The organism is Mycobacterium vicinigordonae, from assembly GCF_013466425.1.
Classification (GTDB): Bacteria; Actinomycetota; Actinomycetes; order Mycobacteriales; family Mycobacteriaceae; genus Mycobacterium; species Mycobacterium vicinigordonae.
Genome location: NZ_CP059165.1, coordinates 4,015,929 through 4,073,599 on the forward strand (window position 1 = coordinate 4,015,929; position 57,671 = coordinate 4,073,599).

The 57,671-nt window shown below is 64.0% G+C and carries 50 protein-coding genes, 1 tRNA gene and 2 pseudogenes (2 of these 53 cut by a window edge); 20 read left to right on the forward strand and 33 right to left on the reverse strand.

From position 1 onward, the window contains the following. The 5 genes from H0P51_RS18035 to H0P51_RS18055 all read right to left on the reverse strand — a co-directional run. On the reverse strand, window positions 1-156 hold the beginning of the coding sequence (locus tag H0P51_RS18035; protein WP_180914167.1) for an anti-sigma factor antagonist. It extends 294 nt beyond the left edge of the window; 156 of the gene's 450 nt are visible here — the first part of the coding sequence; the start codon lies at window positions 154-156; its stop codon lies beyond the left edge, outside the window. Window positions 157-300: 144 nt separating this feature from the next. Continuing rightward, window positions 301-786 (reverse strand): ATP-binding protein, encoded by a 486-nt coding sequence (locus H0P51_RS18040; protein ID WP_180914168.1) that lies wholly within the window; start codon window positions 784-786, stop codon window positions 301-303. 101 nt (window positions 787-887) lie between these two features. Beyond that, window positions 888-1,508 carry a class I SAM-dependent methyltransferase gene (locus tag H0P51_RS18045; protein WP_180914170.1) on the reverse strand — a complete coding sequence of 207 codons (621 nt, stop codon included), beginning with the start codon at window positions 1,506-1,508 and terminating at the stop codon, window positions 888-890. Further along, window positions 1,505-2,449: a class I SAM-dependent methyltransferase gene (locus H0P51_RS18050; protein WP_180914172.1), complete on the reverse strand. Its 945-nt coding sequence runs from the start codon at window positions 2,447-2,449 to the stop codon at window positions 1,505-1,507. The genes H0P51_RS18045 and H0P51_RS18050 overlap by 4 nt, the downstream gene beginning before the upstream one ends. A gap of 479 nt (window positions 2,450-2,928) precedes the next feature. Further along, entirely contained in the window at window positions 2,929-3,807 is an 879-nt protein-coding gene (locus tag H0P51_RS18055) for a hypothetical protein (RefSeq protein WP_180914173.1), read from the reverse strand. A gap of 407 nt (window positions 3,808-4,214) precedes the next feature. Here H0P51_RS18055 and H0P51_RS18060 point away from each other — a divergent pair, with 407 nt between their 5' ends. Then, window positions 4,215-4,970 carry a sensor domain-containing protein gene (locus H0P51_RS18060; RefSeq protein ID WP_246398057.1) on the forward strand — a complete coding sequence of 252 codons (756 nt, stop codon included), beginning with the start codon at window positions 4,215-4,217 and terminating at the stop codon, window positions 4,968-4,970. A gap of 12 nt (window positions 4,971-4,982) precedes the next feature. Here H0P51_RS18060 and H0P51_RS18065 read toward each other — a convergent pair whose 3' ends face one another. From H0P51_RS18065 to H0P51_RS18085, 5 genes are all read right to left on the reverse strand, one after another. After that, window positions 4,983-5,198 (reverse strand): DUF3072 domain-containing protein, encoded by a 216-nt coding sequence (locus H0P51_RS18065; protein ID WP_180914175.1) that lies wholly within the window; start codon window positions 5,196-5,198, stop codon window positions 4,983-4,985. Window positions 5,199-5,255: 57 nt separating this feature from the next. Next, complete coding sequence (locus H0P51_RS18070) at window positions 5,256-5,948, reverse strand: GAP family protein (protein WP_180914177.1); 693 nt, start codon at window positions 5,946-5,948, stop codon at window positions 5,256-5,258. A gap of 78 nt (window positions 5,949-6,026) precedes the next feature. Further along, entirely contained in the window at window positions 6,027-6,869 is an 843-nt protein-coding gene (locus H0P51_RS18075; RefSeq protein WP_425489069.1) for a DMT family transporter, read from the reverse strand. Between the two features lie 56 nt (window positions 6,870-6,925). Beyond that, complete coding sequence (locus tag H0P51_RS18080; RefSeq protein WP_180914180.1) at window positions 6,926-7,252, reverse strand: STAS domain-containing protein; 327 nt, start codon at window positions 7,250-7,252, stop codon at window positions 6,926-6,928. Further along, a complete protein-coding gene (locus tag H0P51_RS18085; protein ID WP_180914182.1) occupies window positions 7,252-9,813 on the reverse strand; it encodes a SpoIIE family protein phosphatase in 2,562 nt (853 codons plus the stop codon). Before H0P51_RS18085 ends, H0P51_RS18080 begins: the two co-directional genes overlap by 1 nt. 86 nt (window positions 9,814-9,899) lie before the next feature. Between H0P51_RS18085 and H0P51_RS29285 the strand changes: the two are divergent. Beyond that, window positions 9,900-9,992, forward strand: a pseudogene (locus H0P51_RS29285) (LysR family transcriptional regulator); the annotation flags it as partial. 134 nt (window positions 9,993-10,126) lie between these two features. On the opposite strand, the gene H0P51_RS18090 reads toward H0P51_RS29285, so the two are convergent. The 3 genes from H0P51_RS18090 to H0P51_RS18100 all read right to left on the reverse strand — a co-directional run bounded on the left by H0P51_RS18090 (window position 10,127) and on the right by H0P51_RS18100 (window position 12,677). Further along, the gene (locus H0P51_RS18090; protein ID WP_180914183.1) at window positions 10,127-10,957 is read right to left on the reverse strand and encodes an LLM class F420-dependent oxidoreductase; all 831 of its coding nucleotides are present in this window, start codon (window positions 10,955-10,957) and stop codon (window positions 10,127-10,129) included. A 112-nt stretch (window positions 10,958-11,069) separates the two neighbouring features. After that, window positions 11,070-11,945 carry a TPM domain-containing protein gene (locus tag H0P51_RS18095; RefSeq protein ID WP_180914185.1) on the reverse strand — a complete coding sequence of 292 codons (876 nt, stop codon included), beginning with the start codon at window positions 11,943-11,945 and terminating at the stop codon, window positions 11,070-11,072. A 9-nt stretch (window positions 11,946-11,954) separates the two neighbouring features. After that, on the reverse strand, window positions 11,955-12,677 hold the full coding sequence (locus tag H0P51_RS18100; protein ID WP_180914187.1) for an NUDIX hydrolase: 723 nt from the start codon (window positions 12,675-12,677) through the stop codon (window positions 11,955-11,957). A gap of 87 nt (window positions 12,678-12,764) precedes the next feature. On the opposite strand from H0P51_RS18100, the gene H0P51_RS18105 reads away from it, so the two are divergent. Beyond that, window positions 12,765-13,253, forward strand: coding sequence for a glutathione peroxidase (locus tag H0P51_RS18105; RefSeq protein ID WP_180914189.1), 489 nt, complete (start codon window positions 12,765-12,767; stop codon window positions 13,251-13,253). Between the two features lie 69 nt (window positions 13,254-13,322). Here H0P51_RS18105 and H0P51_RS18110 read toward each other — a convergent pair whose 3' ends face one another. Continuing rightward, on the reverse strand, window positions 13,323-13,859 hold the full coding sequence (locus H0P51_RS18110) for an MTB12 family secreted protein (RefSeq protein ID WP_180914191.1): 537 nt from the start codon (window positions 13,857-13,859) through the stop codon (window positions 13,323-13,325). Between the two features lie 1,299 nt (window positions 13,860-15,158). Here H0P51_RS18110 and H0P51_RS18115 point away from each other — a divergent pair. Together H0P51_RS18115 and H0P51_RS18120 are read left to right on the forward strand one after the other, a co-directional pair. Then, complete coding sequence (locus H0P51_RS18115; protein WP_180919062.1) at window positions 15,159-16,466, forward strand: IS256 family transposase; 1,308 nt, start codon at window positions 15,159-15,161, stop codon at window positions 16,464-16,466. A 64-nt stretch (window positions 16,467-16,530) separates the two neighbouring features. After that, on the forward strand, window positions 16,531-17,316 hold the full coding sequence (locus tag H0P51_RS18120) for an alpha/beta hydrolase (RefSeq protein ID WP_180914193.1): 786 nt from the start codon (window positions 16,531-16,533) through the stop codon (window positions 17,314-17,316). Between the two features lie 778 nt (window positions 17,317-18,094). On the opposite strand, the gene H0P51_RS18125 is transcribed toward H0P51_RS18120, so the two are convergent. Both H0P51_RS18125 and H0P51_RS18130 read right to left on the reverse strand, forming a co-directional pair. After that, the gene (locus H0P51_RS18125) at window positions 18,095-19,423 is read right to left on the reverse strand and encodes an FAD-dependent oxidoreductase (protein ID WP_180914194.1); all 1,329 of its coding nucleotides are present in this window, start codon (window positions 19,421-19,423) and stop codon (window positions 18,095-18,097) included. A 616-nt stretch (window positions 19,424-20,039) separates the two neighbouring features. Continuing rightward, window positions 20,040-20,282, reverse strand: a complete 243-nt coding sequence (locus H0P51_RS18130) for a ribbon-helix-helix protein, CopG family (protein WP_180914196.1) — start codon at window positions 20,280-20,282, stop codon at window positions 20,040-20,042. A gap of 276 nt (window positions 20,283-20,558) precedes the next feature. On the opposite strand from H0P51_RS18130, the pseudogene H0P51_RS28615 reads away from it, so the two are divergent. Then, window positions 20,559-20,762: pseudogene (locus H0P51_RS28615) on the forward strand (site-specific integrase); the annotation flags it as partial. A 43-nt stretch (window positions 20,763-20,805) separates the two neighbouring features. Here H0P51_RS28615 and H0P51_RS18140 read toward each other — a convergent pair. Beyond that, window positions 20,806-20,879: transfer RNA gene (locus H0P51_RS18140), tRNA-Ile, on the reverse strand. 422 nt (window positions 20,880-21,301) lie between these two features. On the opposite strand from H0P51_RS18140, the gene H0P51_RS18145 reads away from it, so the two are divergent. Continuing rightward, window positions 21,302-22,594 carry a fatty acid desaturase family protein gene (locus tag H0P51_RS18145; RefSeq protein ID WP_180914197.1) on the forward strand — a complete coding sequence of 431 codons (1,293 nt, stop codon included), beginning with the start codon at window positions 21,302-21,304 and terminating at the stop codon, window positions 22,592-22,594. Here H0P51_RS18145 and H0P51_RS18150 read toward each other — a convergent pair. The 5 genes from H0P51_RS18150 to H0P51_RS18170 are packed head-to-tail and all read right to left on the reverse strand — an operon-like array spanning window position 22,537 to window position 27,639. Continuing rightward, the gene (locus tag H0P51_RS18150; RefSeq protein ID WP_246398059.1) at window positions 22,537-23,043 is read right to left on the reverse strand and encodes a nitroreductase family deazaflavin-dependent oxidoreductase; all 507 of its coding nucleotides are present in this window, start codon (window positions 23,041-23,043) and stop codon (window positions 22,537-22,539) included. The genes H0P51_RS18145 and H0P51_RS18150 overlap by 58 nt on opposite strands. 37 nt (window positions 23,044-23,080) lie before the next feature. Next, complete coding sequence (locus H0P51_RS18155; RefSeq protein WP_180914199.1) at window positions 23,081-23,854, reverse strand: Rv1352/Rv1906c domain-containing protein; 774 nt, start codon at window positions 23,852-23,854, stop codon at window positions 23,081-23,083. An 11-nt stretch (window positions 23,855-23,865) separates the two neighbouring features. Next, complete coding sequence (locus tag H0P51_RS18160) at window positions 23,866-24,711, reverse strand: carboxymuconolactone decarboxylase family protein (protein ID WP_180914200.1); 846 nt, start codon at window positions 24,709-24,711, stop codon at window positions 23,866-23,868. A 40-nt stretch (window positions 24,712-24,751) separates the two neighbouring features. Then, entirely contained in the window at window positions 24,752-26,125 is a 1,374-nt protein-coding gene (locus H0P51_RS18165) for a TldD/PmbA family protein (RefSeq protein WP_180914202.1), read from the reverse strand. After that, complete coding sequence (locus H0P51_RS18170) at window positions 26,122-27,639, reverse strand: TldD/PmbA family protein (RefSeq protein ID WP_180914204.1); 1,518 nt, start codon at window positions 27,637-27,639, stop codon at window positions 26,122-26,124. The genes H0P51_RS18165 and H0P51_RS18170 overlap by 4 nt, the downstream gene beginning before the upstream one ends. Before the next feature lie 33 nt (window positions 27,640-27,672). On the opposite strand from H0P51_RS18170, the gene H0P51_RS18175 reads away from it, so the two are divergent. The 6 genes from H0P51_RS18175 (at window position 27,673) to H0P51_RS18200 (ending at window position 34,360) form a co-directional block, all read left to right on the forward strand. Continuing rightward, a complete protein-coding gene (locus H0P51_RS18175) occupies window positions 27,673-28,545 on the forward strand; it encodes a carbohydrate ABC transporter permease (RefSeq protein ID WP_180914206.1) in 873 nt (290 codons plus the stop codon). After that, the gene (locus H0P51_RS18180) at window positions 28,532-29,368 is read left to right on the forward strand and encodes a carbohydrate ABC transporter permease (RefSeq protein WP_180914207.1); all 837 of its coding nucleotides are present in this window, start codon (window positions 28,532-28,534) and stop codon (window positions 29,366-29,368) included. Before H0P51_RS18175 ends, H0P51_RS18180 begins: the two co-directional genes overlap by 14 nt. After that, complete coding sequence (locus tag H0P51_RS18185) at window positions 29,365-30,681, forward strand: ABC transporter substrate-binding protein (protein WP_180914208.1); 1,317 nt, start codon at window positions 29,365-29,367, stop codon at window positions 30,679-30,681. The genes H0P51_RS18180 and H0P51_RS18185 overlap by 4 nt, the downstream gene beginning before the upstream one ends. Before the next feature lie 94 nt (window positions 30,682-30,775). Then, the gene (locus tag H0P51_RS18190) at window positions 30,776-31,510 is read left to right on the forward strand and encodes a Crp/Fnr family transcriptional regulator (protein ID WP_180914210.1); all 735 of its coding nucleotides are present in this window, start codon (window positions 30,776-30,778) and stop codon (window positions 31,508-31,510) included. Window positions 31,511-31,607: 97 nt separating this feature from the next. Then, window positions 31,608-33,290 carry a hydroxylamine reductase gene (gene hcp / locus H0P51_RS18195; protein WP_180914212.1) on the forward strand — a complete coding sequence of 561 codons (1,683 nt, stop codon included), beginning with the start codon at window positions 31,608-31,610 and terminating at the stop codon, window positions 33,288-33,290. Next, window positions 33,290-34,360 (forward strand): 2Fe-2S iron-sulfur cluster-binding protein, encoded by a 1,071-nt coding sequence (locus H0P51_RS18200; RefSeq protein ID WP_180914214.1) that lies wholly within the window; start codon window positions 33,290-33,292, stop codon window positions 34,358-34,360. The genes hcp and H0P51_RS18200 overlap by 1 nt, the downstream gene beginning before the upstream one ends. Before the next feature lie 12 nt (window positions 34,361-34,372). Here H0P51_RS18200 and H0P51_RS18205 read toward each other — a convergent pair whose 3' ends face one another. Genes H0P51_RS18205 through ddaH form a run of 4 tightly spaced genes read right to left on the reverse strand, consistent with a single transcriptional unit; the run spans window position 34,373 to window position 38,800 of the window. Then, window positions 34,373-35,245 (reverse strand): universal stress protein, encoded by an 873-nt coding sequence (locus H0P51_RS18205; protein WP_180914216.1) that lies wholly within the window; start codon window positions 35,243-35,245, stop codon window positions 34,373-34,375. Then, window positions 35,242-36,672 (reverse strand): amino acid permease, encoded by a 1,431-nt coding sequence (locus tag H0P51_RS18210; protein ID WP_425489071.1) that lies wholly within the window; start codon window positions 36,670-36,672, stop codon window positions 35,242-35,244. The genes H0P51_RS18205 and H0P51_RS18210 overlap by 4 nt, the downstream gene beginning before the upstream one ends. 56 nt (window positions 36,673-36,728) lie before the next feature. After that, window positions 36,729-37,946: an ornithine--oxo-acid transaminase gene (gene rocD, locus H0P51_RS18215; protein WP_246398061.1), complete on the reverse strand. Its 1,218-nt coding sequence runs from the start codon at window positions 37,944-37,946 to the stop codon at window positions 36,729-36,731. Continuing rightward, window positions 37,943-38,800 carry a dimethylargininase gene (gene ddaH, locus H0P51_RS18220; RefSeq protein ID WP_180914219.1) on the reverse strand — a complete coding sequence of 286 codons (858 nt, stop codon included), beginning with the start codon at window positions 38,798-38,800 and terminating at the stop codon, window positions 37,943-37,945. Before ddaH ends, rocD begins: the two co-directional genes overlap by 4 nt. Window positions 38,801-38,923: 123 nt before the next feature. On the opposite strand from ddaH, the gene H0P51_RS18225 reads away from it, so the two are divergent. Beyond that, window positions 38,924-39,367, forward strand: a complete 444-nt coding sequence (locus H0P51_RS18225; protein WP_180914220.1) for an Rv2324 family transcriptional regulator — start codon at window positions 38,924-38,926, stop codon at window positions 39,365-39,367. A gap of 4 nt (window positions 39,368-39,371) precedes the next feature. Here H0P51_RS18225 and H0P51_RS18230 read toward each other — a convergent pair whose 3' ends face one another. Together H0P51_RS18230 and H0P51_RS18235 are read right to left on the reverse strand one after the other, a co-directional pair. Then, window positions 39,372-40,217: an energy-coupling factor transporter transmembrane protein EcfT gene (locus H0P51_RS18230; protein ID WP_180914222.1), complete on the reverse strand. Its 846-nt coding sequence runs from the start codon at window positions 40,215-40,217 to the stop codon at window positions 39,372-39,374. Then, the gene (locus H0P51_RS18235; RefSeq protein WP_246398062.1) at window positions 40,214-42,274 is read right to left on the reverse strand and encodes an ATP-binding cassette domain-containing protein; all 2,061 of its coding nucleotides are present in this window, start codon (window positions 42,272-42,274) and stop codon (window positions 40,214-40,216) included. Before H0P51_RS18235 ends, H0P51_RS18230 begins: the two co-directional genes overlap by 4 nt. A 118-nt stretch (window positions 42,275-42,392) precedes the next feature. On the opposite strand from H0P51_RS18235, the gene H0P51_RS18240 reads away from it, so the two are divergent. Further along, the gene (locus H0P51_RS18240) at window positions 42,393-42,869 is read left to right on the forward strand and encodes a MarR family winged helix-turn-helix transcriptional regulator (RefSeq protein WP_180914225.1); all 477 of its coding nucleotides are present in this window, start codon (window positions 42,393-42,395) and stop codon (window positions 42,867-42,869) included. Between the two features lie 141 nt (window positions 42,870-43,010). Next, window positions 43,011-45,533, forward strand: coding sequence for an ABC transporter permease (locus H0P51_RS18245; protein WP_246398064.1), 2,523 nt, complete (start codon window positions 43,011-43,013; stop codon window positions 45,531-45,533). Here H0P51_RS18245 and H0P51_RS18250 read toward each other — a convergent pair. Beyond that, window positions 45,524-46,090, reverse strand: a complete 567-nt coding sequence (locus H0P51_RS18250) for a methyltransferase family protein (RefSeq protein ID WP_180914227.1) — start codon at window positions 46,088-46,090, stop codon at window positions 45,524-45,526. The two genes, H0P51_RS18245 and H0P51_RS18250, sit on opposite strands and share 10 nt — an antisense overlap. Window positions 46,091-46,195: 105 nt before the next feature. Here H0P51_RS18250 and H0P51_RS18255 point away from each other — a divergent pair, with 105 nt between their 5' ends. Beyond that, window positions 46,196-48,133: an acyl-CoA dehydrogenase family protein gene (locus H0P51_RS18255; RefSeq protein WP_180914229.1), complete on the forward strand. Its 1,938-nt coding sequence runs from the start codon at window positions 46,196-46,198 to the stop codon at window positions 48,131-48,133. Window positions 48,134-48,192: 59 nt separating this feature from the next. On the opposite strand, the gene H0P51_RS18260 is transcribed toward H0P51_RS18255, so the two are convergent. Next, complete coding sequence (locus tag H0P51_RS18260; protein ID WP_180914230.1) at window positions 48,193-48,684, reverse strand: LppP/LprE family lipoprotein; 492 nt, start codon at window positions 48,682-48,684, stop codon at window positions 48,193-48,195. 420 nt (window positions 48,685-49,104) lie between these two features. Between H0P51_RS18260 and H0P51_RS18265 the strand changes: the two genes are divergently transcribed. The 3 genes from H0P51_RS18265 to H0P51_RS18275 all read left to right on the forward strand — a co-directional run bounded on the left by H0P51_RS18265 (window position 49,105) and on the right by H0P51_RS18275 (window position 55,331). After that, window positions 49,105-53,184, forward strand: coding sequence for a bifunctional nitrate reductase/sulfite reductase flavoprotein subunit alpha (locus tag H0P51_RS18265; protein WP_246398851.1), 4,080 nt, complete (start codon window positions 49,105-49,107; stop codon window positions 53,182-53,184). Window positions 53,185-53,297: 113 nt separating this feature from the next. Continuing rightward, the gene (locus tag H0P51_RS18270; RefSeq protein ID WP_180919286.1) at window positions 53,298-53,597 is read left to right on the forward strand and encodes a hypothetical protein; all 300 of its coding nucleotides are present in this window, start codon (window positions 53,298-53,300) and stop codon (window positions 53,595-53,597) included. An 87-nt stretch (window positions 53,598-53,684) separates the two neighbouring features. Then, a complete protein-coding gene (locus H0P51_RS18275) occupies window positions 53,685-55,331 on the forward strand; it encodes an NAD-dependent malic enzyme (protein ID WP_180914234.1) in 1,647 nt (548 codons plus the stop codon). Here H0P51_RS18275 and H0P51_RS18280 read toward each other — a convergent pair. The 3 genes from H0P51_RS18280 to H0P51_RS18290 form a co-directional block, all read right to left on the reverse strand. Then, window positions 55,322-56,719: an MBL fold metallo-hydrolase gene (locus H0P51_RS18280; protein WP_180914236.1), complete on the reverse strand. Its 1,398-nt coding sequence runs from the start codon at window positions 56,717-56,719 to the stop codon at window positions 55,322-55,324. The two genes, H0P51_RS18275 and H0P51_RS18280, sit on opposite strands and share 10 nt — an antisense overlap. A 115-nt stretch (window positions 56,720-56,834) precedes the next feature. Next, the gene (locus H0P51_RS18285) at window positions 56,835-57,341 is read right to left on the reverse strand and encodes a CAP domain-containing protein (RefSeq protein ID WP_180914238.1); all 507 of its coding nucleotides are present in this window, start codon (window positions 57,339-57,341) and stop codon (window positions 56,835-56,837) included. A gap of 13 nt (window positions 57,342-57,354) precedes the next feature. Next, window positions 57,355-57,671, reverse strand: partial view of a hypothetical protein gene (locus H0P51_RS18290; RefSeq protein ID WP_343061710.1) — the 3' end only. It continues 427 nt past the right edge of the window; the window shows 317 of its 744 coding nt (coding positions 428-744); the start codon falls outside the window, past its right edge; it ends in the stop codon at window positions 57,355-57,357.

Here is a 57,671-nt window from a genome sequence, read left to right on the forward strand (position 1 = left end):
ATACGCGTCGATCTCGCCTCCGACATAGGCGATCACCGCGGAACCGAATCCCTGGACAGCGGCGCGCAGCGTGCTCTGCTCCGCCCCGAGCTCGGCGACCAAGCGCGGGCTAAGCCGCAACGGCGCTGCAAACACTTCGCTGACGGCAAGGCTCATGCTGCGCTCCTCATCGACTTGATCCGTGCAGGAATCCGGGAAACCGTGTCTGGAAACCTGACGGGGTTTAGCCAAAATCTCGAAGGTTGAAACAATTTGACAACGGTTCGGCCATCGCGCCGTCAAGCGGTGGGACGCCGGAAGTTAGCTGGCGTGGCTCCACACGAAACTGTTGGGTGGGCAGTCGTCGAAGCGGAGGCAGACCGTGGTGCCCGCGGGTCGTCCATCGATGGAGCACTCGTCGGCCAACGCGCGCATCAACAGGATGCCGCGGCCACGCACCGCATTGGCCGGGGGCGCAACGGGGTTCGGCTCTATCCACCGCCCGTGGTCGCTGATGCAGATTCCGAGGCGTGTCGTCGCGGGGTTATACGCGATCTGTAGCGACATGCTGCCCACGTGGCCGACCACTCGGTAGGCGTGGTCGGCGCAGTTGGACAGAGCCTCGTCGGTGGCGAGCAGAATGTCGGCGGCGCGGTCTTCGTCTAGTTCCAGATGGAGGTTAAGCCAGTCACTGAGATCCTGCCGAAACGTCGCCACGGTGTAGGCATCGGCGTTCCCGGTATTCATCAACTCGAGTTCGCCGGCTTCACCAAAGCCGACTTGATCGCTAGATGTCGTACCGCTCACGCGCATTCGGCTACCCGCTTGCTCGTTCGGATACACATTGATGTGATCAGTGCCCTAACAACCGTTACACGGCCGGGAGATTTCGGATATGTACGGCTGAGCTACTTGACGCCGACGGTCAACAGATCGGAGATCAGCTGAGTCCACAGCGGCCGCCGAATGCGGTGCTGGTCGCGCACGGTGAAGCCGGCGTTCTCGAACAATCTGCGCATCTTGGCCGGGGACGGATTGTGCTGCGGCATCCAGCGATCGGGTACCTGGAACGGTTGCCGGCTGCTCAGGGTGGCCACCGCTACCAGGCCGCCGGGCGCCAGCACCCGGTGGAATTCGCTCAGCGCCGCGGGTTGGTCGAAGAAGTGAAACGCCGAGGTAGTCGCGACCGCGTCGAGCGCACCGTCCTGGAACGGCAGTTGCTCAGCGGGAGCCCGTTTCCAGTGCACTCGGCTGGACTTTGCCCGCGCTTGGTTGAGCATGCCATCGGACATGTCGACACCGTAGATCTCCTCGGGATGCAGTTCCCGCTCAATTCGGTCGCTGAGAATGCCGGTGCCGCAGGCGATGTCCGCGATCCGGCGGGCACCGTGGGCACGCAGCTGCGCGATCACCTCATCGTGCGGCGGCCTATACACCCAGTGCTGCAGGAACGGCAGGTCATAGGCCGGCGAGAGGAAGCTCCACAGCGACGTCACCGCGCTGTTGAGTGTGCGGCGCGGTGCGCTCACTCAGCCCGGGCCTTGCCGAAGATGGATGTGTAGTAGATGGTGTCGGCCATCGAAACCGAATCGTGGGTCGGCGGGACGGCACTGAGACCGTTCTTGGCCAGCAACTCGCTCATGTCAGTGCCATCGGAGTGCCAACCCAAGGTTTCCAGGTACGCGGCAACGTCCTTGCGCTCCCCCTCGAAGCCGAGTTCGCCCCAATCCAGGTCGAATCCATGCTCACGCCACTTCGCAGTCGACCGGCGCATAACTTCCCGCGCCTGCTCAACGTCGTGCTGCGGGCGCTGCGGAATGGCTTCCACAGCTAGCCGGCTGCCCGGGGCACTGAGCGAGGTGATGTTGTCCATCAGATTGTCCTGTGCTTCCGGCGGCAGGTAACCCAGCAGACCTTCGGCGATCCAGGCGGTCGGGCGATCGGTATCCAGGCCGGCCTGGCGCAGGGCCGTGGGCCAGTCTTGACGCAGGTCGATGGCGACGGTGCGCAGGTCAGCCTTGGGTACGGCGCCCAGGCCCGCCAACGTAGTGGTCTTGAATTCGATGACTTCCGGCTGGTCGATTTCGAACACCGTCATGTCGGTGGGCCAGTCCAACCGGTAGGAGCGGGCATCCAGACCGGAGGCCAGGATGACGGCCTGGCGGATGCCGGCCTGCGCGGCATTTCGGAAGAACGAGTCAAAGAACCGGGTCCGCGCGGCCATGGCGTCGGGCATGTGCGCCAGTTTCCAGGTCGACTCGTCGTCGTCGACGTCGGCGGCCATGAGTTCACCGGTGACCCAGCGGGTGAAGAAATCCACGCCGACGGCCCGGACGAGTGGCTCGGCGAATTGGTCGTTGATGACGGGGGGGTCGGACTTGGTCGCGATCGCGCGGGCCGCGGCTACCAGCGTCGCGGTGGCACCGACGCTAGTGGCCAGGTCCCAGGTGTCATTTTCGGTACGTGGCACGGCAACTCTCCAAATCGGTCATAGGATACTTAGCTAGTTTAACACTTAGCTAGATTAATGACCGCGCCGCGCAGCAGTCACACGATTAGTGACGCCCCGGTCCGCCAGGACCGCCGGGGCCACCGGGACCGCCGGGGCCACCGGGGCCACCAGGCCCGCCCGGCCCTCCGGGTCCGTTCACAGCGGGAAGCACAAAGACGCATTGATTCATCTCCACGCTCCACGCCCAACCAGGAGCACAGTCATCGTCAGCGCGACTCGGCGCCGGCATGGCAAGTGCCGTCGCAGCAGTCACCACAAGAATCGATCCGGCGATTGCGCAACGGCGCAGTACTCGGCTCATTGCCAACCTCCCGCTCGCCGTCGCGTGGCGATCCGCAGCGCGACGCGATTGATTGTCCTCCCGATACAGGCCCTGGCGCGCGGAATCGGCAAACTACTCGATCGCGCATCCCGTCGGCTTCGAAGTCGCGGCGCACCTACTTGAAGCGCAATCCCCGCTTGCGCGCCCATACGACTGCCACGACGGTGCCACCGATCCAGACCATCGTGGCGAATCCGAGGTGTACGAAACTCTTTGTGTCACGGCCTAACACCGGCCCAATCGCAGCAGGCAATTTCGTCCACAACACACGGTGTTCGATCCCACCCATCGGGTCGGCCACATAATAAAGCGCGTACGGCAACGCAATCGCGGTCAGCCACGCAGCGGTGCGGCGCGGATTGCGCCGCTGGCGCCACCGCCGAAGCAAGGGCTCGGCGGCCACCGGATTGAGCACCGAAATCACGTTGCCGACCCCCAGCCAGGACACGATAGGCACCGCGACGTTCGGAATTGTCATGGCCAGCTGCGGCACCCCTTCCTTGGATACCGTCAACGCCGCGGCCACGGCCAGAGTTGGCAGCCCGACAATCAGGATCAGGGCCAGATTCTTGATCAACAGGATCCGCCAGAGCGGCACCCCGTAGGACAGACCTCTCGCAACTCGATAGTGGTCGCCCCCGAGCATGTTCGTGGTGGTGACGTCGGCGAGGACGAACGAGGAGAAGTAGGTACTGACTAGCACAACCCAGTCGAGTTGATGATGGTGGAAGTGCCGGGTGGTCGCGTGGCCGTGGGCAACCGTCAGGGGCTGTACCGACAACCAGGCGGCCGCAAGAACCAGATTGGCCACGACGCCGGACAGCCAGGTCCAGGGCGGGTGAAAGGCCCAACGGACCTCGGCGCCCACAGCCGCTAGCAAGGGCCGCTCGAAATCCCTGGCCGCTCGTCGTGCCGCGTCCGGACGTGGTGCCGAGGCACGGGCCAACGCCCGCAACGCTGTGCGGGTGTGTTCGCGGGTGGCCGGTTCGGTCATGTCACCTGAAATTCTCCCAGTCGAGAGTCGGTACGGTACGTGCGCAATGATGCCTCGATCGTGGACGGTTAGTACTCGAAAGACGGTTATTCGGTTGATATTTGGTATCGCGCCAGCCCCGGCCCCGGTTCAAGAGCTACACATCGCGCAGTCACGGCGGATTCATAGTCAGGTTAGCCAGCCCAGTGTGGAGCGGAATGCTTCCGTCACTAAGCGGGCAGTGGATGGCGGTCCCATCACCGACCGGGGATTCCCGGATACGCCGTTCTGGAATCCCGGGTTCTATCGGTGGCTCCTCGGGGCTGGATTTCGCCCGCGGCAGCAAAGCGCGAGTCGGTGAGCGCGCCGCGACGTTCTCATGGATGCTGAGGGGAGCAAGACATCGGCTCCGACGAAGGAGAATCATCGTGCCGCTCGCCGGCGGCGAGGAGCGTCGTACCTCACCTGGCGGCCGTCCGCCGAGATCCGGACAGTCGATGCCGCGCGCATTCTGCGGACTCGCCATAGTGCTCTGCTCCGCACTAGCCGGCTGCAGCCACGTTGTCGCTGGTATCCCCACCACCGCGGCGCACGGCGCAGCCTCCCCCGGTCCGATCCAACCGTCGCAACTTGAGGATCTGCTGACAGCTTCCGGGGCCCTGTCGGTGGTGAATAACAGGCCGCTGACCGAAGACGACATGCAGTCCGCGCTCTTCGTCGGAGCCGACCCTTCGCAATGCCACGGCGCGGTGGCGTTCGGTCGCTATCCCTTGTTCCCCTCGAAGTACACCGGCCGCGAAGCACGCACGCAGCAGGACCACCAAACGGATCAGCACCAGCTCTTGGAGGCCTCGGCCACCTATCCGGCCAACTTCGACGCCGCGGCCTTCCTGAACTCGGTGCGCAAGACCGTCTCCGACTGCCAGCGTCCCGTCGCTGCCTGGGGCGACGACGGTCGCCGGATGACGGTCAATCCGGGCCCCTTAGTCGCAAGCACGCCCGAGGTTGCGCAGTGGACCACCAATCTTGCCGGGCAGCGGTGGGTCTGCGAGTTCGCGGTAATCGCGAAGGCCAACGTGATCTCGGAAATCGTCGGCTGCTCGCCCGACCGTACCGTCGATGTCGCGGCACTAGTCGTCAAGCGGCTCAAGAAAATTGACGAGCTACTCAAGTCGACCTCTTGACGTCCGCCTCCGTCAGCGAGCACCGCGTCCCGTCTGCTGCTGCAACTCGTCGATGAGGTCCGACGCCTTCGCCTTTGTCAGATCGTCGGGAACGTCGCATCCAGCCTCCTGCGCCAACGTCTCCAGATAGCTGCGCTGCGGGCCGGTCATCGGCTCGTCACCGGTGACCCACTCGGATGTGTCCTTTTCGGCGTTCTCGAGCGGCGCCTGCCGTCGGTCATCATTCACGTCATCCACCTCCACCACGAGTAGATAACCATCGCACATCCGTTCGAAACATCGGTTTCAAAGTCCGGCGAAGCCAACCGCAAGCAAAACACAACCCACCGCGGTGAGCAGCGCAGCAACTTCGATCCGGCGGCGGGAGCCCACCCAGCTGTTCAGCGCAGTCATAACCCGGCGGGTGGCGTCCGGCGCCAGCAGACACGCCACAAAGGAAATCTCGACCATCGCGAAGGCCGTGACGTTGAACAGCAAAAGCGCCGCGACCTGGGTGATGACAGCAGCGCCGGAGGTCAAGATGACCGCCAGTGCCGCCAGGTAGTCCACCGACGGCAAAGCAATACCGAGACCCGCTACCGCCGCCACCCACAGCGACGGTCCGGTCAGCAATTGCCGGAACCGCACCGGCAACCTCTGCACAGCGGTCGCCCGTTCGATGCCGGCGGATCTCGCACCTGCCCCACCACGAATTCGGTCCACCACGACAGTGATCGCCAGTACTGCGGCGACAAACAGGGCAAGTCCACCGATTAGGACCTGGACTCGCGGGCCGGTCAGCTGACCGGAAGCAACCAGACGTCGTCGCAGTATGAAAATCACCGACAGGCCCACCGTCACCCCCATCGCGAAACCACCACTGAGGAACGCGAGCAATTGCAGCACCGGCCGGGGCCTGTTGAGCATGAGTACCGTCATGGCGATCCGGAACGGTTCGAGGCTCACCGCGACAGCCATCACCAGAATAGGAACCCACATCGCAGCCTCGACACTAGGCGACCGCCCCGGATGTCGACTCGGTGCCCTCCCGAGCCAGCAGTCAGCTCGTCTGGACGATCAGCTTTTCGTTGCAGGACTTAGCTTCTGATCGCCGCCCGGAAAGACGGCTTGGCTACGCGCCAGAGCCGCTGCCGCCGCCACCATCGCCAGCACCGAAATCCCCAGAGCGACCAGACCAACGTGGGAGGTCTGCAGCGTCTCACCCAGCACAGCGATACCGAGAACCGATCCGACGACGGGCTCGGCGATGGTGACCGCCGGCAGGGACGCAGTCAGCGGGCCAGCCCGAAAGGCCGACTGCTCCCACGCCGTCGCGGCGATTGCCAGCACCACCCACGCGTACAGCTCCGGCATGCGCAGCAACGCCGGGATTCCGCGGCCCAGTTCATCGACGACCCCTTTGGTCAATACGGTGAACAAACCCCACAGCGCACCCGACACCAGCCCGAGGAGCAGTGCACCGACCGCCCCGGAGAACATCCGGGCTCCGATGAGGCACAGCGCCAACGCCACACCCATGATCACCGCGACCAGGGCCCAGGATTGCGGTGACCCTCGAGAGCTACCGGACTGGGGATTGCCCACTGTCACCACCACAGCCACCGCCGCAGCTAGCAGCACCGCCCAAATCCCTTGCCCAACAGTGATCCTGCGATGGTTGGCCTTGGCACTGACGAGCAGGGCGACCAATAGCGACGTCACCAGCAGCGCCTGCACCAGCACCACCGACCCTATGGCGAGGGCCGCAGCCTGGAGCCCGAACCCGGCGCCGGCCACCAGGCTGCCGGCCCACCAGCGGCGATCACGCAGAAGTCGGCTGAACAGGGCTGCTGTGCCAACCGGTTCGTCGGTGACCTGTTGGGCCGACCGCTGCTGCAGGACGTCACCGGCACCGACCATCAGGGCCGACCCCAGTGCGAGTCCCGCCGCGACCCCTGTGTTGCCCACTCGTGGGGTTATAATTCCGTTGCCGCAGAAGCGGTTTCGATGTTGACCAGCTCTGCCAGACCACTGATGGTGAACGCGGACATCAACAGCGGATGCGCGACGATTCGAATGTGGTCGGCGTGAGCGAACAAGGCGTTGATAGCGGCACTGTCCAGGTATTCCACCGCGGTGAGGTCGACGGTGAGCAGACCACCCGTGTTCGCAGCCTCAGCGGTAGCCGTACCGAGGGTGTTCTTGAACGCGCCGATATTGCTCAGGTCGATTTCCCCAGCCGCGATCAGAACGTGTTTGCCGTCGTCGGAATGCGTCGTGTCAAGGGTGAGCAACGTGGGCATCAAATGATCCTCGCCGATAGATGAACTGTGGTGCCGTCGGTTTCCGTATTGATAGTGACATCGTGCATGAGACGGCGCATGAGGGAGATCCCCCGGCCACGCTCCGTGGACGGCTGGGGCGGCTTCCACGAGCCGGTGTCGGTGATGGTCAATTGCACCTCGTCAACCAGTGCCACCGCACCCAGACTGATCGTGCCGTCAGGCCTGTCGCGGTGGCCGTGCTCGATCGCGTTGGATACCGCTTCGCCCGCGGCGATCAACATGTTCGTCGTCTGCTCCGGACATACGTGGACCTGGGTCAGCCAGTGGCGCAACGCCGTTCTGGTGGAGGCGAGATGGCTGGCATCGGGCGGGAAAGTCAACTCCAGTGGGGCTGGGTGGCGGTGCAGCAGCAGAACGACGTCATCCTGGTAGCCTCCATACGGCGCGACTTGGGCCATGATCTCGTCGGCAAGACCGTCCAATGAGCCGGGCTCGGCTCCCTGTACAATCGCCGCGACCCGAGAGATGCCGTCCTCCAAGGGAATACGACGACGCTCGACCAGACCATCGGTGTACAGGATCAGCGTGGATCGTGCCGGCAGGGCCACACGAGCTTCGGGACGCACCCAGTCCCGCCGCACCCCCAGCGCGATGGTGTGGCCATCGTCGAGTATCTGAACCGTACCGTCGGCCAGGACCAGGATGGGCGGTGGGTGTCCGGCGCTGGAGTAGACCAGTTCGCCGGTGGCGGGGTTGAGCACAGCGCAGACGGCGGTGGTGCACTCCGCGCCGGAGAGCCGCGCTGCGAAACGGTCCATCCCCGACAGAGCCGCAGCGGGACTGTGGTTTTCGAACAGCAGCGCCCGGCAGGCGCTACGCACCTGCCCCATCACGGTGGCAGCGGCGAGGTCGTGTCCGACGCAGTCGCCGACCACCATCGCGATGCGTCCGTCCTCCAGGTCTACGACGTCGTACCAGTCACCGCCGACCTGCAGCGGGCGACTTGCCGCCTGATAGCGGACCGCGAACCCGCCGGGAAGCTGAGCGGGACCGAGGATCGAATGTTGAAGGGCCAGTGCGGTTTCGCGCTGTTGGTCGACCTGGTACACCCGCTGCAAGCCCTGCCCGAGGCGGCCCGCCAGCACCGTCAGCAGCGTTTGATCCTCCAGGCTGAACGGTCGCTTCTCGGGCAGATCGATCCAGACGACCACCACACCCTCGGGATGCTGCAGCGCGATCCCCGCTGTCCCGGGCTCTGTTGCGCAAGGCGTGAGCAGGTCTCCGTCGCGCAGTGTGGCGAGCGTTTGCCGGGTGTCAGAGGACAGATCGTTCCACTGCGTCGACTCGCCCACCGCCACCAGCTGTGGTGTGTTACCGGATTCTGTTGCGTAGCTGCCCTTTCGGAAGGTCACAGCCAGTACGCGGCGTGCTCGCCATTGCCGCCGCAACTCTTCGGCGGCGCCCTGCAGCGCCTCGTCCACGGTATCGGCCGAAGCGAGTTCCTGGTTGAGCGCATGTTCGCGGCCAGCCGCCAGCGCCAAGGCAATGGCCGCGTGCCGGGCGAAGTCGCTGACCAACTCGAGATAGTCGGCGCCGAACGCGGGCTGCTGAGGGTGCCGTGCGACGGCAATCACACCGAGCACCGCATCGTGGGCGACGAGCGGCATCACAATTGCCGGGCGTGAACCGACATCGGTGAATCCCTCGATCGGGTATTCGAAGGAATCGGTGATCAGGGGCAGGCCGCGGCGCGCAACACCACCTGTGGTGGAACCGTCCATAGGCACCTGACGGCCGATGACCTCCGAGGCATAACGACCTGCCGTTGCCGCGACGACCAGGGTATCCACCTCGTTAACGGGCAGATCCGGTTCGCGCGGAACCAGCAGGATGGCCTGCTCGGCGTCAGCCAGCTCCAGCGCCCGATTCACGATGAGTTGCAGCGGCCCCGTCTGCGGGTCGCCGGACAGCAGCGCAGTAGTGATCTCGCGGCTGGCTTTCGTCCACTTCGCGTTCTCCCGCTCGCGCTCGAACAGCCGCGCATTGTCGATGGCGGCCGCCGCGGCCGTCGCGAGTGCCCGGACAGCAACTTCATGAGTGTCGGAGAACGCTTGGCCCGGTCGATCGTCGGCAAGGTAAAGGCTGCCGAAATCGGCTCCCCGCACCGTGATTGGAATGCCGAGAATCGCCCGGAATGGGAGATCGTGCGGCTGCGATCCCATTGCCCCGGGTTGGGCGCTCAGGTCGTCGATGCGCAGTCCTTCTCCTACCGGCAGGTCGCTAAAGCGCCGGGCCAACTCGTCGTCGATCCCGGTGTGCACGAAGGAGACCAGGCTGCCGTCGGCCGCGCGGATACCAAGCGCGCCGTAGCGGGCACCGGTCAGTTCAGTCGCCGCCGTGACGATCCGGTCTAGCGTCACGCCCAGGTCGAGATCCGAGCCGATCTCGACGATGACCCGCACCAATTTCTCCATCAGGTCGCGGGCCGCGACCAGCTCGTCAAGCTGTTCATGCGCCCGACTCACTGGCTCTTGCGGGCCCAGTCGGTTGAACGCGGACTCGCCGCGATCATTGCTCATAAAAACAACCTAACCTGTCGGATACGAAGTTCGGGGAATTTCTAGATCCCGGCATGTGACGGCAGCAAGTATCCGCTATCGAAGTCGGCCTCGACGCGGTGTTCGGTCCTGGGCCGCCGCAGGATTCGACGCTGATCGCTCGAAAGCTATTCGGCCTCAACCTGTTTCTATGCGTCAGTCGACTTCGCGCGAACACGCAGCACATCCTGCACCGAAGAACTGCCGCGGACGTCATCGCGTCGGCCCTGCCCGACAGGTCCGTCGAACCGGTGTCGGTGCGACCGGCTCCCTCAATGCGCCGAATTGGCTGCCGTCAGTCGCGATATTGCGCTATCAGGTCCGCGTATTCGTCGAGCCGTCGCAGCGAGTCGTCCCGCGGTTTCGTGGGGAGCAGCAACCCGAGTTGCTCGAACCCCAGATCTTCGGCGGCTCGCCAATAGTCGAGGTCTTTGGGCGTGCCGAACATCGCCATCGGCACGTCGTGCCCGGCGGCGTCGCGCAACTGAGCCACGCGCCGGGTGATGTGCTCGATTGAGAACGGGTTGGAGATCCACCCGGCCTGGTGGCGGACCACTCGCTTCACCGTGGCCTCGGAGTCACCGCCGATGAAGATCGGCGGATGCGGTTTGCGCACTGGCTTCGGCCGGCTGAACGACGGTGGAAAGTCCACGTATTTGCCGTGGTACTCGGCGGGTTCGTCGGTCCAGAGGGCCTTGATTGCCTCGATTCGTTCGTCCAGCAACGCCCCGCGCGTTTTCGGGTCGGTGCCGTGATCGCGCATTTCCTCGATGTTCCAGCCGGCGCCCACGCCGAATACGAACCGGCCACCCGAAATCAGGTCTAAACTCGCCGCTTCCTTGGCGGTGATGATCGGGTCACGCTGAATGAGCAGCGCGATTCCGGTGAACAACTCGATCTTGGACGTCACTGCGGCGGCCGCGGCGAGCGTCACGAAAGGGTCCAGGGTGCGGTAGTAGATCTTCGGCAACTCACCGCCGAGCGGATAGGGCGATTCCCGGCTGGCCGGGATGTGGGTGTGCTCGGCGACCACCAGCGAATCGAATCCGCGCTCCTCGATGGCGCGCGCCAGGGTCACCGCATCGATGCTGTCGTCGTTGACGAACGTGGAAATACCGAAATTCATCCCGCTACCCCTGCCTGTAGGTGTCGCATCGTCAGACGTCACTGACGTTCGAGATATTCCGCCCGACTGAAATCTGTTGCTATGCAGTGTTTTTCATTCCGGCGGAGAGCGCCTATCGTCGTGGCGCGCGATGTGTTGCCAGCACGTCGGCGTTGGCCAGTGTTTGCGCCTGAGCGGCCAGCACGGATGCCCTGTTGGCATAGGCAATGGCTTCGGGTTCATCCTTCTTGCCGTGCGCTGCGGCCAGATATTGCTTGGCGTCGTCGAGTCGGGCCTTGGCGTCGTCGCCGACCGCCTTGCGGTGCCTGGCGACGTAATCGGAGATTTGGCGCAACCTGGCGTCCGCGATGCTCAGCGCCTGCGCCAACGACTCGACCCGCCCGCCGGGATTGACCCCTGCCACATCCGAGGATCCCCGCGTCGCGGCGCGCCGTCGCCGGCGTCGCCGAATTAGCAGTACCAGCACTACGAGGACAACCACCGCGACGACGACACCGATCGCGATCGGCAGCCAGTTCCGCGCCGGCGAACTCGCCGTGTTGTTCAACCCGTCGGCGGCCGCGACTGCAGCACCACCCCAGTCTTTGGCGTTGACCTCAGGATCGATTTTCGTGCTCCGCAGATTGCCTACCGCGCTCGCCGACATGGCCGGGACCGAGAACGCATACAACTTGGTGTTGATGGCCACCGCCAGGAGCGCATCTTGGGCGCCCATCTTGCTGGCGGCGCGAGTCTGATCAGCCCAGTTCTCCGGCTTGAACCGAGAGAAGTTGTCGACGTAGACCACCCACAACTGCAGGTGCCGATCGCGGTAGAGCCGGTCGATCGCCGAGCTGACCGCCGCCCGGTCCGAACTTGTCAACACTCCGGTGGTGTCGGTGATGTGATCGGTGAGCTTAGATGGCGGTTGCGCGCTGGCGGGGGTTGCCAGCAGAAATCCGGCGGTAAGGAGCGTCAGGATTGCGGCGAGCAGGCGAGCGATACGCATGCGGGTAATCTAGCTCGCTGTAGCGCTGTCGCTGTGGGGCGCGACCCACTGGACGTCTTGGCTTCGTTCGTAGGTCCACGGCCCGCGTCGCATCGTCAGGCGGTGCCGTGGACCAGGCAAGTCGGCGTCGCGGGTGTGGTAACCGGCGTCGCCGTGCCAGAGGATGACCATGCCCGTCGGGGCGGTAACGAGGTGACTTTCGAAGTGCTCGAATGGCATTGCCTCGACTCCCGCCGCGGCTGCGGCGCTGTCGCGGTAGTGCGACAGCTGATACAGCGTGACCCAGGTCGGGGGCAGCAAGGCCATCCGCCCCTGCCCGTGCGCCTCAAGCGCATCGAGCGGCGTAACCCATTGGTGCTCGACGATCTCGCTGCCGTCGACCACCACGTCACCGCGAGTGACGGCGGCGCTGAACAACATCCAGGTGCGAAAGCGCTTGGGGGCCTCAGGACCAGGACTCCATTGCGATATCACCGACAGTGTTTCGACATCGAGGCGAATTCCCGCCTCCTCCATGGTTTCTCGCACTGCCGCGCGGCGGGCCGACGCGACGCTGTCCAGCGGATCGGCGCCGGCATCGGCCGGGTCCACCCGACCGCCCGGGAACACCCACGCTCCCCCGGCGAAGGACGTCGTCGTGGCGCGCTTGAGCATCAGCACCTCGAGACCGTCGGCGCCGTCGCGACCCAACACGACGGTGGCCGCAGCGACCTCTGGAGTTTGGGCGGTCATCGCGGCAGCTCCTTGCTTCGGGTACCCGTCACGTTGCCTTGCCGAGGCCAGCGCGTCAACGGCACCGGCGGTGTTAGCGTCGTCGTTGTGACTCTCAAAGACATCGCGCTGACCACCCTCGACGGAAACCCGACCACGCTGGCCGAATTATCTGCCGGCGCAACGCTGGTGGTGAACGTGGCGTCAAAATGCGGGCTCACCCCGCAGTACACCGCATTGGAAAAGCTGGCAAAGGACTACGGCGGTCGGGGACTGACAGTCGTCGGCGTGCCCTGCAATCAGTTCATGGGTCAGGAACCGGGCACGGCCGAGGAGATCCAATCGTTCTGCTCGACGACCTACGGCGTGACGTTCCCGTTGCTGGCCAAGACCGATGTCAACGGCGACGACCGCCACCCGCTGTATGCCGAGCTGACCAAAGCCGCCGACGCCGACGGCAAAGCGGGCGACATTCAGTGGAACTTCGAGAAGTTCCTCGTCGCGTCAGATGGTGGCGTGGTCAATCGGTTTAGGCCGCGGACCGAACCGGACGCGCCGGAGGTCATCAGCGCCATCGAGGCAGTGCTGTCCCGGTAGGCCCGTCTTGAGCGGTGTCTCGTCGCTTCTCGTCGTACCTCGGGGTGGATGGTCAATAGCTCGCGGGCGTCAGAGCCCGGAGACCGCCTGCACCAGCTCGGTGGCGGAGGGGCTGGATAGCACCCAGGTGCCGTTTTGGTTGACGAACATGAGGTTCTTGGTGACCGGTGCCGGAAGCTTGGGACCCGAGACGGCCACGTCAGCGGTCGCCGTCGTGGGACCGTTCGACTGAATATTCGACACGACGAAGGACAAGGGCAGCTCCCCGTTGCGGTACGCCTTTCTCAGCTCGTGATCCATCACATGGCCCTCACCCGACCCAATGCCGCCTTCGACCAGGCTGTCCTTGGTGTGGTACGACACGCCAGGATCGGACAAATTGGTCAGGATCGACGTCAGCTGGTCCGCGGTCGGCACATTCGGCGCCGGAGCGGGCGCCGGTGACGGCGCTGGGTCCAGCGGCAGCGGCGCACCAACGGAAGCCAGCTGAACCTGAACAGTGGCGGCAAGCGGGACGCCGGTTGCGCCGGAGCCAAGTCCCGCGGCCGCGCCCCCGACGGCGGCCAGCGCGGCGACACTCACGGCGATGGATTTCCTGGATTTCACGATTCCCCCTGTGCTGGGCATGGACGTGCGGACTGTCTCCACTTGACGCCGACACCGTATCCGCGCCGCAGCTGGTTTCTATGCATTGCGCCTGTGTCTGCGCGTCGGCTCAAGCTACGCCACATGTTGCGGCATTACCCTGCGGGAAAGCTGTGGAGTGGCTCGGAGTTGGCCATCACACCGGGTACAGACTTCTTTGGCTGCGTCCGCGGGCATGGAGGAGTTAGCAGAGCTTGTGGATGGACGTGCCCGGTGATAGGGGATTCAGGCGGCCATCTGCCAAGTCTCGCTACGCGCGACGGGCCCGTGCGTTAGATCATCCATAACGCCCTTGCCGTTTCAGCTGTGCCGCGCATCAGACTGGTGCCGCTGTTCGGAGTGGTTCGGCGGAGCTGCTGAGACGTTACTCGTAACAACCCTGGCCTAACGTCGGTGCGGCTCGCTACATTCAGCTCATGAATATTGGACAGCGCAAGCCTCGGGACTCGGTGGAGACACCGCAGCCCCTGTCCGTCCTCATCCGGGGGTAGCGGGCAGGGGCGTTAAGTCCCCTGGAGGCCCTGCCTTGTCCCGCACCGATGCCCATGCTCCGTTCTGGGTTCAACTCGCACGCGGCGATATCGCCGCCGAAGCGCACCACGCATCCGATCACCCAGTCTGTGATCTTCCCGACCGGCACGCCGTCAAGCGGGAATGCTGGTTACCAGCCACCAGGTGCCAATGGGTGTTTCATTACGCCGGAACCAATGTCTGTTCCTGTTGGATGTGTCACGCAGGACCCCAGCATCGTCAAGAGAACCGAGATCAACGACGGCGTGATCGCCTAGCTCTACGTACTGCGCTCGGCCACTGGCGTCGTGGCGATCGGTCCGCGTTCGATGATGTCGCCCCACCGCAACGCACCTACTATTGGTAGGCGGCAGCACACCGGCAGGCACTGCACGCAGCTGCCCCGACCCTAGGCGGCGCCTCGACAGTCGTCGTAAGGGTCGAACTGTGGGAGATCAAACGGATTCTGCAGTCTACGAATGTGCAACGACTCAGCGTCGAACCATCGCTGTGGGGGTTGTCCTGATCTTGAGTTCGGCCATTGCGTAACCGATATACCGTCGGCAATCACTGACATTACGGCCTGATACCGCTGCTCAGCCACGGAGCAATGATCAGAACTTGTGGATGAGCCTCTGCAAGGAGGCGTGAAAGTGGGCGCACCTTCCCGAGGATGATCTGAAGTCCAGTAGCTCTGATCAAGACCGGCGTTCGCGCGCTGGTTGGGAAGGTACGCCCACGCTCACCGTAATTCACGATGCCGATGACGCCAATGATAACGCCGGGGGAGGCGGCCGGTCGTTGTTGGATGAGATCGTGCGCGACGGCGCGCGGCAGATGCTGGCCGCCGCGTTGCAGGCCGAGATCGCCGCATATGTCGAGCAGTTCTGTGATCATCTCGACGAGGATGGTCGGCGTCTGGTGGTGCGCAATGGGTATCACCAACCGCGGGAGGTGCTGACTGCCGCGGGAGCGGTGAGGGTGCGGGCGCCGAGGGTTAACGACAAGCGTGTCGACGCTGATTCCGGTGAGCGTCAGCGGTTTTCTTCGGCGATCCTGCCGTCCTGGTCGCGCAAGTCGCCGCAGATCAGCGAGGTGCTGCCGTTGTTGTATCTGCATGGCCTCTCCAGTGGGGATTTCGGGCCGGCGCTGGAGCAGTTCCTGGGATCGGGGGCTGGGCTATCGGCGACGACAATCACCCGGCTGACCAGCCAGTGGCAAGACGAAGCCGCCGCGTTCGGTCGTCGTGATCTGTCCGGCATCGACTACGTCTACCTGTGGGTCGACGGCATCCACCTCAAGGTCCGCCTCGAGCAGACCAAGCTGTGCCTATTGGTGATGATCGGCGTGCGTGCCGATGGCCGCAAGGAGCTTGTCGCGCTCACCGACGGCTATCGGGAGTCGACGGAGTCCTGGGCTGATCTGCTGCGTGACTGCAAACGCCGCGGGATGACCGCACCGGTGCTGGCCGTCGGCGATGGCGCCCTGGGGTTCTGGAAAGCGGTCCGCGAGGTGTTCCCGGCCACCCGCGAACAGCGCTGCTGGTTTCACAAGCAGGCCAATGTTCTTGCTGCACTGCCGAAGTCGGCGCACCCGTCGGCGTTGGCGGCGCTCAAGGACATCTACAACGCCGAGGATATCGACAAGGCCCAGGTCGCGATCAAGGACTTCGAGGTCGACTACGGCGCGAAGTACCCCAAGGCGGTCGCCAAGATCGTCGACGATCTGGACACCCTGCTGGAGTTCTACAAGTACCCCGCAGAGCATTGGATCCATTTGCGCACGACGAATCCGATCGAAAGCACTTTTGCCACGGTGCGACTTCGGACGAAGGTCACCAAGGGGCCGGGATCCCGCGCGGCCGGGATTGCCATGGCCTACAAGCTCATCGACGCTGCACAGACCCGCTGGCGGGCCGTCAACGCCCCCCACCTCGTCGCCCTCGTCCGCGCCGGTGCGGTCTTCCACAAGGGCAAGCTACTCGAACGGCCCATTAACATCACCCCGCCCGAACCAACCGACGACACGGCCACCTCGATCCGAACGGAAGTCGCCTAAGACCCCGATTCACCGGTATTGAAAGATAGTCGCCATCATGGCGGGCAGCTAGGAGGGATGATTCATGCTTGAGGTCATCGATAAGGGCTCGTCTAGCGAATCCCATCCAGCGCCGCTGCTGTTTGTCCACGGCTCCTGGCATGCGGCTTGGTGTTGGGACGAAAATTTCTTGGATTACTTCGCCGACAAGGGATATCGAGCGGTGGCGCTAAGTCTTCGCAATCATGGCAACAGCTACAAAAAGAATCCCCGGACCTGTTCAGTCGCCGACTGGGTGAGCGATGTCGCTGCAGTCGCCGAGACCCTTCCCGACCGGCCAGTGCTCGTTGGTCACTCCATGGGCGGCTTGGTGGTTCAAAAATATCTCGAAAGCCACGCTGCCCCCGCAGGAGTGCTCCTTGCGTCGATGCCGGTGAGTGGGGCTACCCGTGCCCTTTTCCGGATAATGGGTCACCATCCAATCCGTTCCGCAGCAGCCACACTCACAGGCAAGTCTCGACGCGCTCTCAGTACACCAAAGGCCGCGCGCCAAAGTTTCTACTCTGCGCGGACTCCGGAGGAAGATATTGTGCGCTACGCCGCGTTGCTCGATGAGGAGTACTTCGGAAGGCAGACGATCGATTTGACTATTCTCAGCCTCCCGAGGCCATCGCGGGTGACCTCGCCGCTGCTCGTCTTGGGAGCCGAATGTGACGGCTCCTTCAGCCCAGACGAAATACGCAAAACGGCACGCGCATACGGCACAAAGGCAGAATTCTTCCCAGACATGGGCCACAACATGATGCTTGAGCCTGGCTGGCAGACAGTTGCCCAACGCATCGACGGCTGGCTCACCGAACGGGGACTGTGATACCACGTGACGCGGGTCAACAACTGGAAGTTCTTGACTCCCGCGCCCAAATTTGCCAGCCTGCACGTGCCTCGGACAACACCTCCTGGTCAAAGCGCCCGCAGCGACACCGTCCAGATCCGCTAAGAGGTGACCCGAACTGCCCCGCCGCCTGAGTCGCGGCCGTTACTGCCTTCGATTGGCAATCGCATTAAGGCCCAATCCACAAGTATTGACAATTGCTCTCAGCCACGCTCAACTGCTTCATGCTAAGGAGTGTCAAGCATCAGCCGAGGTCATACAGACACACAGCGGGGTGGGTGGGGCTCGAACCCACGACCAACGGAGTGGGGCTGGCCTCCTACGGGGTTCGGCGCCCGACGAAGAAAGATGACGAAATGTGTCGAGACATAGCCACATAATTTCGTTTCGCACGAAACTTGACGTGGCTGAGGCCAACCTTCGCAAGACTCCCTTCACGCGTCCGCACTTTCCATACAGCGTTCGAGCGCTAGTTGTAACTCCGCCCCGCGCGCATTTCCAAGTTCGGACACGCACTGGCCGGGAGGCGCTGCGCGAATGGTGCCTGCGCCGAGGCGGCACACCGGCAAGGCTGATGAATATCGCGTCTCGCACACGTCGGGCGAAGGCCGCAGTCGTGCAAGTATCGGAGGTGCTGAGTGCACGTCGGTGATGTGGTGCACCGCCGGATTCAGTCCCTGACCCGGTCTACAACTGCGAAACCCCGGGACCTGTGCGCGGTCGTAAGAAATTGCTCTAATCCGGCCAACCGGGTAGGTCAGCCGTTGAAGTAGACTGATGTTACCCGCGACCGAATTTTCGCTGGGACGTTCATATCGTTATTTTCCATGACTTCTCGCACTAACTGATCAAATACGGCCGTGAGGATATCTCCTGGAACAGATAGGTAGTAGTGCTTTATACCGCGAGAAATCCAAGCGATGGTGTCAGCGAGGACGCCTTCATTGTACTTTCGTAATGCTTGCGAGCGGTTGGCCGTAGTCTTGAGCAATTCGGTGGCCAGATCATCCAATCGTTTCGGATGACAGACACCGGCCACATGCATTCCGCCGCCGACGCTCCAGTGGCCAACCCCAACAGCATCACCAGCGAGGACGAGGTTGTCACCTGCGACGGCAGTGCTTGAGACCTTCGCTTGGAGGGTAAACAGTTCGACCTCTCGCACCGCACCTTGATATCCGGCTTCCGCAATATTTTGCTCTGCGCTGAGCATAGTGCGGGCGGCAATCTTTCGAAATTCCGATTTAATCACCTCTCTTTTCTCGGCGTTTCGCCGGCCCAGCTTGGCAATTTTCTCCAAGCATTCAGAGGAAACGTCGCCGACGACCCAGCAGTTCGTATGCCTGTCCGTGGATATTAGCAAAGATAGAAGCAATTCTTCACGAAGCTTGTTTTCGTGGCGAATGGCATGCAGGCATTCGATTATCATGCCGTGGCGCTTCAGATAAACCTCTCCGGAAACCTGCGTCACCTTACGGCTAAGGTCCATGGACTTGATGCCAACTGCCTGTCGTGTCGGACTGGAAGCCCCCTCGCATACCACTATCAAGTCATAGATGCTTTCTGGGCCGTCCTGTAACAGATTGAACATGTTGGCGTCGTCAAGAAAAACATCTGGCGACTTCTCATCAATTATGATTACGTTACATGCTGCGACTTTCTCCCGCAGAAACTTTTCAAGCTCTTGGGCCCGAACTAAGCATACTATTTGTTCGGCAAGTGATTTTTCGCCACTCAAATCCCTTTCAGTCCACTTGCCTTGGCTAGGATCGGGCCGATGCGTATGAATATACGACCCGTGTTCGTAGATTGAACTCCTGTCGGCCAAGAATCTGTACCCGTTGGTTATTGCTGAGGCCAATCTATCTACGAAGTCTTGCGCTATCTCAGCATCGATCGATGACAGATAGTCAATGAAAGTTTGCCTGCACCCCCACTGGATGTTCCGCGTGTAATGTTGCCGAGGCTCATACAAACGGACCGTGAAACCCCTTTTTGCGAGCACTAGGCTCGCCATTAGGCCCGCGATAGAGCCACCAAGTACTGCAGCCTTCAAGGCTGGGCCGGCGACGGACGGTGTAGTCATAGCCAATTCCTCGTCGACATGGAGGCAGTTCGAAAAGCCTCGTGACGTCGAAGCTTACGCTTAAACACACTCGTATCGCGGTTCTATTCGCAAACTTCTGCGTTGTGGCAGCCCACGCTAACATCACCTAATGAGGTTCAGATTTAATCCACCCTAGATTCGGGCGCGTCACCTAGATCCCACAGCGACGGGCCGAAATTCGCACCGCCGATGAACTTCTACTCGGCGCCCATCCAGTCGTCATAAGTAGGGAAAGGCTGTGCCCAATCCTTCAAGACTGCAGCGATGTCTTGGACGCCGATCTGACCTTCCGCAGCATCCGTGGTAAGACCAATTACGTCGCTAGCATCCACTGGCAGGTTGTAGGCGTTGACCATGTACAACGTCGCCCTCGCTGTCCACGCGGTGCGTTTGTTGGCAGCGACGAACGGGTGTTTCGAGCCAGCCCGTGCAGCAGGGCAGCAGCCTTCTCGTGAATCGTCGGGAATGCGTCCTCGCCGAATGCGCTCTGCTGGGGACGCACTACCGCGCCGTCCACTAAGCCGAAATCACGGAGCTGGTCAGGGATCGCTCGTTGATACTCAGGAAGTCGTCGGCCGTGAGATACGTGATCACTTCACATTCCTGCCAGTTTGTCCAACGCCACCCTGTGCTGCTCTACAACACGTTCGAAGGCTGAGCGCATCACTTCCTCCCGGCCATGGACCTTGAGGTACTCGATCAGCGCACGCTTGATCACTTCATTACCCGAGGATTCGGTAACGAAGGCGTAGTTCTTCAGCGCGTCTGCCAGCTCCACGGGCAAACGCACTGTTACGCCGACCGTCTTCTGGGTCGCGTCCTGGTCTGTCACACCCATGACACCATGATGTCATGGTGCGTGACCTGAGTACACAGTGCAGCGTTGTGAAGTTTCTAAACCGTTCACCGCTGAGGATGCCGCCTAACTGGCATCCTGGAACAAGGCTGGCGATCCAGAGCGCCAAGGGCTGCGGCCGTTTCTCGACCACAACGAAGAACTGCTTGCCGCCTCTCGCGTCGATGGCCCGTGGTCGCTCCGACTCGATGTCGGCCGTCGAACCGACCGCCCACTGCTCAACGGCGCCGATCTCGACAACTATGCGAAGCCACCCACGGAGCGCCTGGACGAACCACCCACAGCTTCCGCAAGACCGTTGCGACCTTCATCGACGACGAAGGGCTGTCGGCCCGCATCGGCGCCGACCATCTCGGGCACAGCCACGTCATCATGACCCAAGACCGCTACATGACCCGTGGCCGCATCCACGCGTTGGTGGCTGACATGCTCGACCGCACCGTCCGCATAAACGATGAATAAACGATGACTCGGACGCGGCTAAGCACATAAATGGCCATTAAAGTGGGGCGGGTGGGGCTCGAACCCACGACCAACGGATTATGAGTCCGCGGCTCTAACCGACTGAGCTACCGCCCCGGCTGCTGCGGCATGGCCCAGCACGACCATGACTTTAGCGCTCGCGCCAGCCACCCCAGGCGCCCGGGACACGCCAGCCACCCTGTTCTGCAGAACTGACTAGCCCGTGCGCGTGTCGCCCCCGAGTCCCCCACGGCAAGCCCGTAACCTGCTGCTGGGACCCTGAACGCGCACATTAGGTAGGTTAGTGGTCGCTGAAGATACAAAGCCGCCGCTTATCTGGCGTCAAGGCGCACCTCATCAGGCGGTGTTGTTCTGGATGCGTCAGCAGGCATTGTTGACGCAGACCAAAAGCAGCGGACCGGTAGGCAGGTCCGCGACGGGTGGGGAATTGCAAGCGTTCGACGATCGAGCACTGCCGCTCGGCCGCCGTACGGGCTCGCCCATCGGGACCGAACGGCAGAGACTAACGGGGAGAAAATATGGCGATCACCGACGTTTCGGCCTTCGCCCATCTGACCGAAGCCGATATCGAAAATCTGGGCTTCGAGCTGGATGCGATCCGACGAGACATCGAGGACTCTCTCGGCGAACGCGATGCCCGCTATATCCGCCGCACCATCGGCGCGCAACGTGGCCTCGAGCTTGCGGGCCGGGTGATGCTGGCTGCCAGCTCGAAGCGGTCGGCGTGGTGGGCGGGAACACTGACGCTGGCTGTGGCCAAGATCGTCGAGAACATGGAGATCGGCCACAACGTCATGCACGGGCAGTGGAACTGGATGAACGACCCGGAGATCCATTCCACGACCTGGGAATGGGACATGAACGCGGTGTCCAAGCACTGGGTTTCGGCCCACAACGTCCAGCATCACAAGTACACCAACATCCTCGACATGGACGACGACGTCGGCTACTTCATCCTGCGCGTCACCCGTGACCAGCCCTGGAAGCCCTACAACCTGGGCAACGTGCTATTCAATACGCTCCTCGCGCTTGGGTTCGAGTGGGGAATCGGTTTGCAGACAATCGATCTCGAGAAACTGCTCAAGGCCGGCCCGGAGCGCGACACCACCTGGCAACAAACCCGCGAGTTCACCACGAAGATCGGTCGTCAACTCGCCAAGGACTACGTCGCGTTTCCCGCGCTCACCGCGCTGTCGCCGGCGGCCACCTTCAAGTCGACCCTGAAGGCCAACGCGGTGGCCAACATCCTTCGCAACATCTGGGCCAACGCGGTGATCTTCTGCGGCCATTTCCCCGATGGTGCAGAGAAATTCACCCAAACCGACATGGACGGCGAATCCAAGGGCGAATGGTATCTGCGACAGATGCTGGGAAGCGCCAACTTCGATGCCGGGCCCGCGCTGCGATTCATGAGCGGTAATCTGTGCCATCAGATCGAACACCACTTGTTCCCCGATCTGCCCAGCAACCGACTGCACCAGGTTTCGCTGCGGGTGCGCGAGTTATGCGACAAGTACGACTTGCCTTACACCACAGGCCCTTTCCTGATGCAGTACGGCAAGACATGGCGCACCATCGCCAAACTGTCGCTACCAAACAAGTATCTGCGTGACACCGCCGACAACGCCCCGGAAACCCGCAGCGAGCGGATGTTCGCCGAACTGGAACCGGGCTTGGGCGACCTCACCCACGCCGGTCGCCACCGCGGACTCAAGACGGCGCTGGCGTCGGTCCGTTCCTGGCGGCAAAAGTCTCAGACCGGCCGTAGCCGGAAGACCCGGATCTCGCGCGGCGCGCACCTAGCCCGGTAGTTGTCGTATCCGGGGTAGTAGTCCACGGCCGCCGCCCATGCCTTGGCGCGCTCGTCTCCGGTGAGCAGCTCGGCGCGATACTGCCGGGGCTGGCCTTTGAACTGCACCGTGCACTCAGGATGCTTAAGTAGATTGGCGCTCCACCCCGGGTGCTCTGATCGCCCGTAATTCGACCCGATCGCCAGCAGGCCGTCCGCAACTTGGATCAGGACCAGCGGATGCACGCGCGGCTGGCCGGACTTGGCGCCGGTCGTCTTGAGCAGACCGGTCAGGTCCATCCCTCCGGCGCTCAGCCGGCCGTTGGTCCGTGGGAGCAGAAACTTGTCGACGCTGGGAACCACGTGGACGGCGAGTTGATAGCCCAACCAGCTCATCGCGATCCGCTCGCCCACCGCCTCGGAGAACCGCAACTGTCGTCCACACGCTGCGCTGTACCGTCGAAATGCCACGGACAGAAGGTACCCGACCGGAGCCGCGGTACACCGCTTAGTACACGTAGACGATCGCGCCGGTGCCGCCGTTGCACACCACCAGCGACCCGTTAGCCGCGCACGTCATCGTGTAGTGCTGGCCGGTCACCGGGCTCACCGCGTCGACCTGGCGCGGCGTAACACTCGCCGGGCCACCGGCTCCGTACGCCAGCCGCACCTGTTCGGCGAACGGGCAGGTCGTGTCCGACGAGCCGACCGCCGAGGACGCGAACCCGCCCGCCGGACCGGAGGTGGCTGGGCACGCTTGCGCGCCCGGCGGCAGCGTCACAGGCGCTCTAGAAGTCGTGGTCGTCGTCGAAGGAGTCGTCGTCGCCGATTGCGGTGACCAGGTCGGGCAGCCTTGCGTCTTGAACGCCAGATCCGTTGGCGCGATCTGCACCACTTGCGGCCAATCGCCGGCCCCGTTGGCGATGATGTCCGCGAAGTTCCCCGACAGGCCGCGCAGCCGCTCCCAGTAGCAGGAATGCCCGCCCAGCGACCGATACGTGCCGGGCTGGATCTCGCTTCCTACCTTGAAGGTGCCGTCACCGGGAAAGGTATGCGGTGTGGCGGTGGACGACGTGCTCGACGACGGACTGGACGGCGTGGTGATGCCCGATCCGGGCGGCGGAATCGACACCGTCGTCCCCGGGTAGATGGGCGCCAGGCGGGAGGTAGCGGTGTCGTGTGGGGTCACCGTCGGCCGCGCGGACTTAGCGCCGCCGCCCAAACAGCCACTCACCACGCCTGCCAGCGCCACAACCGCGACCGCGCTCCCCGCGAATCTCATGGCGGGCGCCGTCAGCTGAAGACCGTCTGGCCGTCGACGTCGATCAGGTATCGCTCGGTCCCCGAGTCGACCCGCGGGGCATCGGCACCCAACGACACCGCGATCTTGTTGCTGGCGTTGCGCATTATGTCAAGCGTCAGTTCAACGGCCTCCTCCGGCGAAAACCGGGAGCGCACCTCGACGGCATCGTCGACGGCGAGGTGCGCAGGCGTCCAAATTAACGCATCCGCATACCGCAGCGCTGCCTTTGCGCGCTCATCTAGCAAGATTGACGTCTCAAAGTGCGAAATCTCGTCATACAGCGACTCGGAACCTCCGGCGTCGAGCGCATGCCCTTCGCGCAGCGACTTGCACAGCCGACAGTTGTGGGCCGTCGCGCCGCGCAGGCGCACCAGCTCCGAGGTCACGGCGTCCACGGCGCGCATCCGGGCGACGCCGGGCAGGAAACGGTTGAACAACTCACCAGCGGGATTGGTGTCGCGAACCCACCCGATCGGCGCGTCTACCCAGCCCAGATATTCCGATCCAATGCCCAACGACTCCAAGCCCGCGCGCACCCGCGGCACGAAGTCGGCGATGAAGATCGCTACGACGACAGGAAAAGCGTTGTCCCCCAGATGCTCGATCAAGCGCGACCGTTGATCGGCAGTAACCATCGAGACGTCGGCACTGAACTGCTCGGCGAACTCGGCGACCGCCACCTCGGCTTCGGACTCCGGCTCACCGACCGCCTCCTCGACGGGCAGCGGCGCCAGCGACACCGTCTGCGCGCAGACACGGCGCACCAATCCGGTGAGCCGCCCGTCGGAGAAAGCAACCAACCGCGCCAGGGCATCGCTGAGAACCGGAGTCGACATCCGTAACACGTTAGGGCTGTCCCGAAAAACCGGCAATCAGCTACTGCGCCTGACTCACCGAGGACATATGAAAATCAGGGATCCGCAGCGACGGCATCGCCGCCCGGGTGGCCCAGTCGCCCCACTCCCGGGGGAGCGTCTTCTCGCTGACGCCGGCCTCGGTGGCGCGCCGCAGCAGGTCCAGCGGGCTCTCGTTGAACCGGTAGTTGTTGACCGCCCCGGTCACCTCGCCGTTTTCGATCAGGTACACCCCGTCGCGCGTCAGCCCCGTCAACAGCAATGTCGTCGGGTCGACCTCCCGGATGTACCACAACGTAGTCAGCAGCAGGCCCCGCTCAGTGGCCGCAATCATGTCGGCCAGATCTGCCGACCCGCCGGTCATGACGAGGTTGTCGCAGGCGACCGCGACCGGGGTGTCAAACCGGGCGGCGCTGGCGCGCGGATAGGCCAGCTGGTTTATTACGCCCTCGCGGATCCAGTCGACGTGACCGATCTCCATCCCATTGTCGAAAACCGACGTGGTCTCGCTGGAACTACTCACAGCGACGAAGGGCGTGCACGCCAGCCCCGGCGCCATCGGATCGGAGAACAGGGTCAGCGGCAGATCGGTGAGCCGCTCCCCCACCCGGGTCCCGCCACCGGGTGCCGAGAGCGCCGTGCGCCCCTCTTGAGCGCCTCGCCCGCCCATCGTCCAGGCCAGGTAGATCATCATGTCGGCCACGGTCGAGGGCGGCATGATCGTCTCGTAACGCCCTGCGGGCAGTTCGACGGAACGTGCTGCCCAACCAAGCCGCGTCGACAAGTCCGAGAGCAGCGAATCAATTGGTACGTCAACGAAATCCGCTGTCCCAATGCCGGCCCAGGCGCTGGCGTCACCACGTTTGGCGTTGACCTCGATCGCCCCGGTGGGTTGAGTGTAGCGGCGCCGCAAACCCGTCGACGACGCCAACAAGGTGGTTGAAACACTATGGTGCGCATAGCCGTACAACCTGTCCGCGGCCCGAAATTCCTTGCTCAACGGTCCGGCGATACCGCTGAACACTCGCACACCCGTCCCGGGCACCGGAGCCTCCCAGTCGGCGGGCTCTCCGGTGTCGGAGAGCAGCGGTGCGGCATCACCGGCCTCCGGCGCGGACCGGGCCGCATCCTGCGACGAGACCACCAGCCCGGGCAGCACCAGCGGGTCCACCTCGCCGGAGACCACCGAGCCCACCTGGACGCTGTCACCTTGTCGCACAACCGAAATCACCGTCACCGTGCGAGTGTGCGTGACACCGTTGGTGGTCATCGAATTGTTCGCCCAGCGCAGGGTGGCCTCAACCTTGTCGGTCACCAGAACCATGGTTTCGTCGGCGCGGCCGTTCTTGGCCGCCTCGTCCAGGACGATGTTGACGACGTGCTGAGGTGTGATCATCGGCCGCCCTCGGTTCGGGTATTGAGCACGTTGATTTTCCGGAACAGCGCCGACGGGCAGCCATGGCTGACCGCGGCAATCTGGCCGGGCTGAGCTTTACCGCAGTTGAGCGCCCCGCCGAGTCGCCACGTCGACCGGCCGCCCACCGCTTCCATCGCATTCCAGAAATCAGTGGTGGTCGCCTGATAGGCGACATCGCGCAGCTGGCCATATATCCGGCCGTCCCGGATCCGGTAGAACCGCTGTCCGGTGAACTGGAAGTTGTACCGCTGCATGTCGATTGACCAGGACTTGTCGCCGACGATATAGATACCGTCGTCGACCCGCTCGATCAGATCGGTGGTGCTGCGCTCCTCGGGCGCGGGTTGCAGGGACACGTTGGCCATCCGCTGGATCGGGACATGATGCGCCGAGTCGGCGTACGAGCAGCCGTTGGATCGCGATTCACCCAAGCGCGGGGCGAACACCCGGTCCAGTTGGTAGCCGACGAAGACCCCGCCGCGCACCAGATCCCAACTTTGGGCGGCCACTCCTTCGTCATCGTAACCGATTGTCGCCAAGCCGTATTGCACGGTTCGGTCGGCGGTCACATTCATCACTGGCGAGCCGTATCGCATAGACCCGAGCTTGTCGGGGGTAGCGAAAGACGTGCCGGCGTAGGCGGCCTCGTACCCGATAGCCCGGTCGTACTCGGTTGCATGCCCGATAGATTCGTGGATGGTCAGCCACAGGTTCGACGGGTCGATCACCAGATCGGTAGGCCCAGGCACCACCGACGGGGCCCGCACCTTCTCGTACAGCAGATCTGGCAGCTCGGCCAGCTCCGAGGACCAATCCCACACCTCGTCGCCAGCCACGGCTTCCCACCCTCGCGCCGTCGGCGGCGCCAAGGTGCGCATCGAATCGAAGCTGCCCGCCTTGGCGTCGATGCTCACCGCTTCCAGCGACGGCTGCAGCCGCACTCGCTGCTGGGTGATCGACGACCCGAACGTATCGGCGTAGAAGGTCTGCTCTTTAACCGCTGTCAGACTGGCCGACACGTGGTCGATCCCGTCGGCGTCCAGCAGGCGCCCGGAGTAGTCCTGCAACACCGCAATTTTCTCCGACGCGGGAACCCCGAACGGGTCGATGCGGTAGTCCGAGACCCATGAGACGTCGGGATAGACCGGCTCGGGCGCCAGGCGAACCTGCTCGGTGTTCAACGCTGCCAGCAGCGTCGCCACCTGCACGGCGTGCCGGGCAGTGCGAGCTGCCACGTCCGGCGCCAGCTCTGAATGGGACGCGAACCCCCAGGTTCCCGCCACGATCACCCGCACCGCCAAGCCGACCTCGCGGCTAACCACAGCCGTCTCCAGCTCGCCGTCGCGCAACTGGATGTTCTCGGTACTGAGGCGATGAATCCGCAGGTCTGCATAACTGGCCCCGGCCGCTCTGGCCGCCGACAACGCGGCGTCCGCCAACTGGTGGCGCGGCAGGTCCAGGAAGTCCGCGTCGATCTCCCGGTTCGCTGTCACGGCTCCACCGTAACGACCGGCTTTAATACATTCATGTCCGACGCGCCACGCCGCTCCACCGCGCTGGCGTATGCGCTGCTGGCGCCCAGCCTGTTCGGCGTGACCGCGTTCCTGTTGCTGCCGATCCTGGTGGTGGTGTGGCTGAGTCTGTACCGGTGGGACCTGCTGGGGCCGCTGCACTACGTTGGGCTGGCAAACTGGAGTTCGGTCCTGCACGACGGCGATTTCGGCGACTCGCTGGTGGTGACTGCCGTCTTCGTGGCGATCGTCGTTCCGGCGCAGACGGTGCTGGGTCTGCTGGCCGCGACGATGTTGGCCCGCCGGATGCCGGGAACCGGGCTGTTCCGCACCCTCTACGTGCTGCCGTGGGTTTGCGCCCCGCTGGCGATCGCGGTGCTGTGGCGTTGGATCTTGGCACCCACCAACGGGGCGATCAGCACCCTGCTGGGCCACCGCATCGAATGGCTGACCGAGCCCGATTTGGCGCTGCCCGTCGTGTCGTCGGTCGTCATCTGGACCAACGTCGGCTACGTCTCGTTGTCGTTCTTGGCAGGGCTGTTGGCCATCCCCGAAGACGTCCACAACGCCGCCCGCACCGACGGCGCCAACGCCTGGCAGCGGTTCTGGCGGATTACCCTGCCGATGCTGAGGCCCACCACCTTCTTCGTCATGGTCACCGGAATCGTCAGCACGGCACAAGTTTTCGACACCGTCTACGCGCTAACCGGCGGCGGTCCGGCGGGCAGCACGGATCTGGTTGCGCACCGCATCTACGCCGAGGCGTTCGGCGCCGCGGCGATCGGGCGGGCCGCGGTGATGGCAGTGATGCTGTTCGTCATCCTGGTCGGCGTCACTTTCGTTCAGCATCTGTACTTCCGGCGGCGGATCACCTATGACTTGGTCTAGTCACAGATCCAGCCGGGTGAGCAACGCGGTTATCTACACCGGATTGGTGCTCGGGGCGCTGATCACCTTGGCGCCGTTCACTCTTGGACTGCTGACGTCCTTCACCTCCGCGCACCAGTTCGAGACCGGCTCGCCGTTGCAGTGGCCGAACCCGCCCACCCTAGCCAACTACACCGACCTGGCCAGCGCCGGGTTCGGCCGGGCGGCAGCCGTGACCGCGTTGACGACGGCAGTGATCCTGCTGGGCCAGTTGACCTTTTCGATCCTGGCCAGCTACGCGTTCGCGCGGCTGCAGTTTCCCGGGCGCGATGCGCTGTTCTGGGTCTACGTCGCGACGTTGATGGTGCCCGGCACGGTGACGGTGGTACCGATGTATCTGATGATGGCCCAGGTAGGACTACGTAACACGTTCTGGGCATTGGTGATTCCGTTCATGTTTGGCTCGCCGTATGCGATTTTCCTGCTACGCGAGCACTTTCGACTCGTTCCCGACGACCTGATCAACGCCGCCCGCCTGGACGGCGCCAATACCTTGGACGTTCTGGTGCACGTGATCCTGCCGTCCAGCAAGCCGGTGCTGGCCGCGTTGACGATGATCACCGTGGTCTCGCAGTGGAACAGCTTCATGTGGCCGTTGGTGATCACCAGCGGTCGCAAGTGGCGGGTGCTGACCGTTGCCACCGCCGACCTGCAGTCCCGGTTCAATTCGCAGTGGACGCTGGTGATGGCCGCTACGACGGTAGCGATCGTCCCGTTGATCGCGTTGTTCGTGATTTTCCAGCGACACATCGTCTCCTCGATCCTGGTCTCGGGACTGAAATGAACCGGCTCCGCTTCTCGACGCTGTTTGCCTCGGCACTCGTGTTGATCTCCGCACTACTGTTGACGACGGCTGTCCTGATGGGCCGGTCCAGCGACAACGGCAAGATCGTGGTGACGGTGCGACTGTGGGCCGAGCCCATTGCGTTGGCGTACAAGCAATCGTTCGAGGCGTTCACCCGCGCACACCCCGGCATCGAGGTGCGCACCAACATGGTGGCGTTCTCGAACTATTTCAACACCCTGCGCACCGACGTGGCAGGCGGCAGCGCCGACGACATCTTCTGGCTGTCCAATGCCTACCTGGACGCCTACGCCGACAGCGGCCGACTGTTGAAGATTGAAAAGGTCGCTGCGGACTGGGAACCCGCGGTGGTCGACCAGTTCACCCGCAACGGATCGCTGTGGGCAGTACCGCAGCTGACCGATGCGGGGATCGCGCTCTTCTACAACGCCGACCTGCTGGCCGACGCCGGCGTCGATCCCGCCGAGTTGGACCACGTGCGCTGGAGTCCAGACAAGGACGACACCCTGCGTCCCCTACTGGCCCGCCTCACCGTCGACGCGGACGGACATCGCGCCGACACAGCGGACTTCAACTTCGAGCGGGTCCGTCAGTGGGGGTACAACGCCGCCAACGACCCGCAGGGCATCTACCTCAACTACATCGGATCGGCCGGCGGGGTGTTCCAGCGGGGCGACGCCTTCGCCTTCGACAATCCCGAGGCGGTGCAAGCCTTTCGCTACCTGGTCGGTCTGATCAATCACGACCACGTCGCGCCGCCGGCATCCGACACCAACGACAACGGCGACTTCTCGCGCAACCAGTTCCTGGCTGGCAAGATGGCACTCTTCCAGTCCGGGACCTACAGCCTGGCCGCGATCACTCGTGATGCGAGTTTCCGCTGGGGTGTCGCGATGATGCCGGCTGGCCCGAAAGGCCGCATCAGTGTCACAAACGGCATTGCCGCAGCTGGCAATTCAGCTACCAAGCACCCCGAAGCAGTGCGTCAGGTGCTGGCCTGGATGGGCAGCGGCCAGGGTAACGCCTATCTTGGCCATGACGGCGTGGCGATTCCAGCTGTGCTCTCGGCGCAACCGGGATACTTCGCTTATTGGAAAGCTAGAGGCGTCGACGTTACACCCTTTTTCTCGGTGCTGGATGGCCCTCGCATACCGGCGCCCGGTGGTGCCGGATTCGCCGCCGGCAACGAGGCGCTGCAATCCTATTTCGATGAAATGTTCCTGGGCCGAGGCGATATCGCGTCGACGCTGCAGCAGGCGCAGCGAGCGGCCAACTCCGCTGCCGGACACTGAACGCCGAAGTTGGCGAATGGCCCCCATTTAAGGCCACCTCGTCGCTGCAGGGTGGCCAGCATGCGCGCCAGCAGGTCGGCTACCGTCGGCTCTGATGAACACCGATCCGTGCGAAGCCATCAAGTCCGCCCCGATGTTCGACGGGCTCGACCAGGCGAATGTGGATCTCCTTGCTGCGCAGTGCTGCACGGTCTTGTTGTGCGCCGGCCAGGTGCTGTTTCGGCGGGGAACCCCGTCAACCGGCTTCTATCTGGTGCGAGATGGCCAGATGCAGCTCTCCGTGTCGAACTCCGAAGGCGGGGTGAAGGTGCTGGAGATCCTCGGTCCCGGGAGCGCTTTCGGCCACGCAGTGATGTTCCTGCGCGAGCCGTACCCGGTAGACGCCACCGCGCTGGCCGACACCGAACTGGTCTTCGTCCCCGCCACCGCCGTCGACCAAGTTCTCGATAGCGACCCGGCGATGGCCCGCATCATGCTGGCCTCGATGGCGCGCCGATTGCAGTCGAAAGTCCAGGACATCGCCATGCTGTCGTTGCAGTCAGCCACCCAGCGGATCATCGCCTACATGCTGGGTGCGGTGGGCGCGGGGTCCAACAACCTGGCCGGCGGGACCGACTCACCGCTCATGCCCGACGACGGTCCGGCCTGTGTCGAGTTGCCGGTCCTCAAGCAGGTTCTCGCCTCTCGGCTCGGAATGACGCCGGAGACCTTTTCCCGCGCGATTCGCACCCTCGCGACCGAAGGGCTGATCCGGGTGGATGGGTCCGCCGTCCAGATCCCCGACGTCAACGCCCTGGATGCTTATGCGCGCAGCCAATCGACGTTGTGACTGTTGCCACAGCGTCCGCTTGATCTAAGTCAAAGCCCGCAGCCGCCCTGCTCCATAGCGTGAGCATCACCAGCCGCTCACAGCACCAGGAGACCCGATGTTTTGCTATCAGTGCGAACAGACTGACCGCACCCCATCCCCTGAGCGTCCCAACCTGTTGGCCTTCGGCTGCTCCGCGGCAAAGGGCAACTGCGGAAAGGATGCCACCACGGCAGCGCTGCAGGACGTTTTGGTCAACGTGAACCTCGGCATCGGACAGTATGCGCAGAAGGCGCGCGAACTGGGCGCCCCCGACCCGCAGTACGCCGCGCACGCATGCTTCGACCTGTTTACGACGCTGACCAACGTCAACTTCAATGCCACGCGGTTCATGGCGCTGATCGCCGATGCGGTCGAGGTACGCAACAAGGCCAGGCTGGCCTACGAGAACGCCGCCCGCGCCGCCGGACTGGAACCGGAAACCCTATCCGGCGCAGCTCAGTTCGTTCCCGCCGACATCATCTCCACAGTGGTCGCTCAAGCCCTCGAGGTGAGGGTGGATGCCAGATTGAACACGCTCGGCGCCGACGTCGTGGGTCTGCGCAACCTCAACCTCTACGGCCTAAAGGGCGTTTGCGCCTACGCCCATCACGCCCACGCCCTCGGCTATCGCACCGATCAGACCGACGCGGGAATCGAATCCAGCCTGGCGTTTCTGGCCAGCGACCCGTCCGACCCTGACGCGCTACTGGCGCACGCCCTTGAACTGGGTTCGTTGAACTTCGAGGTGATGGCGATGCTCGACACGGCCAACACCGGTAGCTTCGGCAGCCCGGTGCCCACCCCGGTCCGAGTCACGCCCGTCGTTGGCAAGGCCCTCCTGGTGTCCGGCCATGACCTGCACGACCTGGCCCGAATCCTAGAGGCCACCAAAGGAACTGGAATCAACATCTACACCCATGGCGAAATGCTGCCCGCCCACGGCTATCCCGAACTGCACAAGCACAGCCATCTCGTCGGGAACTACGGCGGCGCCTGGCAGGACCAGCAGCGCGACTTCACCGCCTTCCCGGGCCCCATCGTGATGACCTCCAACTGCCTCATCGAGCCGCGGCCCGCCTACCGCAACCGGATCTTCACCACCGGACCGGTCGGCTGGCCCGGCATCCGCCACATCGACACCGCCGACCTCTCGCTGGTCGTCAAGGCGGCGCAGGCGTTGCCCGGCTTCAGCACCGAGGTGCCGTCCGAAACCGTCACCACCGGGTTCGGGCACACCGCGGTCCTCTCCGTCGCCGACACCGTGATCCAAGCTGTCAAAGACGGTGCGGTCAAACGGTTCCTGCTCATCGGAGGCTGCGACGGCGCCGCGCCGGGACGCAACTACTACACCGATGTCGCCAACCAGGCACCCGACGACACCGTGCTGCTGACGTTGGGCTGCAACAAGTACCGATTCAACGGTAACGAGTTCGGTAACATCGGCGGCATCCCACGGTTGCTCGACGTCGGGCAGTGCAACGACGCCTACTCGGCGGTGCAGATCGCCCGGGCGCTCGCCGACGCCTTCGACTGTGGTGTGAACGACCTGCCACTGAGCCTATTCGTGTCATGGTTCGAGCAAAAGGCAGCGGCGGTGCTGCTCACGCTGTTGTCGCTGGGAATTCGCAATATCCGGCTCGGCCCGACCCTGCCGGCATTCCTCACCCCCGCAGTGGCGGACATTCTCGTGGACAAGTTCGCGCTTAAACCGATCGGAGATCCGGCGCAGGACCTCGCCGACGCCATGGCGGGTGCCTGATGACTGAGATCATCGACAAGCCGACGGACACCGAACTGCGGTGCTACGACGTCGTCCTGGTCACCAACGAGGGAGCACACTCGACGATCCGATGTGACTCGCGGACAACAGTTCTCGACGCAGCCGAAGAAGCCGGGCTGGTGCTGAAGTCGGCATGTCACGCCGGTGGCTGCGGGGCCTGCTCGGCAGTGCTCTCCGACGGGCAGGTGGAAATGAGCGAGCACGATCCCTACGTCATAGAGACGCCCGAGGAAGAGGGCGGAATCCTGCTGTGCCGCAGCTTTCCCCGTGCTGATTGCCGTATTGACCTGCCCTATGACAGCGGCCAGATCGTCACCGCGCCGCCTACTCGGCAGCGGGCCCGCATCATCGGATTGGACCGGGTATCCGACACGGTCATGCGGCTGAGGCTCTCGCTGGTCGCCGACGCCGACGGATCCTCCACGGCGGACTTCGAATCCGGCCAGTTCGTCCGTATCACGGTGCCGGGCAGCGAGGCCCAGCGTGCCTATTCACCGGCGAATATCGCCAACTGGGATGGCGTGCTCGACTTCTACATCCGCTTGCAACCCGGCGGACTGATGTCGGAGTACCTAATTGGCGTCGCAGCCGTCGGCGACGAACTCACGGTCTCGAACGCAACGGGTGATTTCGCGCTCGTCGAGAACGGACTTCGACCGCGCTGGTTCATCGCCGGCGGTACGGGGCTATCACCGCTGTTGTCGATGCTGAGCCGGATGGCCGAGTGGGGCGATGCGCAGCCCGCGCGACTATTCTTCGGGGTCACCCGGCACGGCGAGGTATTCGCGCAAGACCAGTTGCGGGCGCTCGGCTCCGCACTCCCGGGTTTCCAGTTCGACACGCTGGTATGGCAGCCTAGCCCCGAATGGGCCGGCGCCGCTGGTAATCCCGTCGAGTTGGCGGCGTCGGAGGCGGCACTGCTCGACGAGTATCCCGATGTGTACGTTTGCGGACCGGCACCGATGGTCGATGCCGCATATGCCGAACTCACAGCGGTCGGCGTACCACACGAACAGATTCACGCCGAGCGGTTCTGCGCCGTGCAGTAGCGCCAACCGCCGCTAGCCGGGCAGCACGAGAACCGGTACCGGGCTGTGCCGGATGATCTTGCCGCTGCGCGCACCCAGGAACACCCGCCGAATGTCACCGCGCGGCGACGTGCCGATCACTAGGATCTCGCCGTCTATCCACTCGGTGCCTTCCAACGCTTCGGCCCAACTGTGTCCGGTGACCACCTGCAGCGCAACGTCGTGGCCGACGATGCCGTCAGCCTTTAGACCATCCAGGATCTCGCGCGCCTGCGACGCCCACGCTTCCAGCACCACGTCTTCTGCATCCAGCCCGACTTCTGGCGGATACATGGTCTTGCCCCGGACGGCGAACGTGACCACACGCAGCGGCACATGGAAGCGTTCGCAGTATTCGACGCAGCGGCGCACTACGTCCGCCGACTGCGGCGTAGCCGAGTAGGCGCACGTCAACCGCGTCAAACCGCCGGGATGGGAACGGTATTCGGGTGGGCTGATCGCCACCGGCACCGGCGACGAGTGCAGCAGCCAGTCGGCGGTGGTGCCGACTACCACTTGGGCCCGCCCGCCGCTGGGCAGGGAACCGAGAACCAGGATCTCGCCACCGACCTCCTCGACCACTTCGATCAGGCCACCGGATACCGACCGGTGCGCGCGGTGCGAATATTTGATTTCGAGACCCTCGCCCAGGGAGAAGAGAATTCGCTGGGCTTCTCGGGTCGACTGCTCAACTAGATCCGCGGCCCACTGCTCGTATTCCGCCTCGCCGCGGGACAGCGACAACCACGGCTTGGGCACGATCGTCGCCACTGTCAAAGATGTCTTGAGGGTGCGCGCGGCCCCGGCGGCCAGGTTCAACCCCGACAACCCGATATTGCCGGCCCGATAGCCGACGACGACAGTCACCGCACCTCCTTGTCACGTAGCGATCGTTCGTTGAGAGCACTTCGATGCCGACCCCACACCACGTAGTAGATCAAGGCCACGCTAATCCAGGCTCCGAAAGCCACCCAGGTGTACCAGTGCAAGCTGAGCAGGATGTAACCGCACGCCAGCACCGAAAGCGCTGGTGTCACCGGGTATCCGGGCACCCGGAAGGCGCGCGGCAGATCGGGTTCGCGCACCCGCAGGATGATCACCCCGGCCGATACCACGATGAACGCGGTCAACGTTCCAATCGACACCATGTCGGCGAGCTTGTCCAGTGGGACCAACGCTGCCATTACCGAGGCGGCAATCGCCACGATAACTGTGTTGTTCACCGGCGTCATGGTGCGCGGATGCACCCTGGCGAACCGGGGTGGCAACAACCCGTCCCGGCCCATTGCGAACAGAATGCGCGTCATTCCGTACAGGGTGACCAAAGTAACCGTGAAGATCGAGATAACCGCGCCCGCAGCCAGAATTGTGCCGGCCCAGCTAGCGTGCGTCACATTGTCCAAAACGGTGGCCAGCCCCGCGTTTTCCTGCGCGCCGAAGTTCTGCCACGGCTGGGTGCCAAGGGACGCCAGCGCGACAAGAATGTAGACGCCGGTAACGACGAACAGCGCCGACACCAGGGCGCGCGGCATCGTCTTCTGCGGGTCCTTCACCTCGTCTCCGGCCGTTGAGACGGCATCCAACCCGATGTAGGAGAAGAAGATCGTGCCGGCCGCCGTGCCGATCCCCCCGATGCCGAACGGTGCGAAGTCTTTCAGTTGAGCTCCATCGAATGCGGTGAAAGCGATCACCACGAACATGCCCAGCACACCGAGCTTGATCAACACCATGACGGTGTTGACTTTCGCCGATTCGCTTGCGCCGCGGATCAACAGCAGCGCGCACATCACGATGAGGATCACCGCGGGCAGATTCACCCAGCCGTGTGCCACACCCGGCGGCGGGGAGTCCCACGGCGCTGCCGAGAGGGCGTGCGGCAATTCGGCTCCGAACAGGTTGTGCAGCAACTTGTTGAGGTAACCGCTCCAACCGACCGCCACCGCCGCGGTAGCCACCCCGTATTCCAGCAGCAGGCACGCCGCCACCACCATCGCCACCCCCTCCCCCAGGGTGGTGTACGCGTAAGAGTACGACGAACCCGAAACCGGTACCGCGGAGGCTAATTCGGCATAGCAAATCGCGGCCAGGCCCGCCGCGATTCCCGCGATTACGAAGGAGACCAGCACACCGGGTCCGGCTTCGGGAACCGCCTGGGACAACACGAAGAAGATCCCGGTGCCGATCGTCGACCCGACGCCGAACAGGGTGAGCTGAAAGGCACCGAAACTCCGCTTGAGCCCGGCGTCGGCCCCTGCGGCGACGGGAGCACCGCCGACCGGGCGGCGGCGCAGCATCTGTTCTTTGAGGCCGATCGAATTAGCCGGCACTGCGCCTCCTGTCGGTAGCTCAGCTAATTATGAGCCTCCCGCAGCGCGGCGGCGAACTGCCCCACCACCCAGTCGATCTCCGCGGCGGTGATCACCAACGGCGGCGCGAACCGCAGCGTCCACTCATGGGTGTCCTTGACCAGGACGCCACGTTCGGCCAGCCGCAGACTCAGTTGCTTACCCGAACCCAGCGCCGGATCGATGTCGACTCCGGCCCACAGCCCCAGCCCGCGCACCGCCGTCACACCGCGGCCGATCAGCGTGGCGAGCCCTTGGTGCAACCGCGTACCCAATTCGGCTGAGCGATGCTGGAATTCACCCCGATTCAAGATGGTGACGACCGTGCTGCCGATCGCGGCGGCTAGCGGGTTGCCGCCGAATGTCGATCCGTGCTCACCGGGGTGCAGTACGCTCAGGATGTCGCGGTCGGCGACCACCGCCGACAATGGCACGACGCCCCCGCCCAGCGCCTTGCCGAGCAGGTAGACGTCGGGCACCACGCCCCAGTGGTCGCACGCGAAGGTGTGGCCGGTGCGAGCCAGGCCCGACTGAATCTCGTCGGCGATCATCAGCACATTGCGTCCGCGGCACAGCGCCCGAACGGCGGGCAAATAGTCGTCCGGCGGCACGATGATGCCCGCCTCACCCTGGATCGGCTCCAGCAGGACGGCGACGGTGTCGTCGTCGATCGCCGCGGCCAGTGCCGCGGTGTCACCGAACGGCACGGAACAGAAGCCAGGAGTGAAAGGTCCGAAGCCGCCGCGCGCCACCGGGTCGGAGGAAAAGCTGACGATACTGATGGTGCGGCCGTGAAAGTTGTTGTCCGCCACAATAATTTTGGCGCGGTCGGTCGGTACGCCCTTGACGTCGACGCCCCATTTGCGGGCGACCTTCAGTGCGCTTTCGACCGCTTCGGCTCCCGAGTTCATTGGCAAGACCACGTCTTTGCCGCACAGTTGCGCCAACTCCGCGCAGAACGGCCCCAGTCGATCCGAATGGAAGGCGCGACTCACCAAGGTGACCCTGTCCAGCTGTGCGTGGGCGGTCGCGATGATCTCAGGGTGACGGTGACCGAAGTTGACCGCCGAATACGCGGCCAGGCAGTCGAGGTAGCGCCGCCCGTCGACGTCGGTGATCCACGCACCCTCGGCGCTGGCCGCCACCACCGGCAGCGGCGAATAATTGTGCGCCACATGCTTCTCGGCTAGGGCAATTGCGGTGTCGTCCGCCAGAATCGTCACGGGTGTATCTCCAGCGTGCAGCACTTCACCGAACCGCCACCCTTGAGCAATTCGGACAGGTCGACGCCGATCGGCTCGAAGCCCGCGGCTCGCAGTTGCTCCGCGAATCCCCTTGCCCCGGAAGGATGTACGACGTGGCGACCGTCGGAGACGGCGTTGAGCCCGAACAGGTAGGCGTCGGCGGTACCGACGATGATCGCGTCGCGGAACAAGGCACGCAATTGGGTCTGTGCGGTCGGACTGAATGCCGGCGGATAGTAGGCGACGCTGTGGTCGTCGAGTACGGCCAGCGCGGTATCCAGGTGGTAGAAGCGCGGATCCACCAATTCGAGGGACACTACCGGCATCCGCAGCATCGACGCGATCTCGGCGTGAGCGCGACGATCGGTGCGGAAACCGTAGCCCGCCAATACCATGTCGTCCACCATCAACAGGTCGCCCTGGCCCTCGTTGACGTGGCGGGTCCAGACCGGCCGGTATCCGATCGCCGACATCCATTCGGCGTAAGCCCTTGACTCCGCGGCGCGCTCGGCGAACCGAAACCGGGCGACCACCGCGATGTCGTCGACGATGAATCCGCCGTTGGCGGCATAGACCATGTCCGGCAGCCCAGGTACCGGCTCCACCACCTCCACTTGATGACCGAGGAGAAGATACGTTTCGCGAAGTCGGTCCCACTGATACTGCGCACGCGCCACGTCCACCGGTGTGGCGGTGTCCATCCAAGGATTGATCGCGTACTCGACGGCGAAATACGAGGGAGGAGTCATCGCGTAGCGCCGCAGCGTGGGGGTGCGCGCGGGCGGCGGTTTGGCGTCACGCCGCGACGCAGCATCGACATGGAAATCTGTCATCAACCAACTATATTTGCCTGCAATTGCGCAAGTAAATAACGACACTTGTCGTGTACCCGTTGATATATTGCACCAATCTAGAAATTTCGGTGATTCATTGCGTGAGAAACGGGACAGTCACAGATGGAACGAATGGACGACACCGACGAGCGCATACTCGTCGAGCTGGCCGAACATGCCCGCGCCACGTTCGCTGAGATCGGACAGAAGGTGAATCTGTCTGCGCCGGCCGTCAAACGCCGCGTCGACCGGCTGCTCGACAACGGCGTCATCAAGGCCTTCACCACGGTCGTCGACCGCAACGCGCTGGGCTGGAACACCGAGGCCTATGTTCAGGTGTTTTGCCACGGCCGCATCGCCCCCGAAGAGCTACGGGCAGCGTGGGTGGACATCCCCGAGGTGGTGAGCGCCGCGACCGTGACCGGAACTTCCGACGCCATCCTGCACGTGCTAGCCCGCGACATGCGGCACCTGGAGACCGCGCTCGAACGCATCAGGTCCAGCGCTGACATCGAACGCAGTGAGAGCGTCGTGGTGTTGTCGAATTTGATCGACCGGATGCGGTGACGTCTTAGCTGTTGAGCAGCGTTTGCAACGCCATGCCCGCGCTGCCGGCCACGACGGTGATCGCGATTGTCATCCAGTCGGCGAGTTTGGGATGGCGCGGATTGGCCGAGAGCTGTCCGGTACCGCCACGGGCGGTGATCGCGTCACCCATCTCGTCGGCACGTCGCAACGTCACGCTGATGGCAGCGGCTAGTAAATCGATCACCTCGAGCCGGCGTTGTTGACGACGCTCCTTGCGGCTCTTGGGTATCCGCTTGGGGCGCAGCCGCCGCGCCGCGTTGAGCACCTGGAATTCGTCGATAAGCATCGGGAACGCGCGCAGTGCGAGTGCCAGCGCCACGGCCCATTCGTCAACCGGCAACCGCAGCAGCCGCAACGGCCGGCCCAAAGTGGCTACGGCGGGGCCTATTTCGGCGACGTTGGTGGTGAATGACACCAGACCACCCAAGGCCAGCAGCAACACGGTCAGGGTGGTGATCCGCAGGAAGTTCAACAAGCCGCCGAGTCCCACCTCGATGCCGTCCACGGATATCAGCGGACTGCCGCCGGCCAGAGCAGCGGTAATTCCGCCAAGCGCCAACACAATCCACAACCAGCGGGGTATCGACGGCAGGGCACCCCGCGGAATGCGGGCGATCCAGATCGCCGCCACCACCAATGCCGACATGAAAGCGATCGTCACCCAGCCGGGGTAGAACGCCAGCAGCGCGGAAATGGCAAAGACCACGAGGAGCTTGGTGCCGGCCCACAAGTCATGAATCGGCGATCCACCTGGCACCGGAACCAGCAGGACGACCGGCCGTCCCGCTTTCCGTGTCTGCCGCCGATCCGACCTTGACGCGACGGTCATGACGCCGGCCCCGTTCCCGGTACCGCGGGCGCCGACACCGACTCCAGGACACCGTCGCGCAGGTGCAAGGTGCGCGGGCACAGCGCCTCCATCCCGGCGAAGTCGTGGGAGATGACTACTACAGTCAGGCCACGCTCGCGGCGCAGATCCTCAAGCAGTCGCAGCAGCCCTTCCTGGCTCGCTGCGTCCAGCCCGGCCAGCGGCTCGTCGAGGATCAGAGCCTTGGGCGAACACGCCAGGAGCCCGGCCAGCACGACCCGCCGCATCTGGCCGCCGCTGAGCTGGTCAATGCTGCGTTTGGCCAGGGTGGGATCAAGCCCGACGGCACCAAGCGCCGCGACGACACGGTCTTCGTCCTTGGCTGAAAAGCCAGCCGCCGAAGCCACTTCCAGGTCCACCCGACTACGCATCAGCTGCAACCGGGCCGCCTGGAAGGACAACGCCACGGCACCGACCTGTTCGTGAGTGGGCCGACCATCCAGCAGGCAGACACCACTGGTCGGCGTCGTTAAACCGGCCATGATCCACGCCAGTGTCGACTTGCCGGAACCATTTCCCCCGTGGATCAGAACGCCGTCACCCTGCTCGACAACGAAGTTAATGTCGCGCAACGCCGTCTTTGCCCACGGAGTCCCAATTCCGTACTCGTGGCCGACACCGATCAGTTCGAGGGCCGGCGCATGCGGACTATCTCCCTCGTCGGCGTCCCCCACCGGGGCGTCGGCGCTCTGGACCATGCCGGTGTTGTCCGGCGAATCACTGAGTTTGATTGTGCGGTCCGCTGATTCGGCCTCGTTGCTGTAGTGCGTGATGTGCACCAACGCGGTCCGATGCCGTTTGGTCAGACCCGACAGGACGCTGAGCAACCCATTGCGGCCCTGCTGGTCGACCATCGAGGTGACCTCGTCGGCGATCAGCAGCGCCGGCTCACGGGCCAGCGCGGCAGCCAGCGCAAGCCGCTGTAACTCCCCGCCGGACAGGCTGCCGGTGTCGCGTTCGGCGAGTTCCTCGAGACCGACCTCGCGCAGCAACGTGCCGACGTCGATCTGAGTGCCCGGCGGCAGGCCCCACACCACGTCGTCGGCGACACGGGTCCCCAGGACCTGACTTTCCGGGTGCTGCAAGACAATTGCCGTACCGCCCAGTTCACCCAGACCCACCCTGCCAGGGCGGTGCACGGTGCCCGAGGTCGGCTCTCGACCGGCCAAAACCAACATCAACGTTGTCTTTCCCGAACCGTTGGCACCGGTGATCGCCACATGTTCACCGACCCGAATCCCCATGCTGAGCTCGCGCAACGCATCCTGGTCGGCACCGGGATAGCGGAAACGCACATCGGTCAGCTGCACCGGAACCGGCCCGATGGGGGCTTCGCGGTCGTGGTCGCCAGCCGGCGCGTCAAGCTTGTGCACATCGGGGATGCCGCGCATCCGCTCCAGCAGCCGGGACAACGCCCACCAGCCGACCAACGAGGTGCCCACAACGCCCAGCAACACGATGCCGAACAGCACCGGCTGCCAATAGTGCAGCGACCACGCGAATGCCCTTTTGAGCCAGAACCCGATGCCCTCCAGGCGCACCCGGCCCAGAAACGACGCCAGGCCGTTGACATTCGCCGTGATGGCATCACGCATTAGATGCCGCAGGCGTACCAACGCCACCAGCGCCCCGACGTTGCCGGCCGCGAACACCACGCCAGCGATAAAAGACGTGACGACAACCGTCGGCGTTCCCCGTCCTCTGCGCTTGACGACGCCGGTGAGACCACCGATGTACGCACTTTGGATCACGCCCATGAAAGCGCCCATCCCGGCGATGAGGAAAGCGATCAACCCGGCGGCCACGGTCATGGTGGTCAGCACCCGCAGCCGATAACGGTAAGCCAGCAGACCCGCAGGCACGGTTCCCAGCAGGACTATCCCCCCGGCAAAGGGCACCACGACGGAGATGATTGCGGTCACCGCACACAGGGCCGCCATAACCGACGCTTGCGCCAACTCGCTCGGTTGCAGGGGTCCACCCCGATGGTGCGAAGACGGGGGGCCGTGCGGGGTCACTTCACCGATTCTGCCAGGCACAGAACCCGAGCCGATGCAGCACATAGCTGTCTTAGGCTTTTTACGCGGCGGCCACAACGACTGGTCTCGCATAGCAAAGCTATGCAACGATGAGTGCATGAGTTCGCCCGCGACCGCAAATGACGCCGAGGTCCCCCACGGCCTTGGCGCCGACCTGCTGGCGGTGGTAGCGAGGCTGAATCGGCTGGCTACCCAGCGCATCCAGATGCCGCTGCCCGCGGCCCAGGCCCGCCTGCTCGCAACCATCGACGCGCAGGGTGAAGCACGCATCGGCGACCTGGCCGCCGTCGACCACTGTTCCCAACCGACGATGACAACCCAGGTCCGCCGGCTGGAGGACGCCGGCCTGGTCGCACGTACCGCCGACCCCTGCGATGCGCGCGCAGTCCGAATCCGGATCACCCCGGAAGGACTGCACATGCTCAATGCGGTGCGTAGGGATCGGGCTGCGGCTATCGAACCTCAGCTGGCCCGGTTGGACCCCGCCGAACGCCAGCTGCTGGCCGATGCCGTGGAAGTATTGCGGCGGCTGTTGGAAAATGCGGCGACCGCACCGGGCCGTCACACCCTGTGATCGCGGTCTGACGATGGACGCCCGCAAGGTGGATAGACCGCCGCTGTGGGTAGACACTTGACGCAGGGTGCCGATGACCCCGGTGTGCGCGACTCGACATCCGAGACTTGAAAGGCGGCGGCCATACCTGATGCTTCCCCGTTGACCGTTTGGGTCGGATCGTTGCGGTACTTCTTCACGCCGGGCCGCGACGTGATCGTGGGCCACGGCGGGCATTGCGATATCCGGCTGGATCGAGACGGGCTCGGCGGACCCGGTGACGGGTCAGCACAGCCAGCGCCCGATGTGGTTTTGCGTTTCGCCGGGACCCACTGGCTTGCCGTGGACCGCACTCAGCACGGTCTTTTCGTGGACGGGATCCGGATGTCGACAATCGACATCCGGGACGGCTTGACGATCGCGGTCGGTGATCCCAGCCGAGGTCCGCGGTTGACTTTCGAGGTGTCCGCCGCCGATGACCTCCCCCCCTCCGCCACCGATCCCCTGGGACGACGGCCATCGCCCGCGCCGGAAGGGGAACGGCGAGACGAAAACAAAGCACCGGAGCCGGAAACGACGCGCATCCCGGCGCAGCCGACGACCGACACCCACCCCCCTGAGCCGAAAACCACCCGCATCCCCGCACAGCCGACGACCGACACCCACCCCCCAGACCCACAAACCACCCGCATCCCCGCACAGCCCACGGTGCCCGAGGAGCCGGCTACCGGCCGCATGGCGATTGAGCCAGCGACGCGGCAGATCCCCGCGGTACCGCTCGAACAAATGCCGATCGAGCCCTCACCCCTGGAGCGGCCGACCAAGCCGTTCCGGTACGTATCCACACCGCCCGCGACCCCGACGCCTGAGGCACCGCCTCCGGTTACGGCAGACCCGCAGCCCAAGGGTGTGCTGGCGCGAGTAGCCGAAGGCATGCGCCGCCCGCCGGAAACCCCGGGCCCCACCGGGCCAGACGAACTTCCGCCTCAAACCAACCGCCTGCCGCTGCAGCCGGACGCCCGGACCGTCGGCGTAGCGGCTTACCAGCTGGGCCTCACCGTCGACGGTCACGAAGTGCTCGCAGACATCTCGTTCACGACGCGCCCGGGAGCCTTGATCGCCGTCGTCGGCCCCTCCGCGGCCCGCAACTTTGCGTTGTCCGGCCTGCTCGCCGGAGGCCGAGTCCCAAGCACCGGCATGTTGACCGTCGACGGCCACGACGTGTACGGCGAGCCCGGACCCTATCGATCCCGCATCGGAGCGGTTCCCCGCGACAATCGAGTGCAACCGAACCTCAGTGTCGAAAACGCCCTGCGATACGCAGCCGAACTGCGGTTGCCACCCGGCACGACCGTCGAAAATCGCGCACGCTTTCTTGAGCAGATTCTCGACGAGTTGGAATTGACGCAGCACCGCAAGACCAGGGTGTCCAAGCTGCCCCCCGAAGTGCGTCGATGCGCCGCGCTCGCGGCCGAACTTCTGGCTAGGCCGACGCTGCTCGTGGTCGACGAACCCGGCGCAGGGTTGGAACCGCGACAGGAAAGCCACGTCATGGGACTGCTGCGGCGTCAAGCCGACCTCGGTTGCGTGGTCATCATGGCTGTGACGTCACCCGCATCGCTGGCCCACCTCAACATGTGCGACCAGGTACTGGTGCTGACTCCCGCTGGCAGGTTGGCGTTCGCCGGCCCCCCCTCGCACATCGAAGCGGCGCTGGGCAGCACCGATTGGCGCGAGATATTCGCCAGGATCACTCACGACCCGAACGGCGCCTATAACGCATTTATGAACCGCCAGCAGGCGTCGGAATCGCCGACTCCGCCGTCGGTCACCACTGTGAACCGGATTCCGCCCGCCCTCACCTTCGGCCAACAATTCAGGATGGTGGCCCGCCGGCAGCTCCGGATCTTGGCGACCAGCCCGGTCTACCTACTTCTTCTGTTGCTCCTGCCGTTCGCGCTGGGCGCCTTGACGCTGCTGATCCCGGGGCAGTTTGGGTTCGGCCGGGCTGCCCCGTCGTCGACCAACACACATCAAGCCATCGAGATCCTGGCCGCGATGAACTTCGCCGCGGTGGTGATGGGGACGTTGGCCACCATCGGTGCCCTGGTCACCGAGCGCCGGGTGTTTCGGCGCGAACAGCAGCTCGGGCTTTCCGCAACGGCATATCTGCTTGCCAAGATCGCCGTGTTCGGGATCATCGCGGCCGCGCAGGCGGCGGTCCTGACCGCCATCGTCATCGTCGGCAAAGGTGGTCCCCGGCATGGTGCCGTGCTGCTCGGGAATGCCGACGTCGAGCTCTATGTCAGCGTGGCCGCGACGGGTGTCGCCTCGGCGATCGTGGGGTTGGCGTTGTCGTCGGTCGGCAGGTCGCTCAAGGAAGTCTTGCCGCTGCTGGTTCCGGCGCTCCTCGCGTCGTTGCTGTTCGCCGGGGGTTTGGTGTCGCTTGTCGGCACGTGGGGTTACGACCAGGTCTCGTGGTTCGTCCCGGCCCAGTGGGGGTTCGCGGCCGCCGCGTCCACCGTCGACCTGCGCCGGGCGGACAAACTGGCCGAGCAGAACGCTGTGTGGACCCATTACTCGGGTTGGTGGGTGTTCGACATGCTCGTCCTGGCCGCCTTGGCCGCAGCGTGGGCCGGGTTTGTGAGGTATCGGTTGCGGCCGCGAGGGACGTCTCAGACGTAGCGGCGAACCCGGCTGCAGTACTCGTCGAACTCCCGTCGGTACTGCCGTCGGAGAAATTCCTCTTCACGCAACACCTGCCGATGGAACAACCAGGTGCCGGCGGCCAGATAGAACAGCGGAACCCAGTTGGGGAACACCAGAAACTGGCCGACCAAGAACAGGAAAAAACCGACATAGATCGGATTGCGGCTGACCGCGAAGATGCCGGTGGTGACCAACCGGCCGGGCGCATCCACGTCGATGCCCACCCGGAAACTCCGGCCGAACGACACCAGGCTGCCCACCAGCACCGCGAGCGCGATCGCACACAACGCCAGGCCGATCCAGGAGACGACCGTGGAATGAAAGAACCGTTGCCGGCTGACCATGGGCCAACCGAAAGCGGCGGCGAAGATCGTATAGAAGTAGAACAGCGCCACCGGCGGGATCGCGAAGTCACTGTTGTCGAGCTTTCCGAAATGCATCGCCCGGGTATCAGATCGTTTCAGCACCAGGACTCTGCCCACCACGGTGCCGATCAACAGCACCACCATGAGTGCGGCCAGGTATTGCGGCATTGCAGCTCTCTCCGTCGCCGTGCTATCTCGATGATTCCACGACACAGCGGGGTCGATGGGGCCCACTAGGTTTCAGCAGCGTGCGGAACGGGTTACGGTCGGGGAATGGCGCCAGGAAATAAGAGCACTGCCGAGCATCTGCGTGACGCGCTGGACGGACGTTGGCGTGACGTGAAGAACCAGACGCGGAAAGCGCTCAGCGGCGAGGCGTTCCGCCCGCACTACACACCCAACACCGTGATCGCCCGGGCCAAGGTGGCCGAACAGATGCAGCTGATGGCGTCGGCCGGCATCTCCGATGAAGGCTTCCGAAAAGAGCACGGCGGCACTGGCGACGTCGGCGCCGCGGTCACGATGATCGAGATGCTGGCGATGTCGGATCTGTCCCTGATGGTCAAAGCCGGTGTGCAGTGGGGGCTGTTCGGCGGTGCGGTTGAGAATCTGGGCACCGACCGTCACAGCGGCTATATCCAGGACATCATCACCTTGGACCTGCTGGGCTGTTTCGCGATGACCGAGACCGGGCACGGCAGCGACGTCCAGTCCCTGGAGACGACGGCGACCTACGACGCCGAGACCCAGGAATTCGTGGTGCACTCGGAAACCCCGACGGCCCGCAAGGACTACATCGGCGGGGCCGCTGAAACCGCCACCATTGCAGCGGTTTTCGCACAGCTGATCACCCATGAGGACGGCGAGCCGGTCAACCACGGAGTGCACTGCTTGTTGGTGCCGATCCGGGATGCGGACGGCAACGATCTGCCAGGGGTGACCACGTCGGACTGTCACTACAAGGGTGGCCTGCCGGGCGTCGACAACGGACGCATCATGTTTGACCACGTCCGGGTTCCCCGGGTGAACCTGCTGAACAAGTATGGCGATGTCGCCGAGGACGGCACCTACAGCTCGCCGATCGACAACCCCAACCGGCGATTTTTCACGATGATCGGCACGTTGATTCGCGGCCGGGTGACCGTCGGCGGCAGCGCCGGCAACGCCGCACGTGTCGCATTGGACATCGCAACGCGATATGCATTGCAGCGCAGGCAGTTCGAGGCACCCGGCGACGCTGGCGAAGTCCTGATCATGGACTACCTGGTGCACCAACGGCGACTGTTTCCGTTGATCGCACGTTCCTATGCGCTGCAGTTCGCGCAGAACGAACTGGTCTCCAAATGCCACGACCTGCAAACCTCCGATGTCGTGGACGCCGACGAGCAGCGTGAGCTGGAGGCGCGTGCGGCGGGTTTGAAGGCGGCCAACACCTGGCATGCTTCACGGGCTATCCAGGAGGCCCGCGAAGCGTGTGGCGGCGCGGGCTACATGGCCGAGAACCGGTTGATCGCACTGCGTGCCGACACCGACGTGTTCACGACCTTCGAGGGTGACAACCACGTACTGACACAATTGGTGGCCAAGGAGTTGCTCACCGCCTACGCCGACGACATCAAGAGCATGAGCCCAGTGGAATGGGTCCGGTTCGCGGCCAACACGGTCGGCGATCGTGTCATGAAACGCACTGCGGCCGAAGCGATTATGCAGCGGATCATCGACTCGCGGCAGGACAGCGAAGAGGAAGGCAGCCTGTTCAACCGCGGAACCCAAGTCAAGATGTTCGAAGACCGCGAGGACTACTTGCTGTCGTCGGTCGCGCGGCGGTTGCAGGGTAAGTCCAAGGAGATGTCAGAATTCGACGCCTTCAACGCGGTGCAGGATCACGTGTTGCACGCTGCGCAGGCGCACATCGACCGCGTCGTGTTGGAGGCGTTCGTCGCCGGGATCGAGGCCTGCCCGGACGACGAGGCCCGCGAACTTCTTGGCGTGGTCTGCGACTTGTATGCGCTGTCGGTGATCGAAGAAGACAAGGCGTGGTTCATCGAGCACACGTACCTGTCGACCGAACGGGCCAAGGCCGTCACCCGAGGCATCAACGATCGATGCCGGGTGCTGCGCCCGCACGCCAGGACACTCGTCGACGGGTTCGGCATCCCCGAGCCGTTGCGCTACGCCGAAATGCTGCATCCGGAGAACCTGCCGGACTGAGTCCGGCAGCTTTTTCGCCTGCGCCCCAACGTAATCTGTCCTGCGGGCGACTAAGCGGGCTATTGATGCGGGATCGACCCCAGTGCTTTGAGGTTGCCGTCCGGCCCGATCTGGAACTTCACGGTACCGTTGCCGGTCGGACAACATTCCTCGTCCTTGCCGACACGCCAACGGTATTGGACGGTCACGGTGTCGTCGGCCGGAGCCAGCACGGCGATATAGGGCTTCGGGTTCGGGGTAGGTGAACCCAGCGGTCGGTTGTGGTCGAAGAACAGAAGCTGCTGCGGGGTCGATTCGGAAGCAAGGGTGGGGATGATCTGCACCCAATACAGTCGGCACTTGCGGGTATGGCCGCGCGCGATCTCCACCCAACTCGACCCGGGCACCTCGACCGGGACGGCGGCGATGGCCCGGCGCACCGTGTCGGCGGTCGGGCCGTCGGATTCCTTGCAGTTGTCAGGCTTCGCCGGTGCTGCGGCGCGCGGTTTGTCACCGCACCCTGCGGCCACCAACCCGAGGATGACCAACACCGTGACGAACCGCCGACGCACGTCGCGAGCTTAGCGAAGGGCCTCACCGCAGCCGCGTCGGCAGCCGACGGCTCGGCTGGACGCGACCTGTGAATGTCCGTCAGGTTTCGTTAAACCGCAGGTGAAGGCCTTGAAGACGGCTCGGTCAAAGGTAGCCTCGACAGCGCTGGCAACGCAGGCAGCGACCATCCGTCCGACCGGTGGGAATCACGCTGTTGCCCGCCAGCTTCCCGCTCCGCACAGCCATACACCTGGGCTGGGAGCAGACCGTAAAACGGATGAAACCTCGTGCGTGGTGGGCCGAAACATCGTTGACGCACTATTGCGCGCAACACCGGGCAAATGATCGAAAGGACATCCGGCGTGGGCAGGGGGCAGGGGGCGACGGGCAGCGGTGAAGCCGTCAACACCGTGTGCGCCTACTGCGGCGTTGGATGCGGAATGGTGTTGCAGGTCACAACGAGTGTCCAAAGCAAGCCGAGTCACAACCGCTCGATCTCGAAAACGATTGGTCGCGAAGATCATCCAGCGAACTTCGGCCGGTTGTGCACAAAGGGCGCAACCACTGCAGACTTCCTGAGCGCATCAGGTCGCGCCGAGACGGGCTACCTGCGGCCCGAGCGCGGCCAGCCCCTGGAATGCGTGGACACCGACGCCGCGATAAGCCACGCCGCGCAACGGTTACGGGCCATCATCGACGAGCACGGACCGGACGCCATCGCCCTTTATGTGTCCGGGCAGATGTCGCTGGAGGCGCAGTACCTGGCCAACAAGCTGACCAAGGGATTCATCGGCACCAACCAGATCGAGTCGAACTCGCGATTGTGCATGGCCGGCGCCAGTTCCGGCTACAAATTGTCGCTGGGTGCTGACGGCCCGCCGGGCTCCTACCAGGATTTCGAACACGCCGACGTCTTCTTCGTCACCGGGGCCAACATGGCCGACTGCCACCCGATTCTGTACCTGCGCATGATGGAACGAGTCAAGGCAGGGGCCAAGCTGATCGTCGTCGACCCGCGGCGCACCGCAACCGCGGCCAAGGCCGACCTGTTCATGCAGATCGCTCCCGGCACAGACCTCGCACTGCTCAACGGTTTGCTGCAACTGATCGTCGAGAACGGAGACATCGACACCGAATTCATCAACGAATTCACCACTGGCTGGGAGGTGATGCCCAGCTTTCTCGAGCAGTTCACCGTCGACACGGTCAGTGAAATCACCGGCATCCCAGCCGAAGACATCCGCACCGCGGCACGCTGGATCGGTGCGGCTACCAACTGGGTCAGCTGCTGGACTATGGGACTCAACCAGAGCACTCACGGCACCTGGAACACCAACGCGATCTGCAATCTGCACCTGGCTACCGGCGCGATCTGCCGGACCGGCAGCGGTCCCTTCTCCCTGACCGGCCAGCCCAACGCGATGGGTGGGCGCGAAATGGGCTACATGGGACCGGGACTGCCCGGCCAGCGCTCAATCACCTGTGCCGAAGACCGCGAGTTCACCGAGGACAAGTGGGGCATCCCCCGCGGTTCGCTACGCACCGACGTCAGTGCCGGCGTGATCGACATGTTCTCGCGCATGGCTGTCGGCCAGATCAAGGCATGCTGGATCATTTGCACCAACCCCGTTGCTACCGTCGCTAACCGCAAGACGGTACTGGCCGGTCTGGACCAGGCCGAACTGGTGATCACCCAGGACGCATTTCTGCAGACCGAGACCAACGAGTATGCCGACGTGTTGCTGCCGGCCGCGCTGTGGACCGAATCCGAAGGGGTGATGGTTAATTCCGAGCGCAACCTAACCCTGTTCCAGCAGGCGGTCGATCCGCCGGGACAGGCGCTGCCGGACTGGCAAATAATCGACCGGATCGCCTGCGCGATGGGATATTCCGATGGCTTCGGCTACGCCTCGGCGGAGCAAGTGTTCGAAGAAATCAAGGGCTTCTCGAATCCCAAGACCGGCTATGACATTCGTGGTATCAGTTACAAAAGACTGCGCCAGACGCCCGTGCAATGGCCGTGTCCACCAGACGCGGACAACCACCGGAACCCGATCCGCTACCTCAACGATGGCATCAGCCAAAGCCGGGTCACCCGTGAGGACGGCCACGTGCCCCGACTCGCCTTCCCGACGCCGGACGGACGCGCCGTCTTCTTCGCCCGCCCGCACCTGCTGCCCGAGGAGATGCCCGACGCCGACTACCCGTTGCTGCTCAACACCGGACGACTGCCGCATCAGTGGCACACCATGACCAAGACCGGCAAGGTCGCCAAGCTGAACAAGCTCAACCCGGGTCCGTTCGTCGAAATCCATCCCGAAGACGCTGCGCGCCTGCAGATCTGCGACGGTGACCAGGTGGAGGTCGCCTCTCGCCGCGGCCGCGCCGTACTGCCTGCCGTCCTCACGGATCGGGTGCTGCCGGGTAACTGCTTCGCACCCTTCCACTGGAATGATGCCTTCGGCGAATACCTTTCGATCAACGCCGTCACCAACGACGCTGTCGACCCGGTGTCGCACCAACCGGAGTACAAGGCTTGCGCGGTTACCTTGTGCAAGGTTGAAGCCACGGCGCGGCAACCGGCACCTTCGGCGACCGGTGTACCCGATTCGAACCCAGGCCTGACCCGAATCGACGCGATTGCCGAATTCCTCGGCGTGGCGAGCGAACCCACCCCGCAATTCGACGCGGGCGGCCGTGCCTACCTGGCCGGAATGTTCGCCGGCCTACGTCTGAACAGCGGACCGGTGTTGGACCGCGCACCCACCCTGCCGGCCAGCGCCCCATTCGACGAGCGCACCCGGATGTGGCTGGACGGAGTTCTCGCCGGCGTGTTAGCTCGCAGCCCGGCGGCCGAGGAAGCCGCGGTCGAACCCGAACGCACCTCGATACCAGTGTTGTGGGCATCTCAAACCGGCAACGCCGAGGATCTCGCCGCCGACGTAGCCGCGCGACTGCGTGACGCCGCGCTACCGGCCGCGCTGCACCCCATGGATGAATTCCCGCCGGAGCGGCTACCGAGCACAGCTGAACTGCTACTGATCACCAGCACCACCGGCGACGGCGACCCGCCCGACAACGCCGTCGGCCTATGGCGGGCGCTGTCGGCGGCAGACGCGCCGCGCCTGGCCGGCGTCCGCTATGCCGTACTGGCGTTGGGTGACTCCAATTACGACGACTTCTGCGGGTACGGGCGAAAACTCGACGACCGCCTCGCCGAACTCGGCGCGACCCGCATCACGGCCCGCGCCGACTGCGAACCCGATTACCAAGAAACCGCAGCCCGCTGGCTCGATGACATATTGGGAAAGTTGACCGGCACTGCCGCCACGATTGCCACCGCACCGGCAGGTGTGGGGACGCCGGCTAGTCCCGCCGGCGGGGACCCGCAGTACTCCAGAAAGTGCCCGCTGGTAACCGACCTGATCCGCAACACCACCCTGAGTAGACCCGACTCGGCAAAAGATGTGCGGCAGCTGGTGTTTGACTTGTCGGAGGAATCAATCAGCTACGAAGCCGGCGACGCACTGGGAGTCTGGCCACGCAACAACCCCGAGTTCGTCGACGAGTGGCTGACCATGACCCGGTTGGACGGTGATGCCGAAGTTCACGTCGCCGACCACGGGCCGATGTCGTTGCGCTCCGCGCTAACCGAGCGGTTCGAGATCGCCCACATCAGCCGCGACCTGCTGCGGTTCGTGCGGCAACGCACGGTCGATGCTGATGCCGCCGAACAACTGGCCGAGCTGATGAAGCCGGAAAACAAAGTGCAACTGGCGGATTGGTCGTGGGGGCGTCAGTCGGTCGACCTGCTCGCCGAGGCACCCGTCGCGGCATCCACGGACGAATGGCTGGCCATCCTCAAACCGCTTCAGCCCCGGCTCTATTCAATCTCCTCCAGCCCCAAGGAGCACCCCGGCGAAGTGCACCTGACGGTTTCGCCGGTACGGTACAACTTCCGCGGCGTCGCACGGCGCGGGGTGTGTTCCACGTATCTCGCCGACCGCTCCCCCCGCGACCGGATCGCCGTCTACGTGCGGACCTCGACGAACTTCCGGCCTCCCAGCGATCCGCAGATACCCATGATCATGATCGGGCCCGGCACCGGGATTGCCCCGTTTCGCGGCTTCCTGCAGGAGCGTCGTGCGCTCGGCCACACCGGCCCCAACTGGCTGTTCTTCGGCGAGCAGCACGCGGCCACCGACTTCTACTACCGCGACGAAATCCAGGCGATGCATGCCGACGGACTGCTCACTGAGCTAGACCTGGCGTTCTCGCGAGACCAGCGGGACAAAATTTACGTGCAGCACCTGATGCGCAAACGCGGTGCGCAACTGTGGCGATGGCTTCAGGACGGAGCTCACCTCTATGTTTGCGGCAGCGCGAACCCGATGGCAAAGGACGTCGATCAGGCGATCCGCGACATCGCGGCCGAGCACGGCAAACTCAGCCCCGACGCGGCCGGCGATTTCGTCCGAGAGCTCGGCGCGGATAAGCGCTATCGCCGCGACGTTTACTGAGGACGAGATCGGCAATCTGTAATACGGCGGAAACGTCGCACGACGTTTGCTGAAACATGACGGTCGCACGATTCACCCATTGGAATACGCACTCGCACGGAAGGGGCGTTTTCGTGGGTCGCAAGTCTGACGGTTCCAAGGGAGCAGCGCCAAACCCCGCCTGTCCGCTGCACTGCGGTTCGCGGCAAACCGACGACAGCAACCCCCAGATCTCTTGGGCGGGATTGCCGGTGAACCTCGACCTGGCCTTCTCCCAGAACCAGCGCGACAAGGTCTACGCACAGCACTTGAGGCGCAGGCAGGACACGTCTTTGCGGCGCCGGGCCAACGACGTCACGCAATTGTGCGTCTGTGAGGCCAGCGGATACATGCGATCGAACTCTGACGTCGACAAGTCAGTCGCTGGTCTCTGAACGTTCTCGCTGAGCGTCTTGCGAGCCGAGCAAGCTCGATCGGCGCTACCGTGACGTGGTTACGCCCAGTCACGGACGGAGCTTTCCATGAGCGATGCCTGCGTGCCCCGATTCCCGGCCGCGTTGTCCACACCGAGTCTCAACCGCGGGGTGGGTTTCACCCACGAACAGCGCAAGAGGCTTGGCCTCACCGGCCGGTTGCCGTCCGCGGTGCTCACCCTGGACCAGCAAGCCGACCGGGTATGGCACCAATTGCAGAGCATGGCTACCGATTTGGGTCGCAATCTGCTGCTCGAGCAGTTGCACTACCGCCACGAACTGCTGTACTTCAAGGTATTGATCGACCATCTGCCCGAGCTGATGCCGGTTGTCTACACGCCGACGGTGGGTGAAGCGATCCAGCGGTTCTCCGACGAATACCGCGGGCAGCGCGGCCTGTTTCTGAGCATCGACGAACCCGAGGAGATTGCCGAAGCCTTCGAGACACTCGGGCAAGGCCCCGACGACATCGACCTGATCGTATGCACCGACGCCGAAGCGATCCTGGGAATCGGTGACTGGGGTGTGGGCGGCATCCAGATTGCGGTCGGCAAGCTGGCCCTCTACACCGCCGGCGGCGGCGTCGACCCGCGCCGGACACTGGCGGTGTCGCTGGACGTCGGGACCGACAACGAACAGCTGCTGCACGATCCGTTCTACCTGGGCAACCGGCATGCCCGGCGCCACGGAGATGAGTACTTCGACTTCATCCGGCAATACGTCGAGACCGCCCACCGGATGTTCCCCAATGCAATACTGCATTTCGAGGATTTCGGGCCGGCCAACGCCCGCAAGATCCTGGCCACCTACGGCGCTGACTACTGCGTATTCAACGACGACATGCAGGGCACCGGCGCAGTCGTGTTGGCCGCCGTCTACGGCGGGTCGAAGCTCACCCGTACTCCGCTGCGGGATCAGCGGATCGTGGTCTTCGGCGCCGGGACCGCGGGTTTGGGTGTAGCCGACCAGATTCGGGACGCAATGATCGCCGACGGCGCCAGCGCCGAGCAGGCCACGGCACAGATCTGGCCGATCGACCGGCAGGGCCTGTTGTTCGACGACATGGACGACCTGCGGGACTTTCAGTTGCCCTACGCCAAGAACCGCGACCGCCTGGGAGTGGGCGCTGACCAACGAATGGGGCTGGTGGAGACCATTGGGCTCGCGTCCCCCACGCTATTGCTCGGCTGTTCGGCGGTGTCCGGCGCGTTCAACCGCGCGGTGGTGGAGGCGATGACGGCATCGTGTGAGCGCCCGATGATCTTCCCGCTGTCCAACCCGACGTCGCGGATGGAAGCCATGCCGGCAGACTTGGTGCAGTGGTCGGCAGGCAAAGCATTGGTGGCGACCGGAAGTCCGATGGCCCCCGTCGAGTACGAAGGAACCACCTACACCGTCGGGCAGGCCAACAATGTGCTGGTGTTCCCAGGTATCGGACTGGGCACCATTGTTGCCGGAGCACGCCGGATAACTCAACCGATGCTGCACGCTTCAGCGAAAGCCGTTGCCCAACAGGCAACTCCAATTGCACCCGGTGATTCGTTACTGCCTGACGTGCGGAATCTGCGGAACATCTCAGCGCAGGTCGCCGAAGCCGTCTACCAGGCCGCCGTCGAAGACGGGGTGGCGACGAAATCGTACGACGATGTGCGCCAAGCGATTCGCGACAGCATGTGGGCTCCGGTCTACGATTGATCCGCGCCGCCAGCCAGTGGCAGTCCAGCTTTCTCCCAGGCATCGAACCCACCAATTAGATCCGCGACGTCTCCGAAACCCGCCGCCTGCAACAGACTGGCCGCGATCATGGAGCGCGTCCCGCTCGCGCAATACGTCAGCACCGGCACTGACCTGTCGAGTTCGTCCAGCGAGTCGGCCAGCGCGGGCAATGGAATGTGCCGCGCGCCGGGAATCATTCCATCCTCCAACTCGGCTTTGCCGCGCACATCGATGATCTGCAGCTCAGCTGTCGAGCGGCGCAACGGGTCAAGTTGGTCGGCGGTATAGCGTTCAGTTCGCTCGACGCGCTCCGGCTGTCTCCGCAGCACCGCGTCCAGATCGTCTAACTGGCCGATGACCCGATCCAGGCCCACCCGCGCAAGCCGGATTCTGCTCTCCCGCGCCTGCGCGGGATCACCCACCAGCACGATGTCCTTTTCGATGTCCAAGACGCCGCCGGCCCACTCGGCGAAACGACCCTTCAGGCTGACGTTGACGGCGCCGCGTAGATGACCCGCCGCAAACTCCTCTGGTTCGCGGCCGTCGAGCAGGCTGGCGCCCGCTGCCGCGAGCCGGGCGACCGCATCGCTGTCCAATGCGCCTGGCAGCTCCGCGTTCAACAGCGGACGCTGCTGCCGATTGCGCTGCGAGTCATACTCGAAGTAACGCGGCTGTACGGCTTGGTCGGAAGTGAGCGAGGCGACGAATTCGTCAATGTCGGCAATCTGGGCGGCATAGTTGGTTTCACGCTGCTCGCCGATGGTGGAACTGGTCTCGCTGGACAACTGCTTGCCGCAGGTCGACCCGGCCCCGTGCGCCGGAAACACTCTGGTGGCGTCGGGCAGCTTGAGTAGTTTGTCGTGCAGTGTTCGGTACAGGGTTCGCGCGAGGTCGTTGGCAGAGATGCCTTTGCCCGAAAGCAGATCCGGGCGGCCGACGTCGCCGACGAATAGCGCGTCTCCGGTCAGGACACCGTAGGGGAGCTCGTCGTCCGGGTGCTCGTACACCACGACGGAGATAGACTCCGGCGTGTGACCGGGTGTCGACAGGATCTCAAACATGACTTCCCCCAAGGAGATGCGCTGCCGGTCGTGCAACGGCTCGATGGCGAACTCGACGTTCGCGTCCTTGCCGAAGGAGATCACCGCCCCAGTCGCAGCCGCCAATTCCAAATGCCCGCTTAGGAAGTCGGCATGGATATGGGTCTCGATGACCCGCTCGATTAGCAGACCGTGTTCGGCCGCCTGATCGAGGTAGGGCTCGATGTCTCGGCGCGGGTCGACGACCACGGCACGCCCCGTGGTCTCGTCCCCGATCAAGTACGAGGCCTGCGACAAGCAGTCCAGGTAATGCTGGGTGAAGATCATGCGGTCACTACTCCCTCAGCCTTAGAAGCTACGTTCTGCCTTGGGTTCCCACGATCTGCACGGACTTAACGAGGCGCAATTTCGAATCGCGGTGAATTTTACGCCACCTCATACGTCAGCGTCCCTGCTCCTCGGGCCGCCCATACAGGGCAACCACGACGGTGCGGTCCAAGCTGTTGTCTGACCAGACGCCCATCGCGGTGTTAGTGCAATCTCGCATGATCGCAAGATATTCCGGGTTGTCGTACCACTGCCGCATCACTTCGAGGCCAGTGATGGCCAGCGCTGGATTAGTCGCCACGGTTTCGGCTACTCGGCCGCGAAACCCGGCTGCGTAAGCTCGGTCTTGTGGTGTCGAGCCATCAGATCCGATGTCGTCGTTGATGTTTCGGTTGTCGATCATATCGTCGGCGTGCCATTGCGCGGCCAGATACAGCGAGTTGTTCATCACTACATCGTTCGTACAGCCAGCTTGGTGCTGAGTGGTGTAGACACCGGACAGGACGCTGTCGTTGAGCCTCTTGTTGTCAGCAACGGCGCTAGGAGCCGCCGATCCCGCTGCCGCCGCAAGCACGACGAGCATGCGTGCCAAATGGATTGCGTATCGGATCAAACATGTCATGGCGGCCTCTCGCTCAGACCGGGTCGAATCGCGAAACAAGCCAGCGCCCGCCGACCTTGTCCAGTGTTACCCGAATAACCGGCTGGGTGTCGGTGGGAGTGCCACCGTCGCCAACAATCACGGTCTGATTCGCGAACAAGAGCACCACGGCGTGATTTTGTGTCGCCGAAACCGACGAAGCCGCAGTGACTTTCGCTACCGCGGTAATGTGTTTCTGTTTGGCGCCGGGAATGACGACCTGGCGGGTCAAGGACGTGTACGCGTCCTTGAAATCGCCAGTGAGCCGTTCCCGCGCCGCACCAAGTTCTTTCTCGGCCGACTCGGGGCTGT

Coding starts and splice junctions, on each gene's coding strand:
- H0P51_RS18055 (WP_180914173.1), bottom strand. CDS start 3,807: ATGACCGAACCGGCCACCCGCGAACACACCCGCACAGCGTTGCGGGCG.
- H0P51_RS18070 (WP_180914177.1), bottom strand. CDS start 5,948: ATGTGGGTTCCTATTCTGGTGATGGCTGTCGCGGTGAGCCTCGAACCG.
- H0P51_RS18075 (WP_425489069.1), bottom strand. CDS start 6,869: ATGGTCGGTGCCGGTGACGTCCTGCAGCAGCGGTCGGCCCAACAGGTC.
- H0P51_RS18080 (WP_180914180.1), bottom strand. CDS start 7,252: ATGCCCACGTTGCTCACCCTTGACACGACGCATTCCGACGACGGCAAA.
- H0P51_RS18085 (WP_180914182.1), bottom strand. CDS start 9,813: ATGAGCAATGATCGCGGCGAGTCCGCGTTCAACCGACTGGGCCCGCAA.
- H0P51_RS18090 (WP_180914183.1), bottom strand. CDS start 10,957: ATGAATTTCGGTATTTCCACGTTCGTCAACGACGACAGCATCGATGCG.
- H0P51_RS18095 (WP_180914185.1), bottom strand. CDS start 11,945: ATGCGTATCGCTCGCCTGCTCGCCGCAATCCTGACGCTCCTTACCGCC.
- H0P51_RS18100 (WP_180914187.1), bottom strand. CDS start 12,677: ATGACCGCCCAAACTCCAGAGGTCGCTGCGGCCACCGTCGTGTTGGGT.
- H0P51_RS18120 (WP_180914193.1), top strand. CDS start 16,531: ATGCTTGAGGTCATCGATAAGGGCTCGTCTAGCGAATCCCATCCAGCG.
- H0P51_RS18125 (WP_180914194.1), bottom strand. CDS start 19,423: ATGACTACACCGTCCGTCGCCGGCCCAGCCTTGAAGGCTGCAGTACTT.
- H0P51_RS18130 (WP_180914196.1), bottom strand. CDS start 20,282: ATGGGTGTGACAGACCAGGACGCGACCCAGAAGACGGTCGGCGTAACA.
- H0P51_RS18145 (WP_180914197.1), top strand. CDS start 21,302: ATGGCGATCACCGACGTTTCGGCCTTCGCCCATCTGACCGAAGCCGAT.
- H0P51_RS18155 (WP_180914199.1), bottom strand. CDS start 23,854: ATGAGATTCGCGGGGAGCGCGGTCGCGGTTGTGGCGCTGGCAGGCGTG.
- H0P51_RS18160 (WP_180914200.1), bottom strand. CDS start 24,711: ATGTCGACTCCGGTTCTCAGCGATGCCCTGGCGCGGTTGGTTGCTTTC.
- H0P51_RS18165 (WP_180914202.1), bottom strand. CDS start 26,125: ATGATCACACCTCAGCACGTCGTCAACATCGTCCTGGACGAGGCGGCC.
- H0P51_RS18175 (WP_180914206.1), top strand. CDS start 27,673: ATGTCCGACGCGCCACGCCGCTCCACCGCGCTGGCGTATGCGCTGCTG.
- H0P51_RS18180 (WP_180914207.1), top strand. CDS start 28,532: ATGACTTGGTCTAGTCACAGATCCAGCCGGGTGAGCAACGCGGTTATC.
- H0P51_RS18185 (WP_180914208.1), top strand. CDS start 29,365: ATGAACCGGCTCCGCTTCTCGACGCTGTTTGCCTCGGCACTCGTGTTG.
- H0P51_RS18190 (WP_180914210.1), top strand. CDS start 30,776: ATGAACACCGATCCGTGCGAAGCCATCAAGTCCGCCCCGATGTTCGAC.
- hcp (WP_180914212.1), top strand. CDS start 31,608: ATGTTTTGCTATCAGTGCGAACAGACTGACCGCACCCCATCCCCTGAG.
- H0P51_RS18200 (WP_180914214.1), top strand. CDS start 33,290: ATGACTGAGATCATCGACAAGCCGACGGACACCGAACTGCGGTGCTAC.
- H0P51_RS18210 (WP_425489071.1), bottom strand. CDS start 36,672: ATGCTGCGCCGCCGCCCGGTCGGCGGTGCTCCCGTCGCCGCAGGGGCC.
- ddaH (WP_180914219.1), bottom strand. CDS start 38,800: ATGACAGATTTCCATGTCGATGCTGCGTCGCGGCGTGACGCCAAACCG.
- H0P51_RS18225 (WP_180914220.1), top strand. CDS start 38,924: ATGGAACGAATGGACGACACCGACGAGCGCATACTCGTCGAGCTGGCC.
- H0P51_RS18230 (WP_180914222.1), bottom strand. CDS start 40,217: ATGACCGTCGCGTCAAGGTCGGATCGGCGGCAGACACGGAAAGCGGGA.
- H0P51_RS18240 (WP_180914225.1), top strand. CDS start 42,393: ATGAGTTCGCCCGCGACCGCAAATGACGCCGAGGTCCCCCACGGCCTT.
- H0P51_RS18250 (WP_180914227.1), bottom strand. CDS start 46,090: ATGCCGCAATACCTGGCCGCACTCATGGTGGTGCTGTTGATCGGCACC.
- H0P51_RS18255 (WP_180914229.1), top strand. CDS start 46,196: ATGGCGCCAGGAAATAAGAGCACTGCCGAGCATCTGCGTGACGCGCTG.
- H0P51_RS18265 (WP_246398851.1), top strand. CDS start 49,105: ATGGTGTTGCAGGTCACAACGAGTGTCCAAAGCAAGCCGAGTCACAAC.
- H0P51_RS18275 (WP_180914234.1), top strand. CDS start 53,685: ATGAGCGATGCCTGCGTGCCCCGATTCCCGGCCGCGTTGTCCACACCG.
- H0P51_RS18280 (WP_180914236.1), bottom strand. CDS start 56,719: ATGATCTTCACCCAGCATTACCTGGACTGCTTGTCGCAGGCCTCGTAC.
- H0P51_RS18285 (WP_180914238.1), bottom strand. CDS start 57,341: ATGACATGTTTGATCCGATACGCAATCCATTTGGCACGCATGCTCGTC.